Raw genomic sequence first — 51107 nt, 5'->3', positions numbered from 1 at the left:
CCCGCCGTCGATGCCCCCTCCCGGAGAACGCCCCCTGGCCAGCCAGCTCGTCGACTACGGCCGGCGCTGGCCGGACGAGGCCGAGACCGTCCACGAGTTCCTCGTCCTGCTGGCCGACACCCGTGGCCCGTTCCTGCGCGCCCGCCTGGAAGGGCACTTCACCGGCTCGGCCTGGGTGGTCAGCGCCGACGGCCGCCGCACCCTGCTGACCCACCACCGCAAGCTGGACCGCTGGCTGCAGCCGGGAGGCCATGCCGACGGCGACGCCGACCTGGCACGGGTGGCGCTGCGCGAGGCCGAAGAGGAGACCGGCGTGCCCGGACTGCGCCTGGAGGACGGGGCGATCTTCGACCTGGACCGGCACTGGATCCCGGAGCGGGGCGAGGTGCCGGGGCACTGGCATTACGACGTGCGCTACGTGGTGCGCGCCGGGACGGACGAGCAGTTCGTGGTCGGCGAAGAGTCCCATGACCTGGCCTGGCGCGACGTCGCCGAAGTCGCCATCGATCCGGCCAGCGACGGATCGATGCGGCGCATGGCTTCCAGGTGGCTGGCGCGGTAGAGCCGGGCTTGCCCGACTGCCCGGCTCCCGTCTGCCCGGCTCCCGTCAGTACAGCCCCGTCAGTACAGCACCCGCGTCCGCAGCGTCCCCGGGATCGCCGCCAGCTCCTCGCGCAGCGCCGCGCCCTGCGCCTCGTCGGCAGCCACGTCGATCACCACGTAGCCGACCTTCGCGTCGGTGCGCAGGAACTGGCCGTCGATGTTGAGCGCGTGGCGGCTGAAGATCTCGTTGATCTTCGACAGTACGCCCGGCACGTTGCGGTGGATGTGCAGGATGCGCAGGCTGTCCTCGTGCCCGGGCAGGGTGACCTCGGGGAAGTTCACCGCCGACAGCGTGCTGCCGTTGTCGCTGTAGCGCACCAGCTTGGCCGCCACTTCCACGCCGATGTTGTCCTGCGCCTCCAGCGTGCTGCCGCCCACGTGCGGGGTCAGGATCACGTTGTCGAACCGGGTCAGCGGCGAGACGAATGCTTCGGCATTGCCCTTGGGCTCCACCGGGAACACGTCCACCGCCGCGCCGCCGACGTGGCCCGACTCCAGCGCCGCGGCCAGCGCGTCGATGTCGACCACCGAGCCGCGCGAGGCATTGATCAGGTGCGCGCCGCGCCTCATCGCAGCGATCTGCGCGGCGCCGAACATGTTCTTCGTCGAAGGCGTCTCCGGCACGTGCAGGGTGACCACGTCCGAACGCGCCAGCAGTTCGTCCAGCCCGCCGGCCGAGCGCGCGTTGCCCAGCGACAGCTTGGTCTCGATGTCGTGGAACAGCACCTGCATGCCCAGCGCCTCGGCCAGCACGCCGACCTGGGTGCCGATGTGGCCGTAGCCGATGATGCCGATGGTCTTGCCGCGCACCTCGTGGCTGCCGGTGGCCGACTTCGACCAGCCGCCGCGATGGCATTCCGCGTTTTTCTGCGGGATCCCGCGCATCAGCAGCACCGCCTGCGCCACCACCAGCTCGGCCACCGACCGGGTGTTGGAGTAGGGCGCGTTGAACACCGGGACGCCGCCCAGCTCGGCCGCCTCCAGGTCGACCTGGTTGGTGCCGATGCAGAAGCAGCCCACCGCGATCAGCCGCTTGGCCTCCGCCAGCACCCCGGCGGTCAGTTGCGTGCGCGAGCGGATGCCGACGATGTGCGCCTCGGCGATCCGCGCCCTCAGCTCGTCCTCCGGCAGCGACTTCTCGTGGAATTCGATCTGCTGGTAACCGGCCGCCCGGAATGTCTCCAGCGCGGTCTGGCTGACCCCTTCAAGCAGCAGCACGCGGATGTCCGATTTCGGGAACGAGGTCTTCTTTGGCGACATGCGCGGCGGCTTCCGGTGATGGCCGATGGGGGCGGCGGGAGCGATCAACTATGCCAGAACGAACACGCGTTTTGACGCACTGCGGCAAAGCGTTTTGCGGTGTTGCGCGGAACACGGTGTGTGGTGGGTTGGGGGAATGGTGGTGCGGGTAAAGTTGCGGGTGAAACGCATTGGGTGGTTGGCGTGCTCCCGCGCTGGACGCGACACAGTGCCGCTGGCACGCTTCGACACTCCCGCACGCATGCTTCCCCAGCCAGTCCCCCCATGACCGACCCTCGCCTGGCCGACCTCCGGCAGACGCTGCCCGACCTGCGCCTGAAGACCGACCCCGCCGACCTCGAACACTACGGCCGCGACTGGACCCGGCGCTGGACGCCCGCGCCCCTGGCCATTGCCCTCCCGGCCACCGTCGAGGAAGTCCAGGCCATCGTCCGCTGGGCCAACCGCCATCGCGTCGCCATCGTCCCCTCCGGAGGCCGCACCGGCCTGTCCGGTGGCGCCGTCGCCGCCAACGGCGAACTGGTGCTGAGCCTGGAACGCATGAACCGCGTGCTCGGATTCGACCCCGTCGACCGCACCCTCGCCGTGCAGGCCGGCATGGTCCTCGAAGCGGTGCATAACGCCGCCCGCGAACACGGCCTGGTCTATCCGGTCGACTTCGGCGCCCGCGGTTCGTGCACCATCGGCGGCAACATCGCCACCAACGCCGGCGGCATCCGCGTGATCCGCTACGGCAACACCCGCGAATGGATCGCTGGCCTGACCGTGGTCACCGGCGCCGGCGAGGTGCTCGAATTCAACCGCGGCCTGGTCAAGAATTCCAGCGGCTACGACTTCCGCCAGCTGATGGTCGGTTCCGAAGGCACCCTGGGCATCGTCGTCGAAGCCATCCTGCGCCTCACCGACCCGCCGCCGCCGAGCAACGTCATGCTGCTGGCGCTGCCCTCGTTCGAAGTGCTGATGCAGGTGTTCGCCGAGTTCCGCGGCCGCCTGCGGCTGGAGGCGTTCGAGTTCTTCACCGACTGCGCCCTGCGCCACGTCCTCGCCCACGGCGCGCAGAAGCCGCTGGACGGGGAGTACCCGTACTACGTGGTCACCGAATTCGCCAGCGACGACGAGGCCACCGAGGTCGCGGCGATGGCCGCCTTCGAGCACTGCATGGAGCAGGGCTGGGTCGCCGACGGCGCGATCAGCCAGTCCGACGCCCAGGCCGCGCAGATCTGGCGCCTGCGCGAGGGCATCACCGAGGCGGTGGCGCGCTACAAGCCCTACAAGAACGACGTCTCGGTGCGGATCTCGGCGATGCCGGCATTCCTGGCCGAAACCCAGGCGCTGCTGGGCCAGGCCTACCCGCATTTCGAGGTGGTCTGGTTCGGCCACATCGGCGACGGCAACCTGCACATCAACGTGCTCAAGCCCGACGACACCTCCGATGCCGATTTCGTCGCCCAGTGCGAGCACGTGACCAAGCTGCTGGCGCAGGCGCTCAAGGCGCACGGCGGCAGCATCTCCGCCGAGCACGGCATCGGCCTGGTCAAGAAGCCCTACCTGGACAGCACCCGCAACGACGCCGAAGTGGAGCTGATGCGCGGGGTCAGGCGCGTGTTCGATCCGGACGGGATCCTGAACCCGGGCAAGCTGTTCGACCCCTGATCCGCGATGCAATTCCGGCACCCGTGGCAGTGTCCGGGTTAGTCTTTGCGCACCGGCCGCGGTCCTGCGGCAGCCAAGATCCCGTACATGAAGAAGTCCATCGTCCTCCCCGCCGCGCTTGCGCTGTTGTGCGTGGCCACGCCCGCGCTGGCCGGCAGCTTCGCCGGCACTTCGGCGGGTACCTCGGCCGGCGCCTCCTCCGCCGGCAGCGGCGCTTCCTCGGACAGCTCCTCGGGCAACGACAAGCTGGTCCGCGAGGCGCGCGAGGATGCCGCCGGTTTCGTCGCCAGCGACGGCCGCGTGCGCAGTGCCCGCCTGGAAGCTGCGCTGCGGGTGATGCGCGAACACGATGCGGACGCGCGCCAGGCCAGCGACCTGGAGCTGGCGCGGGCGATCCTCGCCCGCGACTGAGCCGCGGCAGGGCCGGGCGATGCGGCGCCTCCTGGCCGCGCTGGCCGCGGCATGGCTGGCGGTCGCCGCCACCGACGCGGCTGCCGCGCCGCTGCTGCAGGCGACGGGCGAACTGACGCCGGCGCAGCAGGAAGCAAGCGCGCAACTGGTCGCGCAGGCGCTGTCGCGCCTGCCGCCGGCCTGGAGCGACGCACTGGATCGTCCGGTCGAACTGCGCTGGCGCGACGACCTGCCCGCCGGCGTGCATGGCCGCGCCCGCGGGCGGGCGATCGGCCTGGACCGGCGCCTGCTCGAGGACTGGATGGCGCGCGCTCCCGACGCAGGCGACGGCGACCCGGCCACCCGCGCGGCGCTGGCCGCGCTGCTGCACGAACTGGCCCATCTCTACGACCGCACGCCGTCCGGCCGCCTGTCGTCCGACCCGCGCCTGCTCGACCTGGCCGGCTGGCAGGTCGCAGTGCCGGGCCCGGGCCGGCGCGCGCGCAACGATTTCCGCGACCGCAGTCCCGACGCGTACGAACTGGCGTCGCCGCGCGAATACGTGGCGGTCAACCTCGAGCACTACCTGCTGGATCCGGACTACCGCTGCCGGCGCCCGGCGCTGCAGGCCTGGTTCGATGCGCGCTTCGGCGTGGCAGTCGATGCGGACGCGGCGGCCGCGTGCGCGCCCGGGCTGCAGTTCGTCCGTGACGCGGTGCGCGAGTTCGGGGAGCCGGCCACGCTGGACCCGGAGCGCATCTTCGAAATCGACTACCTGCTGGCCGAAGGCAACCAACAGCCGATGAGCCGCTGGGGCCACAGCATGCTGCGGATCGTGGTGTGCGCGCCCGGACGCCCGCGCGGCCCCGATTGCCGGCTGGACCTGCAGCACCACCTGGTGCTCTCGTTCCGCGCCTTCGTCGGCGACGTGCAGATCTCCAGCTGGCGCGGACTGACCGGCTCCTACCCCTCGCGCCTGTTCGCGCTGCCGCTGGGACAGGTGGTGGACGAGTACACGAAGGTGGAACTGCGCGGCCTGCGCTCGGTGCCGCTGGCGCTGGAGCGCGGCGAGATCGAGGCGCTGGCCACGCGCGCGGCGCAACTGCACTGGAGCTACGACGGCCGTTACCTGTTCATCAGCAACAACTGCGCGGTGGAGACCTGGAAGCTGCTGCACGACGCGGTGCCGCGGCTGGCGGCGCTGCCGCTGGCCAGCATCACGCCGAACGGACTGCTGCGGCGGCTGCGGGCGGCCGGCGCGACCAACGAGTCGCGGATTCCCGGCGACGTGGCCGCGCAGGCCCGCCTGGGCTACTACTTCGAGGCGGCCGACGCGCACTACGACGCGATGTACGCCGTGGCCCGCGATGAGCAGGGCCTGGAGCCGGCCGATGCCGCGGCATGGTTGGCCTTGCCGCCGCTGTCGCGCCAGCCCGCGTTGCGCGCGTCGGGCCTGCGCGGTGCTGCCGCGCTGCTGGTGCTGGAAGCGGCCGCGTTGCGGCAGCAGGAGGCGTTGGCCCGGGACGAACTCAAGCGGCGCTGGCTGGGCCGCGGGCGCGGCCTTGCCGAAGCCGGGCCCGACATCGCCGGGTCGCTGCAGGAGTTCCTGCGCCTGGGCGGCGCCTTCAGCCGGCCGGCGTCATGGCTGGAGGATGTGGAAGGCTACGGCCTGCCGCAGGACGCGGAACGCGCGGTACTGGCCGGCCGCGTGCGCGAGGACGCAGCCCGTCGAGATGCGCAGGCGGCGAACCTGGAGGCCGGCATCCGCGGCCTGCTGTCGCCGGCACGCCGCGAAGCGCTGGAAGGCACCGAAGCCAACCTGGCCCTGGTGGGCGTCCGCCTGCGCGAACTCGCCGCCCAGCCCGCGAGCTCCCTGTAGGAGCCCACTTCAGGGGGCGACCCGAGGCCGTCTGGAGCAACCGCGCTCGACGCGAACGCTCCGGAGCCGGGCGGTTGAACGCAGCGCCTCCAAAGCCTGCCCGGTCGCCCCCTGAAGTGGGCTCCTACAGGGGACGGACCCGTCCCGCCTCAGTCGGCGCGGCCGCCGAACTCGCCGGTGGTGGTGTTGACCAGGATCTTCTCGCCGGTGGTGATGTACTCCGGAACCATGATCTCGATGCCAGTGCTGAGCGTGGCCGGCTTCGGCCGCTTGGTCGCGGTGCCGCCCTTGAGTTCCGGCGGGGTCTCGATCACTTCCAGGGTCACGTGCTGCGGCAGCTGGATCGCCACCGGCTGCTCGTCGATCACCTGCACGTAGATGCCGGACAGGCCGTCGGTGATGTAGCCGGCGGCGTCGCCGATCGCGTCCGGATCCAGGGTGTACGGGGTGTAGTCCTCGTCGTCCATGAACACGAACGCCTCGCCGTCCTTGTACGAGAACGTGGCCTGGCGGCGCAGCAGTTCAACCTCGACCAGGTTGTCGTCGGCGTCGAAGCTGGCGTCCAGCTTGGCCCCGCCGGGCACGCTGTACATGATGAAACGGAAGCGGACATTGCCGCCGCGGCCTTGCGGCGAGCTGCGCTCGATGTCGCGGATCTGGTAGACGCCGTTGTTGTACTCGACGACGTTGCCTTTCTTGATTTCGCTGGCTCTCATGGGTTCGACCGGTCTGGATCTGCAAGGGGATTCGGTGGTGGATCAGGCAGGCTCGCGCTCGCGCCCGGGAGGAGGCTTGGGCTGCGGCCGTGCGAGGCATCCGCGCGTGGCGGCGCATGGCATCGCGGTGGTCACTTCGGCGCCAGGCGGGTGGCACCGTCGAGGCGGATGGTCTCGCCGTTGAGGTACCGCGTGCGCAGGATGAAGGCGACGGTATCGGCGAATTCGTCCGGCTGGCCCAGGCGCGAGGGGAAGGGGATGGTGGCGGCCAGCGAGTCCTGCACGGCTTGCGGCATGCCGTCGACCATCGGCGTCCAGAACACGCCCGGGGCGATGGTCATGACGCGGATGCCGAAGCGGGCCAGTTCGCGCGCCATCGGCAGGGTCATGCCGACCACGCCGCCCTTGGAGGCGGAGTAGGCGGCCTGGCCGATCTGGCCTTCGTAGGCGGCAACCGAGGCGGTGTTGACGATCACGCCACGTTCGCCGTCCTCGCCCGGTTCGTTGTGCTGGATCAGGCTGGCCGCGGCCTTGGCCACGTTGAAGCTGCCGACCAGGTTGACCATCACGGTGCGGGCGAAGCCGTCCAGCGGCATCGGGCCGTCCTTGCCGAGCATGCGGCCGGAGCCGAGGATGCCGGCGCAGCTGACCGCGGCGTTGAGGCCGCCGAGGAACCCGCGCGCGGCGTCGAGGGTGGCGGCCACGCCGGCTTCGTCGGTGACGTCGGTGCGGAAGTAGCGGGCGTTGGCGTCGCCGAGCGTGGCGATGGCTTCGGCACCCTTGGCGTCGTTGACGTCGAGCAGGGCGACCTTGCCGCCGTCGGCGACCAGGCGCGTGGCCACGGCCAGGCCGAGGCCGGAGACGCCACCGGTGATCACGGCGCGGACGGAAGTGGGCTGCATGGCGGGCTCCGGGGCAGGGGGCGCCCATTGTACGGGCCGCGGCTCCCCCCTGTAGGAGCCCACTTCAGGGGGCGACCCGGTGGTGCCGGAACGCAGCGGGGTTCAACGCAGTCGCTCCGGGGAGCACGCGTGGTATCACGTCGTGCCTTCCGACCTCGTCGGGTCGCCCCCTGAAGTGGGCTCCTACAGGAAGCAGGGGGCGACCCGGTCGGTATTACTCGGGGTCGTAGTCCAGGTTCGAGGCCAGCCAGCGCTCGGCCTGGGCCACGTCGACGCCCTTGCGCCGGGCGTAGTCGGCGACCTGGTCCTTGCCGACGCGGCCGACCACGAAGTACTGGCTCTTCGGGTGGCTGAAGTAGTAGCCGGACACCGCCGCGGTCGGGAGCATGGCGAAGCCCTCGGTCAGCTCCATGCCGGCGTTGCGCCCGGCGTCCAGCAGCGCGAACAGGGTGCGCTTCTCGCTGTGCTCCGGGCAGGCCGGATAGCCGGGCGCGGGGCGGATGCCGCGGTACTGCTCGTCGATCAGGGCCTCGTTGTCCAGCGCCTCGTCGGCGGCGTAGCCCCAGAATTCCGTGCGCACGCGCCGGTGCAGGTGTTCGGCCAGGCCCTCGGCCAGGCGGTCGGCCAGGGCCTTGAGCAGGATCGCGTTGTAGTCGTCGTGGTCGGCGCGGAAGCGCTCCAGGTGCGGCTCGATGCCGATGCCGGCGGTGACCGCGAAGGCGCCGATCCAGTCCTGCACGCCGCTGTCCTTCGGCGCGATGAAATCGGCCAGGCAGAAGTCCGGGCGCTCGACCGGCTTGTCGACCTGCTGGCGCAGGAAGTGCAGGATGGCCTCGCCGCCGTCGTGCTCAAGGACCACGTCGTCGCCGACGCTGTTCGCCGGCCACAGGCCGAACACGGCCTTGGCCGTCAGCCATTTCTCCGCCACGATCCGGTCCAGCATCGCCCGCGCATCGCGGTACAGCTCGCTGGCCTGCGCGCCGACAACTTCGTCGTCCAGGATCGCCGGAAAGCGGCCGGCCAGTTCCCAGGCCTGGAAGAACGGGGTCCAGTCCAGGACTTCGATCACCTCGGCCAGCGGATAGTCGTCGAACACATGCACGCCCGGCTGCCTGGGCGCTGGCGGCACGTAGCCGTCCCAGTCGCCGTCGAAGCGCTGCCCGCGCGCCTTCTCCAGCGGCACCAGCCGCTTGGCGTCGCCGCGGTTGCGGTGGCGGGTGCGGATCTCGGCGTAGTCGGCCTCGTTGGCGGCGACGAACTTCGCGCGCAGCTCCGGGCTGATCAGCGACTGCGCCACGCCGACCGCGCGCGAGGCGTCCTTCACCCAGATGGTCGGCGCCTTGTAGTGCGGGTCGATCTTCAGCGCGGTGTGCGCGCGCGAGGTGGTGGCGCCGCCGATCATCAGCGGGGTGGCCAGGCCCTGGCGCTGAAGTTCGCGCGCCACGTGGCCCATTTCCTCCAGCGATGGCGTGATCAGGCCGGAGACGCCGATCAGGTCGGCGTTCTCGGCGATCGCGGTGTCGATGATCTTCTGCGCCGGCACCATCACTCCAAGGTCCACGACCTCGAAGTTGTTGCAGGCCAGGACCACGCCGACGATGTTCTTGCCGATGTCGTGCACGTCGCCCTTGACCGTGGCCATCACGATCTTGCCGTTGGACTTGCCGCTGTCGCCGGTGCGGGCCTTCTCGGCTTCGATATGCGGCAGCAGCCAGGCCACCGCTTTCTTCATCACCCGCGCCGACTTCACCACCTGCGGCAGGAACATCTTGCCGGCGCCGAACAGGTCGCCGACCACGTTCATGCCGTCCATCAGCGCGCCTTCGATCACGTCGAGCGGGCGCGCGGCCTGCAGCCGTGCCTCCTCGGTATCTTCCTCGACGAAGGCGTCGATGCCGTGGACCAGGGCGTGGGCCAGGCGTTCGCGCACCGGCTTGCCGCGCCAGGCCAGGTCCTCGGTCTTCTTCTCGCCCTTCTTGCCCTTGTACCTCTCGGCGATCTCCAGCAACCGCTCGGTGCCGTCGGCGCGGCGGTTGAGGACCACGTCCTCGACCCGCTCGCGCAGCTCGGGGTCCAGGTCGTCGTACACCGGCAGCGCGCCGGCGTTGACGATGCCCATGTCCATGCCGGCCTTGATCGCGTGGTACAGGAACACCGAGTGGATCGCCGCGCGCACCGGCTCGTTGCCGCGGAACGAGAAGCTCACGTTCGACACGCCGCCGGACACATGGCAGTGCGGCAGGGTCTTGCGGATGATCCGGGTGGCCTCGATGAAGTCGACCGCGTAGTTGTCGTGCTCCTCGATGCCGGTGGCGATCGCGAAGATGTTGGGGTCGAAGATGATGTCTTCCGGCGGGAAGCCGACTTCGTCCACCAGGATCCGGTAGGCGCGGGTGCAGATCTCGACCTTGCGCGTGCAGGTGTCGGCTTGGCCGTCCTCGTCGAAGGCCATCACCACCGCCGCGGCGCCGTAGCGCAGCACCTTGCGCGCGTGTTCGACGAACTGTGCCTCGCCTTCCTTGAGCGAGATCGAGTTGACCACGCCCTTGCCCTGCAGGCACTTCAGCCCGGCCTCGATCACTTCCCACTTCGAGGAATCGACCATTACCGGGATTTTCGCGATGTCCGGCTCGGAGGCGATCAGGTTGAGGAAGCGCACCATCGCCTTCTCGGAATCGATCAGGCCTTCGTCCATGTTCACGTCGAGGATCTGCGCGCCGCTTTCGACCTGCTGCCGCGCCACCTCCACCGCCTCGGCGTAGCGGTCTTCCTTGACCAGCTTGCGGAACTGGGCGCTGCCGGTGACGTTGGTGCGCTCGCCTACGTTGACGAACAGCAGCTCGGGCGTGATGACCAGCGGCTCGAGGCCGGAGAGGCGGGTGTGGCGTGGCAGCGTGTTGCTCATGCCGCCTGCTCCAGGACCACGCGCGGCTGACGCGGCGGCAGCCCGCGCACCGCCTCGGCGATGGCGCGGATGTGGTCGGGCGTGGTGCCGCAGCAGCCGCCGACCAGGTTGAGCAGGCCGGAGCGGGCGAATTCGTGCAGCACCACGGCCATCTCCTCCGGGGTCTCGTCGTAGCCGCCGAAGGCGTTGGGCAGGCCGGCGTTCGGGTGCGCGCTGACGTAGTACGGGGAGACGTCGGACAGCGCTTCCACGTGCGGGCGCAGGTCCTTGGCGCCCAGCGCGCAGTTCAGCCCGATCGACAGCGGCCGCGCATGCATCAGCGAGGTGTGGAAAGCCTCGGCGGTCTGCCCGGACAGGGTGCGGCCCGATGCGTCGGTGATCGTGCCGGAGATCATCACCGGCAGCCGTCCGCCGCGCGCGTCGAACACTTCTTCGATCGCGTACAGCGCGGCCTTGGCGTTGAGCGTGTCGAAGATGGTCTCGACCATCAGCGTGTCGGCGCCACCGTCGATCAAGCCCTCGACCGCCTCGCGGTAGGTCGCGCGCAGTTCGTCGAAGCTGGTGTTGCGGTAGCCAGGATCGTTGACGTCCGGGCTGATCGAGGCGGTGCGGCTGGTCGGGCCGAGCACGCCGATCACGAAGCGCGGCCGCTCCGGCGTGGCCACCTCGACCGCGTCGCACTGCTCACGCGCCACGCGCGCGCCGGCCTTGTTGAGTTCGTAGACCAGGTGTTCGAGGTGGTAGTCGGCCTGGCTGACCGAGGTGGCGTTGAAGGTGTTGGTCTCGACCAGGTCGGCGCCGGCCTCCAGGTAGGCGCGGTGGATGCCGGCGATGAGTTCCGGCTTCGTCAGCAGCAGCAGGTCGTTGTTGCCTTTGAGGTCGTGGCCCTGGGGGGCATGGTCGCAACCAGGGCCGTGCACGTGGCTCCCGTCGGCGGCCTGGCCATGCACGGCCGGGTCCTTCGCGTGTGATGCGTGCAACGAGTCGTAGCCGTCGGCGAAGCGCCCGCCGCGGTAGTCGGCTTCCTGCAGTTCGTGGCGCTGGATCATCGTGCCCATCGCGCCGTCGATGACGAGGATGCGCTCGCGCAGCGCCTGTTCGAGCAGGGCGACGCGCTCGGGATGCAGCCAGGGGAGGGGATGGCTCATGGGGCGTGACTCAGTGCTTGAGGGCGATCAGCGAGATCACCTCGAAATGTGGCGGGCGGCGTTCGCGGGTCACGGTTTCCAGGCTGGTCACCTCCAGCCCGGCCTTCTCGGCGAACCGGCGCAGTTCCTTGCCCGGGAAGCCGAGGTTGACGTGGCCGTAGGTTTCCACCACCGCCTTGTGCTCGTGCCGGGCCAGGCTGCTCAGCAGCAGGCGCCCGCCCTTGCGCAGCACCCGCGCCGCCTCGGCCACGGCCTGCGCCGGCCTGGCCGAGTAGGTCAGGGCATGCATCAGCACCACCAGGTCGAAGCTGGCGTCCTTGAACGGCAGCGCGTGCATGTCGGCCTCGCGGACCTCCACGTTCGCCAGCCTCCGCAGGCGCTCGCTGGCGGCGGCGACCACGCGCGCGCTGGTGTCGATGCAGACGTAGCGGTGCGAATGCGGGGCCAGCAGCTCGGCCAGCACGCCGTCGCCGGAGGCGATGACGAGCACGTCGCCGGTCTCCAGCAGCGGCAGCGCGCTGCGCGCCAGCGCTTCCCAGGTGCGGCCGGGCGAATAGTGGCGCTCCATGTCGCCGGCGACGCTGTCGGCCCAGTTCTGGTCGGCGGCGCGCGCGGCCAGCACGGTCGGCAGGCGCTCGGCGTCCTGGCGCAGCAGCGGGTCGTCGCTGCCGGTGCTCAGCGCCTGCCACAGCGCGCGCTGGGCCGGGTCGAGCGCGGCTTCGTCGAAGCGGTAATAGGCCGACACGCCGGCACGGCGGTCGCGCACCAGGCCGGCCTCCTTCAGCCGGGCCAGGTGGGTGGACACGCGCGGCTGCGCCAGCCGGGTGATCGACGACAGTTCGGCCACCGTCAGCTCCTCCAGCTCGAGCAGGGCCAGCAGGCGCACGCGGGTGGCGTCGGCGAAGACCTTCAGACGGGTCGACCAGTCCTCGAGATCCATCAATATCTTCCTATCGCGATATAGAGATATTGTGGCGGCGCGCGCTCGTCGCGGTCAAGCCGGCGTACGCCCGCGGATGGCCGGGTGGTTACAATTGCCACCATTGACTGACCGGAGGGGTCTCCCGTGGATTTCAGCTTCACCGAAGAACAACTGATGCTGCAGGACGTGGCGCGCCGCATCGCCCAGGACGTGATCGCGCCGAGCGCCGAGCACTACGACCGCAGCGGCGAATTCCCGCTGGACAACATCAAGGTCCTCGGCGAGAACGGCCTGATGGGCATCGAGGTACCGGACCAGTACGGCGGCGCGGGCATGGATCCCATCGGCTATGCGCTGGCGATGATCGAGATCGCCGCCGCCGACGCGGCGCATTCGACCATCATGTCGGTAAACAACTCGCTGTTCTGCGCCGGCATCCTCAAGCACGGCAGCGAGGAGCAGAAGCAGACCTGCGTGCGCGCGATCGCCGAGGGCCGCGAGATCGGCGCCTTCGCCCTGACCGAGCCGCAGTCCGGCTCCGATGCCACGGCGATGCGCTGCCGCGCGGTGAAGCAGGCCGATGGCAGCTTCGTGATCAACGGCAAGAAGAGCTGGATCACCTCCGGCCCGGTGGCGAAGTACATCGTGCTGTTCGCGATGACCGATCCGGAGAAGGGCGCACGCGGGATCACCGCCTTCATCGTCGATACCGCGCGCCCGGGCTTCCACCGCGGCAAGACCGAGCCGAAGCTGGGCATCCGCGCTTCGGCGACCTGCGAGATCGAGTTCCAGGACTACGTGGCGCAGCCGGCCGACGTGCTGGGCGCGGAGGGCGAGGGCTTCAAGATCGCGATGGGGGTGCTGGACTCGGGCCGCATCGGCATCGCCTCGCAGGCGATCGGCATCGCGCGCGCGGCATACGAGGCGACGATCGCCTACGTGAAGGACCGCAAGGCCTTCGGTGCGGCGATCGGCACGTTCCAGATGACCCAGGCCAAGATCGCGGACATGAAGTGCCGGCTGGACGCGTCGCTGCTGCTGACGATGCGGGCGGCGTGGCTGAAGTCGCAGGGCAAGCCGTTCTCGGCCGAGGCGGCGATCGCCAAGCTGACCGCGTCGGAGGCGGCGATGTGGATCACCCACCAGGCGGTGCAGATCCACGGTGGCATGGGCTATTCGAAGGAGATGCCGCTGGAGCGCTATTTCCGCGATGCCAAGATCACGGAGATCTACGAGGGCACTTCGGAGATCCAGCGCCTGGTCATCGCACGCAGCGAGACGGGGCTGCGCTGAGCGGTGCTGGCTTCATCGAAGAGGATGTGAAGGATCGGGGGCCGGTTTCGGCCCCCGTTCTTTTGGGTGGCCGTTTGCGATAGCTGCGGAATCAACAGCAACCGCAACCGCAACCGCAACCGCAACCGCAACCGCAACCGCAACCGCAACCGCAACCGCAGGAGCAACGGTGTTGGGGTGCGTCGGCTCCGGAAGGAGTCCGCCGTTGCAGCGGGGCATGGCCCACCCTTCGGGACGACATCCTGTCTTTACTCAGGGCCGTGGCACATCCATGTGCCACTTGGGCCATACCCCGCTGCAACGACGGCCTTCGGGCACGTTGGGGCCCGCGCCGTGCGGTTCGACCTGCGCTGCAAGCAACAGCGAAATCGCCGGCACTCGTTGCGCTCTTCTGTAGGAGCCCACTTCAGGGGGCGACCCGACGCTACCTGGAGACGCCACGGTCAACGCGCAATCTCCGGAGCGCCCGCGTCGAATGCTGCTGCGATCCAGCGCTTCCGGGTCGCCCCCTGAAGTGGACTCCTACAGGAAGCAAAGGCGATCGGGTCGGGAACGGGATTTGTCTGTTCCCGAACCGCAGGCGCGCACCCGAACGCGCCTGAAGGCCGTCGTCGCATGGGGGTATGGCCCAAGTGGCACATGGATGTGCCACGGCCCTGAGTAAAGACAGGATGTCGTCCCGAAGGGTGGGCCATACCCCCATGTGACGGCGGACTCCTTCCGAAGCCGACACCCTCGAAGCTTTGCGCTTGCTTTTGCTGTGCCGCCACGGTCGCCCCCGCGATCGCGACCTTCCTCTCCGGCATCAGATGGCTTCAAATGGCCGCGTGGAGCACGCGGACCGGACGGCAATGGAGCAGGGCTCAATGACGGCAGACGTGGGCAGCCGCGCGCGCGCGCGCCGGCTGCTGCCCTGGCTGCGCTGGGGCGCCGTCGCCGTGCTCCTGGCGGCGCTTGCGCTGGACCTGGCGTTCCCGCCGCCGCTGCCGCGCGCCGGCAGCGGCAGCGCCACCGTCGTCACCGTCGTCACCGCCGCCGATGGCACGCCGCTGCGTGCGTTCGCCGACGGAGAGGGAGTGTGGCGCTATCCGGCCACCCCCGCATCGGTGTCGCCGCTCTACCTGCAGGCCCTGCTCGGCTACGAGGACCGCTGGTTCCACTGGCATCCCGGCGTCAATCCGCTGGCCCTGCTGCGCGCCGGCGGGCAATGGCTGCGCAGCGGCGGGATCGTGTCCGGCGGGTCGACCCTGAGCATGCAGGTGGCGCGCATCCTCGAAGGTGGCGACACCCGCAGCCTGGCCGGAAAGCTGCGGCAGATGGCGCGCGCGCTGCAGCTGGAAGCGCGGCTGTCGAAGCAGCAGATCCTGCAGCTGTACCTGGAGCGGGCGCCGTTCGGCGGCACCATCGAAGGCGTCGAGGCGGCGAGCTGGGCCTACCTGGGCAAGCCGGCCGCGCGCCTGTCGCACGCCGAGGCCGCGCTGCTGGCGGTGCTGCCGCAGGCGCCCAGCCGGCTGCGCCCGGACCGGCACCCGGAAGCCGCGCGCGCCGCGCGCGACAAGGTGCTGGCGCGGATGCGGGCGCTGGAGGTCTGGAACGCACAGGACGTGGCCGACGCGGCGATCGAACCGGTGGTCGCGCGCGCGCTGCGCCCGCCGGTGCACGCGGCGCTGCTGGCCCAGCGCCTGCGCCAGCAGCAGCCGCAGGCGCAACGCATCGCCACCACCGTGGACGCGGACCTGCAGCGTGCGCTGGAGGAGCGCGTGGCCGCCTGGTTCGCCGCGCTGCCGCAGCGCACCTCGGCCGCGCTGCTGGTGGTCGAGAACGAGGGCATGCAGGCGCGTGCCTATGTCGGTTCGGTCGAATTCGGCGACCGCGAGCGGCTGGGGCACGTGGACATGGTCCGCGCCTGGCGCTCGCCGGGGTCCACGCTCAAGCCTTTCCTCTACGGCATGGCGCTGGACGACGGGCTGATCCATTCCGAAAGCCTGCTGGTCGACGCGCCGCAGGCTTTCGGCGGCTACCGGCCGGGCAATTTCGGCGAGGCCTTCAACGGGCCGGTTGGCGCTGCCAGCGCGCTGCGGCTTTCGCTCAACGTGCCGGCGGTGGACCTGCTCGACCGGGTCGGCCCGGCGCGCTTCGCCGCGCGGCTGGACCACGCCGGCATCGGCCTGCGCTTCCCGCGCGGTGCGCGACCGAACCTCGCGCTGATCCTCGGCGGTACCGGCGTGCGCCTGGAGGACCTGGTCGGCGCGTTCGCCGCGTTCCAGCGCGGCGGGCTCGCCGCGCAGGTGCGCTACCTGCCGCGGCAGCCGCTGGTCGAACGCCGGCTGCTGTCGCCGGGCGCGGCCTGGATCGTGCGCGACATCCTGCAGTCGAACCCGCGGCCCGGCCATGCCAGTGGCGCGTTCGACGCCGGCACGCGTCCACCGGTGGCGTGGAAGACCGGCACCAGCTACGGCTTCCGCGATGCCTGGGCGGTGGGTGGCACGCGCCGCTACACGGTGGGGGTCTGGGTCGGGCGGCCGGACGGCACGCCGCTGCCGGGCCAGTACGGCGCGATCACCGCGCTGCCGCTACTGCTGGACACGATCGACAGCCTGCCGCGCGCGCCGGGCGATGCCGATCCGCTGCCGCGGCCAGCCAGCGTGGACGCGGTGGAGGTGTGCTGGCCGCTGGGCCTGGCGGCGGCGGATACGCCGGCCGCGCTGTGCCAGCGGTCGATGCCGGCCTGGCGCCTGGAGGGCACGGTGCCACCGACGTTCGCCGAACGCGACGCGCGGCTGTGGAGCGCAGGGCGCGAGCGCTTCCGGGTCGACGCCGCCAGTGGCCTGCGCCTGTCGGCCGACTGCGCGCTCGCGCACGAGGCGCGGGAGGCGGAGATCGCGCGCTGGCCGGCGCTGCTGTCACCGTGGCTGCCGGCCGAGGCACGCCGCGCCGCGCGCCTGCCGCCGCTGTCGCCCGACTGCGCCGACGACGGCCGCGGCGCGGCCGAGAACCTGCGCATCGAAGGCATCGCCGAGCGTTCCACCCTGGCGCCACCGCCCGGCAGCACCCGCGGGCTGCGCCTGCAGGTGCGCGCGCTGGGCAGCACCGCGCCGGTGCAGTGGCTTCTGGACGGCCGCGCGATCGCCCGCACCGCGGGCGGACGCGGCTTCGAGTACGACTACGCCGGCGCCGGTCGTGGCGACCACGTGCTCACCGCGCTGGCCGACAGCGGTGCCTGGGCGCAGGTGCGGTTCCGGGTGCAGGCGCCCGCGGGCGCGATGTCGACCGCCGAGGCGGACGGCGGGGGAGGGCAACATGGCAGCGGCCTGTCGGTGCCGGAGCGGCGTGAGCACGCGTCTCCGGGGTAGGCGCATGCGTCCATGGCGAGGACGGTCATGGCCCTTGCCCCCCTCCCGGAGGAGAGGGGCATGCTTCCACCGTTCCTATCCGAGCTGTTCGAGCACGTGGTCGGCCGAGGACACCTTGAACTCGCCCGGTGCCTCGATGAACAGCTGCCTGACCACGCCGTCTTCCGCGTACAGCGCGAAGCGCCTGGCGCGGATGCCCATGCCGTAGCCGCTGGCGTCCATTTCCAGTCCGAGCGCCCGGGTCAGGTCGGCGTTGCCGTCGGAGACCAGCTGCAGGCCGTCGGGCGCGTCCAGGGTCTTGCCCCAGGCCTGCATCACGAACGGGTCGTTGACCGCCATGCAGACCACCTCGATGCCGCGGCTGCGGAAGTCGTCGAAGCGGGCGATGAAGCCGGGCAGGTGCTTTTCCGAGCAGGTCGGGGTGAACGCGCCGGGCACGGCGAACAGGAGCACCTTGCGGCCCTCGAACAGGCTGGGCGTGTCCACGCTTTCCACGCCTTCGCGGATGCGCTTGAGCACGACTTCGGGGATGGTGTCGCCGATCTGGATGGTCATGGGGGTATCCCGGGGGAGGAGGGCCGGCGCGGCCGGAGGCGGACCGAGTCTAGCGGCAACCGCGTGTGCGCGCCGTGGGGCTTGGAAGGCGAGTGCCGTCATCGCCGCGCGCCTGCGTCCCTGTGCCATGCCGCGCGGCGCATGCGCCCGCACAGTGGTGGGCGCGGCTTAGAATCGACAGGTGGCGCCCGCGCCGCAGGCCGTCCTGTTTCCAGGGCGAGCCCGTGCGGGCGGTGCGGGCCAGGCAGCGGACGGTGAACGGATGGAATTCAAGGACTACTACGCGATCCTGGGTGTGGAACCGAGCGCGGGCGAGGCCGAGATCAAGTCGGCCTACCGCCGGCTGGCGCGCAAGTACCACCCCGACGTGAGCAAGGAGGCCGACGCCGAGGACCGGTTCAAGGCGGTCGGCGAGGCCTACGAGGCGCTGCGCGACCCGCAGAAGCGCGCCGCCTACGACCAGCTGCGCGCGCGCGGCTACCGGCCGGGGCAGCAGTTCGATCCGCCGCCCGGTGGCTTCGACGGCGGCGGCTACGACTTCAACGAGATCTTCGGCGACATGGGTGGCCACGGCGGCAACGGTGGCGGCGGCTTCAGCGATTTCTTCGAGAGCCTGTTCGCGCGCCAGCGCGGCGGCGGCGCCCGCCCGGGCGCCGGCCCGCAGCCGCGCGGCGACACCCGCGCGCGGCTGGCGGTGCCGCTGGAGGCGGTGTACCGCGGCGACAGCGTGCGCATCACCCTCAACGGCCGCCAGCTCGACGTGAAGGTGCCCAAGGGCATCCGCGCCGGGCAGGCGATCCGGCTGGGCGGGCAGGGCCAGGGCGGCGGCAACCTGCTGCTGGAGATCGAATACCAGGCCCATCCGCAGTTCGAGGTGGACGGGCGCAACATCCTCCACACGCTGCCGCTGCCGGCCTGGCAGGCGGCGCTGGGTACGACGGTCAGCGTGCCGACCCTGGGCGGTGCGGTGGAGCTGAAGATCCCGGCCGGTTCCGATTCCGGGCGCAAGCTGCGCCTGCGCGGCCGCGGCCTGCCCGGCGCGCAGCCGGGCGACCAGATCGTGGAACTGGAAGTGCAGGCGCCGGCGCCGGCCAGCGAAGCGCAGCGCGAGGCCTATCGCGACCTGGCGCGCGCCTTCGGCGAGTGAGGATGCAGGCCGCGTGGCCGCATCTCCGGGGATTGCGCATGCAGCCGTGCGCGGCGTTCGCCGCCGGCGATCGGGCACGCGGCCGGCGCGGCCGTGCCCTCAGGCTTCTTCTTCGGACGCCGGGGCCGGCTGGTCGCCGCCGAGCAGGCGGCCGATCACGTCCGACAGGTCCGATTCGGAGAACGGCTTGGTCAGGTAGGCGCGGGCGCCCTGGCGCATGCCCCACATGCGGTCGGTGTCCTGGTCCTTGGTGGTGACCAGCACGACCGGGATGTCGCGGGTGCTGCCGTCGCGGCTGAGCGTGCGCGTGGCCTGGAACCCGTTGAGGTTGGGCATTACCACGTCCATCAGGATCAGGTCGGGCAGGTGCGCCTTGGCCACCTCGACGCCCGCGGCGCCGTCCTCGGCGGTGAGCGTCTCGTGCCCGAGTTTCTCGACGATGCGCTGGATTCCCATCAGCTGGGAGGGCGAATCGTCGACGATCAGGATGCGTGCCATGTAGCTTCCCCGGTGTGTTTCCCCTGCGCCGGAGTGTAGTCGGTGCGCGCAGCCGCCGGAAGCCTCCAGCATGCAGGCGCGCGGGGACGAAACTTGACCGTGCGCACACTGCGGCGGGACCGTTCAGCCCAGCCGCACCACCGTGCGGCCCAGCGAACCGCCGGCCAGCATGGTGTCGAACACTGACGGCAACTCCTCCAGCGTCGCCTCGCGGGTGCAGATCGCCGCGAGATTGGCCGGCTTCCACTCGTCGGCCAGCAAGGCCCAGATGTCGTCGCGGATGTCGCGCGCGGTGCCGGCCGAGCCGATGCCGAGCAGCGAGACGCCGCGCAGGATGAAGGGCATCACCGTCAGCGCATCCAGTGACGGGGTGGCGGCCAGGCCGGCGGCGGCGACGTTGCCGTAAGCGGCGGTCTGCGCCAGCAGGCTGACCAGCATCGGCCCGCCGACGTTGTCCAGGCCGCCGCCGAAGCGGATCGATTCCAGTGGCCGCTTCGCTTCCAGCGCGTCGCGGCCGAGCACTTCGCTGGCGCCGAGCGATCGCAGGTAGCCGGCCTGCCCGGGCTTGCCGCTGATCGCGTGGACCTCGTAGCCGGCCCGGCTGAAGATCGCCACCGCCAGCGAGCCGACGCCGCCGGTGGCGCCGGTGACTGCAAGTGGGCCGAGCTCCGGGCGCTGCCGGTTCTCGCGCATCCGGTACAGCGCCAGCGCGGCGGTGGAACCGGCCGTGCCAAGGACCATGGATTCGCGCAGGTCCAGGCCGCGGGGCAGGGCGACGACCCACTCGGCCGGCAGGCGTGCGTAGGCCGCGTAGCCGCCGTCGCGGGTCTCGCTCAGGCCACTGCCGGTGACCAGCACCGGGTCGCCTTCCCTGAACTTCGCATCGGTGGACGCAACCACGTGCCCGGCGACATCGATCCCGCCGACCAGCGGGAAGCTGCGCAGGATCCTGCCCTTGCCGGTGCCGGCCAGCGCGTCCTTGAAGTTGACCGAGGACCACTTGGCCTTGATCACCACTTCGCCGGGCGAGAGGTCATCCAGCGAAAGTGCCTCGATGCCGCTGCGATAGCCGTCGGCGTCGTTGTGGATGCGGAAGGCGGGGAAGGTGGCGGGGAGGGACATGTGCAGGGGCTCCTTCGTCCCGGCGAACGCCCGGGACCCAGTGCCTTCGATTCTTCCATCCGGATGGCGGAAATCAAAGGTTCTTCTTCTGGTTGCGGGAACCGGGGGGCCTTGAAGCGTCGGCTTCGGCGGGGGCCGCCGCACCCTGGGGATATGTCCCACCCTTCGGGACGACATCCTGTCTTTACGAAGGGCCGTGGCACATCCATGTGCCACTTGGGCCATATCCCCAGGGTACGACGTCCTCGGGCGGCTTCCAGATCGTGGCTCCGATCGCAAAGCACAACAGCGCGAGCCGCCGGGCCACGCGCCCGCGCGCCTACCGCAATGCGTCGCGCCGCTTCTCGTCTATCCACTTCGACGCCTGCGCCGGCTCGTACGCCCGCATCCACGCCAGCATCGCGTCGATGTCGCCGCCGTACCACAGGTCCGCGCGCTGGTCAGGGTGCAGGAAGCGCTCGGCGACCATCCGGTCGATCATGCCGATCAACGGGGCGTAGAAGCCTTCCACGTCGAGGAAGGCGCAGGGCTTGTTGCCGATGCCGAGCTGGCGCCAGGTCAGCATCTCGAAGATCTCCTCCATCGTGCCGAAGCCGCCGGGCAGGGCGACGAAGGCATCGGCGAGGTCGAACATGCGCGACTTGCGCTCGTGCATCGAACCGACGATCTCCAGTTCGGTCAGTCCCTTGTGCGCCACTTCCCAGTCGGCCAGCTGCTTGGGGATCACCCCGGTCACCTCGCCGCCTGCGGCCAGCACCGCGTTGGCCACCGTGCCCATCAGGCCGACGTTGCCGCCACCGTAGACCAGGCGTAGCCCTTCCTTGGCCAGGCGGTCGCCCAGGGCGATGGCACGCTCGGTGTAGGCCGGCTTGCTGCCGGAGTTGGAGCCGCAGTAGACGCAGATCGATTTCATGCGAGGATCTTTTTCGTGGAAAGACGTACGGAGTCGGCCTGGCTCAGTCCCGGCCCTTGCGCTGGCGCAGCCACATGGCGGCACCCAGCAGGGCGAAGGCGACGCCCACGGCGGCGAAACCCGGTCGCTGCGCAGCCAGCGCACCGGCGACGAACAGCACCCCGGCCAGGAAATACATCCCGGCGGCAACCCGCGGCGGCAGTCCTTTCGAAGTCATCGGCTCAAGCTCCTGATGGCATGGGGTGTCATGCGGATGGGCCAAACAGCAAAGCCGGGCAGTGCCCGGCTTCTGGCCATAGCCCCCGAGTCGGGGGCGGTTCGCGCCAACGGCGCGGGTGGCAGGGATGGCAGTACGGGGATCCTGGCGTTTGCGGGCGCAAACGCCAGGCATCCATAAAGCCAACCTTCAGTTGGCCTTGTGGATGGCGCGCTTGTCGACCGCCATCGCCGCGTCGTGCACGGCCTCGGACAGCGACGGATGGGCGTGGCAGATCCGTGCCAGGTCCTCGGCCGAGCCGCTGAACTCCATGGTCAGCACGCCCTCGTGGACCAGCTCGGACACGTTCGGCCCGATCAGGTGCATGCCCAGCACGCGGTCGGTTTCGGCGTGGGCGATCACCTTGACGAAGCCGGTCGGCTCGGCCATGGCCACGGCGCGGCCGACGGCGGCGAACGGGAAGCTGCCGGCCTTGTACGGCACGCCCTCGGCCTTGAGCTGCTGCTCGGTCTTGCCGACCCAGGCGATCTCAGGCGCGGTGTAGATGACGTAGGGGATGGTGTCGAGGTTGACGTGGCCGGGCAGGCCGGCGATCAGCTCGGCGACGGCGATACCTTCCTCGAAGCCCTTGTGCGCCAGCATCGGCCCGCGCACGCAGTCGCCCACCGCCCAGACGCCGTCGACGCCGGTGTGGCAATGCTCGTCGACCACGACCTGGCCGCGCTCGTTGAGCTGCACGCCGGTGCCCTCGGCCAGCAGGCCCTTCGACGCGGCGCGGCGGCCGACGGCCACCAGCAGCTTGTCGACCACCAGCGCCTGCTCGCCCTTGGCGTCGGTGTAGGCGATGGACACTTCCTTCTTCTTGCCCTTGCCAGTGATTTCGGCTTTGGAAACCTTGGCGCCCAGCCTGATGTCCAGGCCTTCCTTCTTGAACTCGCGCGCGGCCAGCCTGGCCACTTCGGCGTCGGCGGCCGGCAGGAAGTCCGGCAGCGCCTCGAGGATGGTCACCTCGGCGCCCAGGCGGCGCCACACGCTGCCCAGCTCCAGGCCGATCACGCCGGCACCGATCACGGCCAGGCGCTTCGGGACCTCGGTGAAGTCCAGCGCGCCGACGTTGTCGACGATGTTCTCGCCATCGAACTTCGCGAACGGCAGCTCGATCGAATCCGAGCCGGCGGCGATGATGACGTTGGTGCCCTTGAGCTCGACTTCGCTGCCGTCGTGTTGCTTCACCTTGACCACGTTGCCCGGCTGCAGCTGCCCGAAGCCGTAGTACGCGGTCACCTTGTTCGCCTTGAACAGCATCGCGATGCCGCCGGTGAACTGCTTCACGATGCCGTCCTTGCGGGCGACCATCTTCTCCACGTCGATGGCCGCATCCTTGAAGCTGATGCCGTGCTGGTCGAACTTGTGCAGCATGTTCTCGTACTGGTGGGTCGAGTCCAGCAGCGCCTTGGAGGGGATGCAGCCCACGCGCAGGCAGGTGCCGCCCAGCGCCGGCTTGCCGTCCTTGCCCAGCGCCGCGTCGATGCACGCGGTCTTCAGGCCCAGCTGCGCGGCGCGGATCGCGGCGTGGTAGCCGGCGGGGCCGGCACCGATGACGACGACGTCGAAGTTCTCAGCCATTGCAGGATTCCTTTGCCTTCCAGGCGATCAGAGGCCGAACAGGATGCGGTTCGGGTTCTCGAGCTGGTTCTTGATGTCGACCAGGAACTGCACCGCGTCCTTGCCGTCGATGATGCGGTGGTCGTAGGACAGCGCGATGTACATCATCGGCGCGATCACGACCTGGCCGTTTTCGGCGATCGGGCGCTCCTTGATCGTGTGCATGCCCAGGATCGCGCTCTGCGGCGGGTTGACGATCGGGGTCGACATCAGCGAGCCGAAGGTGCCGCCGTTGGTGATGGTGAAGGTGCCGCCCTGCAGGTCGTCCAGGCCGAGCTTGCCGTCGCGCGCCTTCTTCGCGTAATCGGCGATGCCCTGCTCGATCTCGGCGAAGCCCTGCCGCTCGACGTTGCGCAGCACCGGCGTCACCAGGCCCTTGTCGGTGGACACCGCGATCGAGATGTCGGCGTAGCCGTGGTAGATGATGTCGTCGCCGTCGACCGAGGCGTTGACCACCGGGAAGCGCTGCAGTGCGTTGGCCGCGGCCTTCACGAAGAAGCTCATGAAGCCCAGCTTGATGCCGTGCGCCTTCTGGAAGTCGTCCTGCAGTTCCTTGCGCGCGGCCGAGACCTTGGCGAGGTTGACCTCGTTGAACGAGGTCAGCATCGCGATCGAGTCCTTGGACTGCATCAGCCGTTCGGCGATGCGCTTGCGGATGCGGGTCATCGGCACGCGTTCTTCCGGGCGCGCGCCGCCGGCCTTGCCGGCACCGCCGCTGCGGGCGTAGTTGACGATGTCTTCCTTGGTCACCGCGCCGCGGCGGCCGCTGCCCTCGACCTGCGAGGCGTCGACGCCTTCGCGGGCGGCGGTGGCGCGGGCGCCCGGGGGCAGGTCGCCGCCGGCAGCCGGGGCCGGACGGGTCGAAGACGGCGCGGCGGCCTCGGCCTTGGCGGCGCCCTTCTTCTCCGGCCCCTCTTCGGCGCCGGCGGCCGGCTTCGCCGCCGGGGCTGCGGCGACGGCGCCCTCCTCGATGATCGCCAGCAGCTGCTGGCTGGTCACCGTGTCGCCTTCCTGGAACTTGATCTCCTTCAGCACGCCGTCGACCGGCGAGGGGACCTCGAGCACGACCTTGTCGGTCTCCAGGTCGACCAGGTTCTCGTCGCGCTTGACCGCGTCGCCGGCCTTCTTGTGGCAGCTGGCAATGGTGGCATCGGAGACCGATTCGGGAAGGACCGGAACTTTGACTTCGGTGGCCATGGGGCGTCCTTGATTCCTGTATGCGTGGGGCGACGGATTATTCGGCGGCGATCTGGTTGCCGGGCGGGTTGACCAGCGCATCGGCGACCAGCTTGAGCTGTTCCTCGACATGGTCGGCGAAGTGGCCCACCGCCGGCGACGGCGAGCGCAGGCGGCCGGCGTAGCTCAGCGCCTGGCCCTTGCCCAGGCAAGCCTGCAGGTGGTGCTTGATCTGGTACCACGCGCCCTGGTTCTGCGGCTCCTCCTGGCACCAGACCACGTCGGTGGCCTTGGCGTACTTCTTGAGCTCGGCGGCCAGCAGCTCGCGCGGGAACGGGTACAGCTGCTCGACGCGGACGATGGCGACGTCGTCCTGGCCGCGCTTCTGCTGGTCCTCGAGCAGGTCGTAGTAGACCTTGCCGGAACACACCACCACGCGCTTGACCTTCTTCGCATTGGCCGAGGCGTCCGGGATCAGGTGCTGGAATCCGCCGTTGGCCAGTTCGTCCAGGCTGGACACCGCCAGCTTGTGGCGCAGCAGCGACTTCGGGCTCATCACCACCAGCGGCTTGCGCGTGCCCATCTTCATCTGCCGGCGCAGCATGTGGAAGCACTGCGCCGGGGTGGTCGGCACGCAGACCAGCATGTTCTCCAGCGCGCACAGCTGCAGGAAGCGCTCCAGGCGCGCGGAACTGTGCTCCGGGCCCTGGCCTTCGTAGCCGTGCGGCAGCAGCAGGGTCAGGCCGGAGATGCGGCCCCACTTGGCCTCGCCCGAGGCGATGAACTGGTCGATCACCACCTGGGCGCCGTTGGCGAAGTCGCCGAACTGACCTTCCCAGATGTCCAGGGTGTTCGGGTCGGTGGTGGAGAAACCGTACTCGAACGCCATCACCGCCTCCTCGCTGAGCAGCGAGTCGATGATGGTGCACTGCTCGGGACTCTCGACCAGCTGGCGCAGCGGCAGGTAGTAGCTGTCGGTCTTCTGGTCGTGCAGCACCGCGTGGCGGTGGAAGAACGTGCCGCGGCCGGCATCCTGGCCGACCAGGCGCAGGCCGTAACCCTCGGACAGCAGGGTGGCGTAGGCCAGGTTCTCGGCGAAGCCCCAGTCGCCGCCGATCTCGCCGGCGGACATCTTCGCCCGGTCCTCGTAGATCTTGGCCACGCGCGGGTGCAGCGACACGCCCTGCGGGATCGTGTTGATGATCTTCGCCAGTTGCTGCAGCGTGCCCTTCTTGACCTTCGTGTCGACCGCGTCGGACAGGGTGCCCGAGAGGTACTTCGACCAGTCGATGGTCAGCTCGTAGTCTTCCGGTTTGGAGCCGGCCAGGTCGGTGGTGACCTCGCCGGCGTCGAGCTTGTCGCGGTACTCGTCCACCAGCGCCTTGCCGGCGCCGGCGGCGATCACCCCGGCCTTCTCGAGGCGTGCCGCGTACAGCTCGCGGGTGGTGGGATGCTTGCGGATGGTCTGGTACATCACCGGCTGGGTCGCCGCCGGCTCGTCGGCCTCGTTGTGGCCGTGGCGGCGGTAGCAGACTAGGTCGATGACCACGTCCTTCCTGAACTGCTGGCGGAACTCGTAGGCCAGCTTCGCGACGAACACGACCGCTTCCGGGTCGTCGCCGTTCACGTGGAACACCGGCGCGCCGACCATCTTGGCCACGTCGGTGCAGTACAGGGTGGAGCGGGCGTCTTCCTTGTTGCTGGTGGTGAAGCCGACCTGGTTGTTGATCACCACGTGCAGGGTGCCGCCGACGGCGAAGCCGCGCGCCTGCGACATCTGGAACAGTTCCATCACCACGCCCTGGCCGGCGAACGCGGCGTCGCCGTGGATCAGGATCGGCAGCACCTGGCGGCGCTCGTCGTCACCGCGGCGCTCCTGGCGCGAACGCCCCGAGCCGGCGACCACCGGGTCGACGATCTCCAGGTGCGAGGGGTTGAAGGCCAGGGCCAGGTGCACCGGGCCGCCAGGGGTGGCGATGTCGGCGGAGAAGCCCATGTGGTACTTCACGTCGCCGGCGTGGGCGCGGGCGTCGTGCTCGAACTTGCCCTCGAACTCGTCGAACAGCTTGCGCGGGTTCTTGCCCAGGGTGTTGACCAGCACGTTGAGGCGGCCGCGGTGGGCCATGCCGACCACGATGTCCTTGACCTTGTCCACGCCGGCCTGGCGGATCACCTTGTCCAGCAGCGGGATCAGCGAATCGCCGCCTTCCAGCGAGAAGCGCTTCTGGCCGACGTACTTGGTGTGCAGGTAGCGCTCCAGGCCCTCGGCGGCGGTCAGCCGCTCCAGCACGCGCTGGCGGGTTCCGGCACCGAGGTCGTAGTCGCCGCCGGCCAGCTCCAGGCGCTGGTACAGCCACTGGCGCTGCTCGACCTCGGGGATGTGCATGAACTCGGCGCCGATGGAGCCGGTGTAGGTCGCCTGCAGCCGGGCGAGCAGGTCGCGCAGCCGCATCCGCGGCTGGCCGGCCAGGCCGCCGGTGCTGAACTCGCCGTCCAGGTCGCGCTCGGACAGGTTGTGGAACGACAGGCCCAGGTCGGGCGGGTTCATCGACGGGGTCAGCGCCAGCGGGTCGAGCTTCGCGCCGAGGTGGCCGCGCGAGCGGTAGGCGGTGATCAGGCGGCCGACATTGCGCTCGCGCTCGTCGCCGGCCGGGGCATCGGCAAAGCCGTTGTTGGCGGCGTGGCGGGCGGCGTCGGCGATGTGGGCTATGACCGCCGAATGCGGGATGTCACCGGCCTGGTGGCCCTGGAAACCGTCGAAATACGCTTTCCACTTCGGATCGACACTGTCGGGGGAGACCAGGTACTGCTCGTACAGGTCCTCGATGAAGGCGGCATTGCTGCCGAGCTGCGAAGACTGCGCAAACTGCTTTAGTAGGTTGTCCACGATGCTGCCGCGTCTGGGTGGGGGACGGAACCGAGGCTGCCTCGGGCCCGGCGTAACTGGCATGACAGCCGCAAAGTATACCCCTCCGTGCGCATTCAGGGACCTATACGAAGGGCCCAGACGCCCCGTTCCGCGCCCACCGGCGGGGCCTGTTCACACTCGCGCATGACCGCCTCCGCGCACTGTGCCGGGATCGTCCGCCGCGGCGCTGGAAAGCGCATATCAGGCCCGTCCGGAGCGGTCGCGCGGCGCGTCCGCGGCAGGATTCCGTTCATGCAGGCCGCGGCCGGCGAAGCGCTAGAGGGCGCGGTATTCGGTGCAGGGCCGCGAACGCTCCCAGACCCGTTCGAATTCCAGCTGCAGGCGGCGCGCGACCGGCGCGTCCTCGACACCGCCCTCGCCGTCGAAGCGGTGACCCAGTGGCCGGAACAGCGCCCCGCCGGTGTCGTTGAAGGCGTAGGCGGACGCATAGCGCGCGTCCACCGGATCGCGGACCTCGCGGAACGCGAACACGCTGGGCAGGCGCTGGGCCAGCGGCAGCAGCGGCGTGCCATTGCGCTGCGGGGTGGCCGCGTCCTGCAGCAGGATCCGCACCCGGCGCTCGCCCGGCCGCACCGCGAAACGGCGCAGCGCCTCAAGCACGTCGGCGCGGTCGAGCAGGCCCGGGTCCATGGCCCGGCTGTAGAGCCCCAGCTCGCGGCGCGCGTGCCCGGCCAGGGCCACCAGCACCGCCGCCGCCGCGTCCACGTCCTCCACCGCGCTGGCCCCGGGCAGGCGCCGGCGCATTTCGCGGTGGGCGATCCCGGCCTCGTCGAACACCGGGCCGGCGGGGACGAAGCCGGCGCGGGCGTAGAACGGCAGCGCATGCACCTGCGCGTGCAGGCTGACCTCGGGCCAGCCGCGGCGGCGGGCCTCGTCCAGCAGCGCGGCCAGCATCGCCTCGCCGATGCCGCGGCCGCGGAAGGCTTCCAGCACCGCCATGCGCCCGATCCGGCGCTCCGGGGTCAGGCGCGCGGCGCCCACCGGCGCGCCGCCGGCGTCCACGGCCAGGACGTGGAAGCACAGCGGGTCCAGCGCGTCACGCTCGAGCGCGGCCGGGACCTGCTGGCCCTGCACGAACACCACCTCGCGCACGGCGTGCAGCCGCGCATGCTCGAGCGCGTAATCGACGCCGGCAATGGCGAAGCCGGCCGTTGTGGTGGCCGGGCTCACGCGTCCCCGTCGTCGTAGTCCGCGTCGGGGTCGTCGGCCAGCAGTGCGTAGTGGCCGGCCTGATAGAGCCCGTGCGCGGCTTCGCGGCCGGCCTCGGACAGCGCGTTCCAGGCCGCGCCGTCGAGCAGCCGGGTGTCGGCGAGCAGGCGGGCGTCGGCCAGCGGCAGGGCCAGGGTGCGGCCGCTGCAGAACAGGCTGGCGCCGCCGCCAGCGGTATTGCGCCGCCAGGCCATCCGCGACCAGGGGTGGCGCTGCAGCGCCGCGCCCTGGGTGAGGTCCCATTCCAGCTCGATCCGCGGGCGCTCGTCACCGCGCGGCATCACCTCGCCGGCGGCGCGGTAGGTGGTGATGAAGCGGCCGAACCAGTCGCCGAGCCGGTCGGGGTCGTTCATCCGGATCGCGTTGAGCGCGGCGACGACGCGGTTCATCGCGGCCACGTCGATCTCGTTCGGATCGACCGGCACCTGCAGGTCCTCGTCGTGGTAGCGCACCGACTCGTCGGTTTCCGCGAGCAGGTCGTCCAGCCAGTCGCCGATCAGTTCCGCGGCGGCCGGGGCGCGCATGCCGACCGAAATGGTCAGGCACGGATCCTCGGCGATGCCGTGGTGGGGCACGTTCGGCGGCAGGTAGAGCATGTCGCCGGGGGCCAGCACCCAGTCGTGGGTGGGGGTGAACTCGCGCAGCAGCTTCAGTTCGACGTCGTCGCGGAAGTCCAGTGGCGGGTTCGCTCCGGCATCGATCTGCCAGCGGCGGTGTCCATGCGACTGCAGCAGGAACACGTCGTACTGGTCCACGTGCGCGCCGACCGAGCCGCCGGTGGCGGCGAAGCTGACCATGATGTCGTCGATCCGCCAGCGCGGCAGGAAGCGGAAATGGTCGAGCAGGGCGGCCACGTCCGGATCCCACTTGTCCACGTCCTGGACCAGCAGGGTCCAGTCGTGGTCGGGCAGGCCGGGAAAGTCCTCTTCGGCGAACGGGCCGTGGCGCACGCTCCAGGCATCGCGGCCGCGGTCATGCCGGATCAGGCGGGACAGCGTGCCTTCCTCGCAGGCCAGGCCGGCCAGGTCCTCGGGCATCAGCGGGCTGCGCAGGCCGGGGAAGGCGTTGCGGATGAGCAGCGGGCGCTTCTGCCAGTAGTCGCGCAGGAACACCGCCGGGTCCATGCCCAGCGGCGGCAGCGCGGCGCCGTCGATCTCGATCGGTGGAGCCGCGCTGCGGGTCTCCGGGCTGCCCTTGGCGGCGGCCTTGGCAGCGGTCCTGGTGGCGGCGGGGCTCTTGCGGGTACTCATGAGGCTGTCTCGTGGTGGCGCCGGCCGGGAAGCGGGACGCACCCGCCGTACCCGCGCGGGGAGGCCGGCACGCTGCGATCCCGGGGCGAGGCGCGGGCGGGTTCGTCGACGTCGATGCGGGTGGGCGGCTGCATGTCGGCTCGCGTCGGCGTGGCGGGGCAATCAGTCCGGGCGCGGGGCGGCCGCTTCGTCCGCCAGGCGCTTGTCCAGGCGGGCGCGGGCGCCGTCGGCGTTGGCGCGGCACGCGCCGTCGCCGGACAGCGGGCGGGTCGCCGCCGGACCCAGCCGCGACCACAGTTCGCTGGCTCCCGGGTGCGGGGTGATCAGGATATCGCAGGGCAGGGCGGCGACCGTGTCCAGGGTGCGGCGGAAGGCGGCGAGGTAAGCGGCGTTGGCCGGATCGCTGAAGCGCCAGTGGTCGTCGGAGATCGCGCTGAGGCTGTCGACGTAGGCGATGTCCAGGCAGGCAACGCCGTCGCAGGAACGCCAGGTCCAGCTGCTGCCGCCGGGCGAGTGGCCGGGCGTGGCGTGCGCGGTCAGGCGCAGCGGCCCCAGCGCCAGCACCTCGCCGTCGGTGATGCGGCGGACCGCGGCCACCGGTGCCATCGCCTCGAGTTCCTGCAGCTGCGGGTCGCCGCGGTCGGCGTGGCCGCGCTCGAGCACCACGGCGGCCGGCTCGCGCGCGACCACGGTGGCGCCGCTGGCCGCCTGCAGCGCGGCGATACCGCCGGCGTGGTCGAAGTGTTCGTGCGAGCCGGCGATGTACTTCACGTCCTCGACCCGGAATCCGGCGGCGCGGATATTCGCCTCGACCAGCGCCGCGCCCCTGGCGGTGCCGCCGTCCAGCAGCACGTGCCCCTGCGGCGAGGTCACCAGCAGCGCGGTGATGCCGCAGGTGCCGACGTACCAGATGTCGCCGTGGACGTGGCGCGGCGGGGACGGCGTGTCCCAGCCGGCGTTGGCGGGGCAGGCGGTCGACGGCGCAGATGCCGGTGCCGGCGCGGCGACGCCTTCGGGCGTACCGGTGTGAGTGTGGGTGTGCGCGGGAGTGGAGGCGGACGCGGGGCCGGCAATGGCGGTGGCCATCGCAAGCACGGTCGCGAGCGCGGCGGCATCGTGCAGTCGCATGGCCGGTCGGTCAGACAGCCCGCGCCAGGCGCTCGGCCAGGCCGACATAGGCGCCGGGCGTGAGCGCCTGCAGGCGCGCGCGCGCGTCGGCCGGCAGGTCCAGCGCGGCGATGAAGGCGCGCATCGCTTCGGCGTCGATCCCGTCTCGGCCGCGGGTCAGCGCCTTGAGCTGCTCGTACGGGTTGGGCAGGCCGTGCCGGCGCATCACCGTCTGCACCGCTTCGGCCAGCACCTCCCAGGCCGCGTCCAGGTCGGCGTCCAGGCGCTGCGGGTTCACCTGCAGCTTGCCCAGGCCCTTGGCCAGCGAGTCCAGCGCCACCTGGGTGTGGCCGAACGCGGTGCCCAGCGCGCGCAGCACGGTGGAGTCGGTGAGGTCGCGCTGCCAGCGGCTGATCGGCAGCTTGGCCGAGAAGTGCTCGAACAGGGCGTTGGCCAGGCCGAAGTTGCCTTCCGCGTTCTCGAAGTCGATCGGGTTAACCTTGTGCGGCATGGTCGAGGAACCGATCTCGCCTTCCTTGAGCTTCTGCCGGAAATAGCCCAGCGAGATGTAGCCCCAGACGTCTCGCGCCAGGTCGACCAGCACGGTGTTGGCGCGGCGAACCGCGTCGCCCAGTTCGGCGATGTTGTCGTGCGGCTCGATCTGGGTGGTCCAGGGGTTGAACGGCAGGCCGAGGCTCTCGACGAAGCGCTGGGCGAACGCCGGCCAGTCCACGTCCGGATAGCTGGCCGCATGGGCGTTGTAGTTGCCGACCGCGCCGTTGATCTTGCCGGTCAGCTCGACCGCGGCGATCTGCCGGCGCTGCCGTTCCAGCCGCGCCACGACATTGGCCACTTCCTTGCCCAGGGTGGTCGGCGAGGCGGTCTGGCCGTGGGTGCGCGACAGCATCGGCTGCGCGGCCTGTTCGTGCGCGAGCCGGCGCAGGCTGGCGACGACGCCGTCGATCGCCGGCAGCAGCACGGCGTCGCGTGCCTCGCGCAGCATCAGCGCGTAGGACAGGTTGTTGATGTCCTCGCTGGTGCAGGCGAAGTGGACGAATTCCAGCGCCGGGCCCAGCTCTTCGGCAAGCGCGCCGGCATCGTCCCTGAGCTGCTCCTTGATGAAGTACTCCACCGCCTTGACGTCGTGGTTGGTGGTGCGTTCGATCTCCTTGACCCGCGCCGCGTGGGCCACGGAGAAACCCTCTGCCAGCACGCGCAGGCGCGCCTGCGCGGCGCTGGAGAACGGCGCCAGCTCGGCGATGCCGGGTTCGGCGGCCAGCGCCAGCAGCCATTCGACCTCGACCTTGATCCGTGCCTTGATCAGGCCGTATTCGGAGAAGATCGGGCGCAGCGCGTCGACCTTCGAGGCGTAGCGGCCGTCGAGCGGGGACAGGGCAAGCAGGGCGGAATCCGGCATGGGGGCGGCAGACTGGCGAACAGGGCCGCATAGTCTAGGCTCTGCGCGCCCGCCATGCCGGACCGCCGTAGAGCCGGGCTTGCCCGGCTACCCACGCCCGATTGCCCGGGAAACCGGACGGCGGCAGCAGCGGGGCAAGCCCCGCTCTACGGTGCAAGGCGCGCAGGGCCGCGCCGCGGAGGCGGTATGCTGCCTGGCCCAAGCCAGCCGCAGGCGCGGCGCCCGCCGCCCGCCGTAGTCCATTCCCACTGGAGACGGTCATGAGCAAGTCCCCCGCACGTCCCCGCGCCAAGGCGCCCGCGCCGAAGCCGCGCGCCGGCGCCGTGCCCGCCGTCCGTACCCGCACCGAACACGACTCGATGGGCGAACTGCAGGTCCCGGTCGACGCCCTGTGGGGCGCGCAGACCCAGCGCGCGGTACAGAATTTCCCGGTCTCCGGACGGCCGATGCCGCGCGGCTTCATCCGTGCGCTGGGGCTGGTCAAGGCCGCCGCGGCCGAGGTCAACGCCGGCCTGGGCCTGCTGCCGAAGAACGTCGCCGCCGCCGTGCGCGCCGCCGCGCTGGAGGTGGCCGACGGCCGCCACGACGCCCATTTCCCGGTGGACATCTACCAGACCGGCTCGGGTACCTCCTCGAACATGAACGCCAACGAGGTGATCGCCGCGCTCGCGAACATGTCGGGCAAGGCCGGCAAGGGCCAGGTCCACCCCAACGACCACGTCAACCTCGGCCAGAGCTCCAACGACGTCGTGCCCACCGCGATCCGCGTCTCCGCGCAGCTGGCGGTGGTGGAGGACCTGCTGCCGGCGCTGGCGCACCTGCGCCGCACCATCGGCAGGCGTGGCCGCGCGCTGCGCAAGGTGGTCAAGACCGGCCGCACCCACCTGATGGACGCCATGCCACTGACCTTCGAGCAGGAGTTCGGCGCCTGGGCCGCGCAGCTGGAGTCGGCCGAAGCGCGGATCAGGGACAGCCTCAAGCGGCTGCGCCGGCTGCCGCTGGGCGGCACCGCCATCGGCAGCGGGATCAATGCCGACCCGCGTTTCGGCGCCAGGGCGGCGAAGGCGCTGTCCACGCTCGCCGGCACCCGCTTCGAGAGCGCGGCCGACAAGTTCGAGGGCCTGGCCGCGCAGGACGATGCGGTCGAACTGTCCGGCCAGCTCAACGCGCTGGCGGTGGCGCTGATCAAGATCGCCAACGACCTGCGCTGGATGAATGCCGGGCCGCTGGCCGGCCTGGGCGAGATCGAGCTTCCAGCGCTGCAGCCCGGCAGTTCGATCATGCCCGGCAAGGTCAATCCGGTGATCCCGGAAGCCACGGTCATGGTCGCCGCGCAGGTGATCGGCCACCACACCGCGGTGACGGTCGCCGGCCAGACCGGCAACTTCCAGCTCAACGTGACCCTGCCGCTGATCGCGGCCAACCTGCTCGATTCGATCGGCCTGCTGTCCAACATCTCGCGCCTGCTCGCCGACTCGGCCATCGCCGGGCTGGTGGTACGCCGCGACCGGGTCCGCGAGGCGCTGGACCGCAACCCGATCCTGGTCACCGCACTGAACCCGGTGATCGGCTACGAGAAGGGCGCGGCCATCGCCAAGCAGGCCTACGCGCAGGGCCGCCCGGTGCTGGAGGTGGCGATCGAGGTCACCGGCCTGCCGGCGAAGACCCTGCAACCGCTGCTGGACCCGGCCGTGCTGGCCAGGGGCGGCATCCACGGCAAGCCGGGCGGCGGCGGAGGCTGAAAAACAGAAAGGGGACGGAGGGAATTAACGCTTGAAACGTTAATTCCCTCCGTCCCCTTTTCTTTTTCTTACTGCGGAGTCGACGAGCCGCGCGCGGCGGCGTCGGCTTCGGCCGCGGCGTCGCGGGTGTGGTCGCCACTGGCAGGCTCACCGGAAGCGTCTCCGGCCGCTGCCGCGGTGGTCGTGCCGCCATCGCCATCGCCGGAGTCGAAGTAGCCGTCCTTGCCGCAATCGTCCACGTCGGACTGGTCCATCGTCGCGTAGGGCCTGAATTCCGGCAGCGCCGCGGCGAGCGCCTGCTGCGAAGCCAGCAGCCCCGGCATCAGCGTGCACAGCTTGTTGGCCTCCGCTTCGATGAGCTTGCCCTCGGCCTCCATCTGCTTTTCGAACTCGTCGCTGGTGCCGGAGAACACGCTCTTGAGCGCGCCGGTCGCCGCCTTCACCCCCAGGTCCGCCCCGCGCATGCCGATCGCGATCCCGGCCTGGGCGATGGCGATCTGGTCCGAGCGATGGGCCAGCAGCAGTTGCCGCTGGTTGTCGTCCACCGCCACCGCCTTGCCCTCGATCAGCAGGTCGCCCTGCGGCGTGATCTCGGCCCTGGGCAGCCTGCTGCCGTCGGCGGCGCCCGGGTAGCCCTTGTCGCGCTTGCCGCCGACGCGGATGTTCTCGGTGGCCAGTTTCCTGCTGGCCTCGGCCATCGCCTGCTGGATCTTGCGGCCCAGGGCGGTGTCGGCCGGCGCCTGCGCGGCGGCGTCGCCCGATGCGGGCGTGACCGGCGTGGCCGGCGGTTCGTCGCGGCCGCAGGCCGCCAGCGGCAGCAGGGCGGCGAGGGCGAGGATCTGCAAGGTGCGCATGGTCTGTTCCTTCAAAGGGTGGCGAATTCGCTGCGCATGTCGTCGGCGCAGTCGTTGACGTCGTCGGCCTCGAGCGTGGCGTACGGACGGAACTGCGGCAGGCGGGTGGCCAGGCGCTGCTGCGAGTCCATCAGCGCCGGCAGGCTGTCGCAGATCTGCAGCAAGCCCGGCTCGATCGCTTCCTTGACCGTCTTCTCGATGCGGCGTTCCAGGCTGCCGGTCATCGCGCTGAACATGAGGCTGAACAGGCCGCGGTCGACCGCGTCGATCGCCAGCTGCGCGCTGCGTTCGCCGATGTCGATGCCGGCATTGGCGATGTCGATGACCTGGGCGCGGTAGGCCAGCAGTTCGCGGCGCTGCGCCGTGTCGATGGCCACTGCCTCGCCTTCGATCAGGAAATCGCCGTCCGGGGTGATCTCCGCCTTCGGCAGCGGCTTGCCGTCGTCGCGGTGCCGCGACTTGCCGAAGTGCATGCCGTTGCCGAGTTCAAGGTTGCCGTTCTCCAGCTCGGCGCGGGCGGCGGCCAGTTCGCGGCTGACTTCCTTGCGCGCCTGGGCAAGTTCGCTGCTGATTTCGCCTTCGACGCCGCCTTTCGCCGGCTTGGCCGCGTGCGCGGCGATGGGCAGGGTGCAGGCCAGCAGCAGTGCCGGCAGCAGGGCACGGCGATTGCGGGTTGTGTTGTCCATGTGATCCTCCCGTTGCTCGATCAATGTTCGCGTGGCAGGTCGATGCGGCCGGTGACGCCGCGGTGGTCCACGCCGCCGCTGCCGATTGAGCCGACCGACAGGCTGGCCGCGCCGCGGACCTCGGCATCACCCGATCCGATCGAGTCGATCCGGACCGCGCCAGACACGTTGTGCAGGTCGGCGTCGCCGGAGCCGATCGAGCCGATGCGGACGTCGCCGCGGGCGCCGTCCAGTTCGAAGTCGCCCGAACCGATACTGCCGACCTTGGCATCGCCGCCCACGTTGCGCACCTTGACATCGCCCGATCCGATCGACAGTACGTCCAGCGAGCCGGCGCCGTCGATCTCGATGTCGCCCGAGCCGACCTTGGCGGTCACCGGGCCGCGGATGCCACGCAGCTTCACGTCGCCGGAGCCGACGTCGGCGCTGGCCGCCGCGGCGCCCTCGAGCGAGCCGTCGCCGGAGCCGACCACCAGCTGCACCAGCACGCCCTCGGGCACCGTGCCCGACAGCTCCAGCGATGCGTGGTTATCGCCGAACAGGCTGGACAGGCCGGCCTCGCGTTCGCGGCGCGCCCGCACCACCAGGGTGTCGCCCTTGCGTTCCTGGGTCACGGTCAGGTCGTCCAGCCACTGCGGCTTGCTGGCGCAGGCGCGGCCCTGCAGCGCGTGGCTGGTGCCGGGCGCGGCCCGCAGGCGGACGTCGTGCTGGTTGGTCTCCACCCGTACCGTCTTCACCCCGGCCAGGTCCAGCGCCAGCGAGCGCGGGGCCGAGTGGGTACAGCGGCCGTCGTCGGCCAGCGCCACGGTGGGGGCCAGGAGCAGGCCGAGCAGGAGCGAGCGGCGGAAAGTCGGATGCATGGAGGGTTTCCTTGTATGTGTCCGCGGATGGCGGGGGCGGCCCGGGTCAGGCCTCGTCGCGCCAGCGGCGCAGGCGGATGGCGGCGGCGATCAGGGCCACGCCGACCAGCGCGCCGATCCAGATGTCGAACGAGGCGAAGGCGTGCCAGCTGCGGGTCAGGTCGATCGCGCCGGCCAGGTCGTCGGGCGTGTTGATCGCGCCGGTCTCGCCGACCACGCCGCCCACCACCGGGTACCAGGCACCGGGGACCACGCTCAGCAGGCCGCGGTAGACGACGGTGTACCAGACCTTGTCGTGGGCGATGTCGACGTTCGGCAGGATCGTCATCATGCTGATCACCACGCAGGCCAGCACCGGCACCAGCACCGCCCACAGGAACGGCTTGGAGCGCGCCCAGGCCGAGCAGAACATCAGCCAGCCCACGGTCGGCAGCGCCCAGACCATGTACACCGGCAGCGAGGCCAGCACGCCACCGATGATCCGCAGCGGGTGCGACTGGGTGAACACGGCATGTGCGGCGGGAACACCGTTCACGGTGATGGTCAGCGCCGAGATCACCCACAGCGCCACCCCGATCAGCAGGCCCACGCCGATCGCCCACAGCGGCGCGAGCACCAGCGCCCAGGCGGCCTTGGACAGGACCATCTGCGAATCGGACAGCGGCAGCGACTTCCAGAACAGCACGCTGCGGTCGCGGCGGTCGTCGTACAGCGCGCCCAGCGCGTAGAAGAACACCACGAAGGCGAGGACAATACAGGCCACGATCACGCCGCCGAGCAGCATGCCGTCGCCCATCGCACCCAGTGCCTGGGCGACCTGGTGCGGGTCGGCGTCGTCGAAGACGAAGCCGCTGCTGCCCATGCTGCGGCGCGCGGCAATGCTGCCGATCACCGCCAGGATCAGGTTCAGGCCAACGATGATCGCGCCGGCGATCAGCGGCGCCCAGAAGAAGCCTCCGCGGTTCTCCCAGTACTCGCGCTGCAGCAGCCACTTGAACTTCGCCGTGCCGTGCGACGGGGTGGAGGCGGCGGTGGTCAGGGCGTTCATGCGTAGGTCCCCTTCATGGTGGCGACGAACAGGTCGGCGAGGCCGGGGTTGCGGGTCTCGCCCAGGGCGGCCAGCTGCGCGCGGGTGACGCCGGTGGGCGCGCCGTCGGGGCCGTTGCCGTCGAACAGCAGCACGGTCTTGCCGAAGGGCAGGGCGCGCTCGTCGATCGGTTTGAGCGCGCGGGCCGGTTCGAGCGCGTCGGCGCCCACCAGCACCTCGGTGTAGCGCTCGGCCACGTCCTCCATCGGCGAGGACAGCACGATCTTCCCGTCGCGGATGAACAGTACGTCGGTGAGGATGTGCTCGATCTCCTCGACCTGGTGGGTGGTGACCAGGATGGTCTTGTCCTCGTCGAAGTAGTCCTCCAGCAGGCGCTGGTAGAACTGCTTGCGGTAGAGGATGTCCAGGCCCAGCGTCGGCTCGTCCAGTACCAGCAGGCGCGCGTCGATGGCCATCACCAGGGCCAGGTGCAGCTGCACGATCATGCCCTTGGACATCTCGCGCACGCGCAGCTTCGGGTGCAGCTGGGTGTTGGCCAGGAAGCGCTCGCACTTGGCGCGGTCGAAGCGCGGGTGGACGCCGGCGACGAAGTCGATCGCCTCCTTCACCCGGATCCAGCGCGGCAGCACCGCCACGTCGGCGATGAAGCAGACGTCGTTCATCAGTTCGTCGCGCTGGGTGCGCGGATCCTTGCCCAGCACCGTGAGCTGGCCCTCGAACGGGGTCAGGCCCAGGATCGCCTTGAGCGCGGTGGTCTTGCCGGCGCCATTCGGCCCGATCAGGCCGACGATGCGGCCGGCGCCGATGTCGAAGTCGGCGCCGGCGACGGCGACCTTGTTCTTGTAGGCCTTGCGCAGGCCGCGGGCCGAGACGACCGCGGCGGCGCCTTCGTGGTTGGAGGCAACGGCGTTCATGCGGGGTTCCCCGTGGCGTTGAGCAGGTCCTTCAGCGACAGGCCGAGGCGCTGGATGCGCTCCACGACGGCCGGCCATTCATCCTTGAGGAAGCGGTCGCGCTCGCTGCTGCGCAGCTGTTTGGACGCCTCTTCGGTGACGAACATGCCCAGGCCGCGGCGCTTCTCCACCAGGCCCTCGTCGGCCAGCTCCTGGTAGGCGCGTGAGACGGTGATCGGGTTGAGCTGGTACTCGGCGGCGACCTGTCGCACGGAGGGCAGGGCTTCCCCTGGCTTGAGGATTCCGTCGAGCATCATGGCGATCACGCGGTCCTTCAGTTGGCGGTAGATGGGAGCGCCGTCGCTCCACTGGATGTCACTCATGGTCAACCCCGTGAGCGCAGCGACTGCGCAAAGGAGAAATAGGGCATGGTCGACGAGGCCCGGATCCTGCGCGCCGGCCGCTCCGCGGCTGCACCCAGGCCCGTGTCGCCGCTTACCGCGGCGGCCTCGGCGAGTCCATAATCACCACCGCTTCCAGCGTGGTCGGGCAGCCACCGGGTCGCTCCCAGGACCGCGACGGCCAGGCCCAGGGCCATGAACCGGGAGCGGCGGGTGGACAGGATGCGTTTCATGCGGGTGTCCTGCGTTGGGTGACTGGTGTTGTATTCAACTATAACACCTAAACACAGGGTGTCAACACCTGCCCGGACCAACCAATGGCCTATCCGCATGCGTCCAGAGGCAGGAGCTTCCATGTCCAGCAAGAATATGATTCTCAAGGTTTTTCTTCTCCTGCTCGCGGTCCCGGCGCTGGCCGCCGGGCCGGCGCTGCTGGACCTCGAGTACCGCCCGCTGGCGTCGAAGACTGCCGTGAACCTGAACGAGCAGCAGGGCGGCAAGGTGCTGCTGGTGGTGAATACGGCCAGTAAATGCGGTTTCACCCCGCAGTACGAAGGCCTGGAGGCGCTGCAGCAGCGCTATTCGGCGCGTGGTTTCGCCGTGCTCGGCTTCCCCTCCAACGACTTCCGTGGCCAGGAGCCGGGCAGCGAGGAGCAGATCCAGGAGTTCTGCACGCTTACCTACGGGGTGAAGTTCCCGATGTACGAGAAGGTGGTGGTCACCGGCGCCGATGCCACGCCGCTGTACCGGCGCCTGCGCGCGGCCACCGGCGTCGAACCGGGCTGGAACTTCCACAAGTACCTGGTTTCCCGCGACGGACGCGTGGTCGGCAACTGGCCGAGCAAGGTCAAGCCCGACGATCCGGAACTGGTCGCGGCGATCGAGCGCGAGCTGAAGGCAGCGGCGCCGAAGCACTGGAAGCTGTGAACCGCGCGGCCGCTGCATGCGACAATGCCGCCGCGCCGGCTGTCGTCGGCGGAACGGATCAACCCTCAGGGAACAAACCCAGATGAACAACCGCATGCGCGGCGCCGTGGCGTCGCTGGTGATCGGAGCGAGCATGATGGCAGGCACGGCCGTGGCGCAGGACAGGGCTTCGCTGCAGACCGAGAAGGAAAAGATCAGCTACGCCATCGGCCTGGACGTGGCCCGTTCGTTCCAGCCGGTCGCCAAGGACGTCGATTTCGCCGCGATGCAGAAGGGCCTGGACAACGCCCTGGCCGGCGGCAAGCCGCTCCAGTCCGAAGAGCAGGCGCAGGCCACCCACGCCGCGCTGCAGGCCGCGCTTGCCGCGCGCTCGGGCCAGCGCGTCCCCGGCCAGCCGCCGGGCAGCGAGCCGGCCGTGCCGGCCAGGGACCAGGTCGGGCTGCTGCTGGGCGAGCGCATGGTCGGCCCGTCGCTGGCGCCGATGAAGGACGAGATCGACGCGGCGGTGCTGATGCAGGCCGTGCGGACCGCGCTGTCCGGCAGCGGCACCGCGCTGATGACCGAGCAGGAGGCCCAGCAGACCCTGCAGGGCTACCTGGCGCGCAAGCAGGGCGCCGTGGGCGACAAGAACCGCACCGATGGTGCCGCCTTCCTGGCCAAGAACCGCAACGAGAAGGGTGTGCTGACCACGCCGTCGGGCCTGCAGTACATGGTCCTGCGCGAAGGCAGCGGCCCGCGTCCGCTCGCCAGCGACACCGTGCGTGTGAACTACGAGGGCAAGCTGCTCGATGGCACCGTGTTCGACAGTTCCTACCAGCGCGGCGAGCCGGCCGAGTTCGGCCTCAACCAGGTGATCGCCGGCTGGACCGAGGGCCTGGGGCTGATGCCGGTGGGCGCGAAGTACCGCTTCTGGATTCCGTCCGAACTGGCCTATGGCACGCGCGGCGCGCCCGGTGGCCGGATCGGCCCGAACTCCACCTTGACCTTCGACGTCGAACTCCTCGGCATCCTTCCGTAAGCAGAGGAGGCGGCCGCATGCGCGTCGCGATCTTCGGCACCGGCTACGTTGGCCTGGTGACCGGTACCTGCCTGGCCGAGGTCGGCCACGACGTGGTCTGCGTGGACGTGGACGCGGCCAAGGTCGAAGGCCTCTCCCGTGGCGTGGTGCCGATCTACGAGCCGGGCCTGGAGCCGATGGTCAAGGCCAACCACGCCGCCGGCCGGTTGCGCTTCACCACCGACGCGGCCGTGGCGCTGGCCCATGGTGAGATCGTGTTCATCGCCGTGGGCACGCCGCCGGACGAGGACGGCAGTGCCGACCTGCAGTACGTGCTGGCGGTGGCGCGCACCATCGGCCGCCACATCGAACGGCCGGTGGTGGTGGTGGACAAGTCCACCGTGCCGGTGGGCACGGCCGACCGGGTGCGCGCCGCGATCGCCGCCGAGCTGGAGGCGCGCGGGACCGAGGTCGCGTTCGAGGTGGTCTCCAACCCCGAATTCCTCAAGGAAGGCGATGCGGTCGCCGACTGCATGCGCCCGGAGCGGATCGTGGTCGGAGCCGACAGCCCGGCCGCGGTGGCGCGGCTGCGGCGGCTGTACGCGCCGTTCAACCGCAACCGCGACCGCTTCGTGGTGATGGACGTGCGTTCGGCCGAGCTGACCAAGTACGCGGCCAACGCGATGCTCGCGACCAAGATCAGTTTCATGAACGAGGTCGCCAACATCGCCGAGCAGGTGGGCGCGGACGTGGAGGCGGTGCGCCGCGGGATCGGTTCGGACCCACGCATCGGCTGGCATTTCATCTACCCCGGCGCCGGCTACGGCGGATCGTGCTTCCCCAAGGACGTGCAGGCGCTGGTGCGCACGGCGCGGCAGCACGGCTACGAGGCGCAACTGCTGGAATCGGTGGAAGCGGTCAACGAGCGGCAGAAGGGCCATCTGTTCGAGCTGGTCCAGCGCCATTACGATCGCGGCGAGGACGAAGGCGTGCGCGGCAAGGTGTTCGCGCTGTGGGGCCTGGCGTTCAAGCCCAACACCGACGACATGCGCGAGGCTTCCAGCCGGCGCCTGCTGGCGCAACTGTGGGAGGCGGGGGCGACGGTGCGTGCCTACGACCCGGAAGCGATGGACGAGACGCGGCGGATCTACGGCGAGCGCGACGACCTGGTGCTGTGCGCCTCGGCGCAGGAAGCGCTGGACGGCGCCGATGCCTTGCTGGTGGTGACCGAGTGGAAGGAATTCCGCAGCCCGGATTTCGAACGGCTGCACGCGGCGCTGGGCGACGCGGTGGTGTTCGACGGGCGCAACCTGTACGAGCCGGAGGAGATCGAGGCCGCGGGCCTGGCCTATTACGGCATCGGCCGCGGCCGTTCGGTGCGGGTGTCGCGGGAGTCGCGGGCATGAGTCCGGCGCAGATGGAGATGCCGGGCCTGGCCGGCGGGACGCAGGTTCCCGCGGATGTCGAGCAGCGCCTGGTGGAGCTGGAAACGCGGCTGGCCTTCCAGGAACAGGCGATGGTCGAGCTCAGCGAGGCGCTGGCCGAGGCGCGGCTGGAGCGCGCGCGCAGCGACGCGCTGCTGCAGGCGGTGCTGGCCGACCTGCGCGGACTGCGCGGGGCGCTTTATGCCGATCCGGGCAGCGAGCCGCCGCCACCGCATTACTGATTTCTTCCGACCCTCCGGCCGCATCGCGGCCGCCGACCCGTCCCCCGATCGATCATGACCGACAGTCTCCGCGACCAGCTGCTCAACCTCGGCTTCAAGTCCGCACCGGCGCCCGAACGCGGGCCGAAGGAGGCCAGGCGCCCGCACGGCGGCAAGGGTGGCAGGAGTGGCCCGGAGCAGGGGCGCGGCGGGCCGGGGCGCAATGACGCCGGGCAGGGCAAGGGCGGGCCGCGCCCGGGTGCCCGGCGCGAGGGCGGTGGCCGCCAGGAGCAGCGGCATGGCGAAGCAAGGCCTGGAAAGGGGCGCGGCGCGGGCGGACCGTCGCGCGGCGCCGCGGAGATGGACCTGGGCAAGGCGTTCGCGCTGCGCGCGCAGCAGGAAAAGCGCGAGCGGATCGAGGCCGAGCAGCTCAAGCAGGAAGAGGCGCGCCAGCGGCGTGAGGCGCGGGCGAAGCTGGAGGCCCTGCTGCAGGGCAAGGCGCTCAACGATGCGGCGGCGGAGATCGCGCGGCATTTCGAGTACGGCGGCAAGATCAAGCGGATCTACGTCACCGCGGAGCAGCTGAAGGCGCTCAATGCCGGTGGGCTGGGGGTGGTGCAGCTCAATGGGCGCTACCTGCTGGTGGAGGCGGCGGTCCTGGCGGATGCGGAGGCGGTGTTCCCTGCGGCGGTGGCGCTGAAAGTGGATCCGTCGGCGCCGGCTGGCGACGATCCGTACGCCGATCCGCGCTACCAGGTCCCCGTCGACCTGGTCTGGTAACGCCGCGGTCCTTCTTGCCCCCTGGGCGCCCGCCCGGCTAGCCTCGTCGCCCTATGGACCCCACACCCCTGCGGATCCTCATCCACGGTGCCTCCGGGCGCATGGGCCAGGCGCTGCTGCGCCTGGCGGCCGAATCGCCGGAGGCGTGGCAGGTGGTCGCGGCGGTGACCCGGCGTGCGCCCGCGCAGCGGGTGGTGGAGGGAGTGCCGTTCTTCGCCGCGGGCGAGCTGGGCGGGGTGCCGGAGTTCGATGTGGCGATCGATTTCAGCCTGCCGGAGGGGTTCGACCCGGTGCTGGCGCTGTGCGTGGCGCGCGGGCGCGGGCTGGTGTCGGGGACGACGGGGCTGGAGGCGACGCAGCGGGCGGCGCTGGAAGCGGCGGCGGGTGCGATCCCGCTGCTGTGGGCGTCGAACTTCAGCGTCGGGGTGGCGGTGCTGCACGAGCTGGTGGAGCGTGCGGCGCGGGCGTTGCCCGGCTGGGACTGCGACATCGTCGAGTCGCACCACGTGCACAAGAAGGATGCGCCGTCGGGCACCGCGCTCACCCTGGGCGAGGCGGCCGGGCGGGGCGGGGCGCAGCCGCGCTATGCCAGCCTGCGGGCGGGCGACATCGTCGGCGAGCACCTGGTCCAGTTCGCGGGCCAGGGCGAGCGGGTGGAGTTGGTCCATCGCGCGACCAGCCGCGACATCTTCGCGCGCGGTGCGCTGCAGGCAGCCTCGCGCCTGGCGGGGCGGGCGCCAGGCCTGTACACGATGCGCGGGCTGCTGTTCGAAGAGGGCTGAACGGCCGGTCGTTGCCGCATTCAGGGAGGCCTCCGCGGCGTTTCCTTTTGGGGGCTTCGCCGGTACAATTCCCGCTCGCCTGTTACCCCACGCCCCGGACCGGAGAGACGCCCGTCCGCGGTTTTCTGCAGCCCGGCGTTTCGCGCGCCGGGCCGGCGACAGGGCCCCCCATCTCAAGGCGAACGACGTGACCCAACCCGCAATTCTCGTCCTCGAAGACGGCACCGTGTTCGAGGGCGAATCCACAGGCGCCAGCGGCCTGTCGGTCGGCGAAGTGGTGTTCAACACGGCCATGACCGGCTACCAAGAGATCGTCACCGATCCCTCCTATGCCCGACAGCTGGTCACCCTGACCTATCCGCACATCGGCAACACCGGCTGCACCGGCCAGGACGACGAGGCCGCGAAGGTCTGGTCGGCCGGGCTGATCGTGCGCGACGTGCCGCGCCGCCCCAGCAACTGGCGCAGCGAGGTCTCGCTGCAGGACTGGCTGGCCGCGCGCGGGGTGGTCGCCATCGCCGGCATCGACACCCGCAGGCTGACCCGCATCCTGCGCGAGCGCGGCGCCCAGAACGGCGCGCTGATGGCCGGTGACGACGTCGACGTGGAGAAGGCGCTGGAAGCGGCGCGCAAGTTCCCCGGCCTCAACGGCATGGACCTGGCGAAGGTGGTGAGCACGGAAAAGCCGTATCCGTGGACGGCCGGCCAGCTGGACCTGGACCGCAATGAGTTCGTGGCCTTGGGCAGCAAACGCATTGAAAAGTCCGCGCATGGAAGTGCGGGCTCTTGCGAGGGACACGCATACAAAGTGGTCGCGTATGACTTCGGGGTGAAGACCAACATCCTGCGCATGCTCGCCGAGCGCGGCTGCGAGGTCACCGTGGTCCCGGCGCAGACGCCGGCGGCCGAGGTGCTGGCGCTCTCGCCCGACGGCGTGTTCCTGTCCAACGGCCCGGGCGACCCGGCGCCGTGCGACTACGCCATCGCCGCCATCCAGGAATTCGTGGCGAAGAAGATCCCGCTGTTCGGCATCTGCCTGGGCCACCAGCTGCTGGCGCTGTCCGCCGGCGCGCGGACGCTGAAGATGGCCCACGGCCACCACGGCGCCAACCACCCGGTGATCGACCTGGCCAGCGGCCGGGTGATGATCACCTCGCAGAACCATGGCTTCGCGGTCGACGAGGCAACCCTGCCGGCCAACGTGCGCGTCACCCACCGTTCGCTGTTCGACGGCACCAACCAGGGCATCGAGCTGACCGACGCGCCCGCCTTCAGCTTCCAGGGACACCCGGAAGCCTCGCCCGGCCCGCACGATGTCGCACCGCTGTTCGACAGGTTCGTCGCGCTGATGTCGAACCCGGAGAAGAACTGAGATGCCAAAGCGCACCGACATCAAGACGATCCTGATCATCGGCGCAGGCCCGATCGTCATCGGCCAGGCCTGCGAGTTCGACTACTCCGGCGCGCAGGCCTGCAAGGCCCTGCGCGAGGAGGGCTACCGGGTGGTGCTGGTCAACAGCAACCCGGCCACGATCATGACCGACCCGGACACCGCCGACGCGGTGTACATCGAGCCGATCAACTGGCAGACGGTCGAGAAGATCATCGCCAAGGAAAGGCCCGATGCACTGCTGCCGACGATGGGTGGCCAGACCGCGCTGAACTGCGCCCTGGACCTGGCCGACCACGGCGTGCTGGAGAAGTACGGCGTGGAGCTGATCGGCGCCAAGCGCGACGCGATCCGCATGGCCGAGGACCGCGAGCTGTTCCGGGTGGCGATGGGCGAGATCGGCCTGGAATGCCCGAAGGCCGAGGTCGCGCATACGCTTGAAGAGGCGCTCGACATCCAGACCCGCGTCGGCTACCCGACCATCATCCGCCCGAGCTTCACCCTCGGTGGCAGCGGCGGCGGCATCGCCTACAACCGCGAGGAACTGGTCGAGATCGTCAACCGCGGCCTGGAACTGTCACCCACCACCGAGGTGCTGGTGGAGGAATCGGTGCTGGGCTGGAAGGAGTTCGAGATGGAGGTGGTCCGCGACACCGCGGACAACTGCATCATCGTCTGCTCGATCGAGAACCTCGACCCGATGGGCGTGCATACCGGCGACTCGATCACGGTCGCCCCGGCGCAAACCCTGACCGACAAGGAATACCAGCGCCTGCGCGATGCCTCCATCGCGGTGCTGCGCAAGATCGGCGTGGACACCGGCGGTTCGAACGTGCAGTTCGGCATCAACGCCCAGACCGGCCGCGTGGTCGTGATCGAGATGAACCCGCGGGTGTCGCGATCGTCTGCGCTTGCCTCCAAGGCCACCGGCTTCCCGATCGCCAAGGTCGCGGCCAAGCTGGCCGTGGGCTACACCCTGGACGAGCTCAGGAACGAGATCACCGGCGGCCTGACCCCGGCCTCGTTCGAGCCGACGATCGACTACGTGGTCACCAAGATCCCGCGCTTCGCGTTCGAGAAGTTCCCGCAGGCCGATGCGCGCCTGACCACCCAGATGAAGTCGGTGGGCGAGGTGATGGCGATGGGCCGCACCTTCCGCGAGTCGGTGCAGAAGGCGCTGCGCGGGCTGGAGACCGGCAAGGTCGGCTTCGACCCGACCGGCCTGGACCTGGCCGACGAGGACGACCTGGCCACGCTGCGCCGCGAGCTCAAGGCGCCGGGCCCGGAGCGCCTGTTCCACGTCGCCGACGCGTTCCGCGCCGGCATGAGCGTGGAGGACATCCACGCGCTGTCGTTCATCGACCCGTGGTTCCTCGACCAGATCGAGGAGATCATCGGGGAAGAGAAGCGGCTGGCCGCCGACGGCCTGGATTCGCTGGATGCCGCGCGCCTGCGCAAGCTCAAGCGCGACGGCTTCTCCGACGCGCGCCTGGCGCAGCTGGCCGGTACCAACGAGGCCGGTATCCGCGCGCTGCGCCGCGCGCTCAAGGTCAAGCCGGTGTACAAGCGCGTCGACTCGTGCGCGGCCGAGTTCGCCACGTCCACCGCCTACCTGTACTCGACCTACGAGGACGAGTGCGAGGCCGCGCCGACCGGCCGCGACAAGATCATGATCCTCGGCGGCGGCCCCAACCGCATCGGCCAGGGCATCGAGTTCGACTACTGCTGCGTCCATGCCGCCCTGGCCCTGCGCGAGGACGGCTACGAGACCATCATGGTCAACTGCAACCCGGAGACCGTGTCCACCGACTACGACACCTCCGACCGCCTGTACTTCGAGCCGCTCACGCTCGAGGACGTGCTGGAGATCGTCGAGCTGGAACAGCCCAAGGGCGTGATCGTGCAGTACGGCGGGCAGACCCCGCTGAAGCTGGCGCGCGCGCTGGAGGCCAACGGCGTGCCGGTGATCGGCACTTCGCCCGATTCGATCGACCTGGCCGAGGACCGCGAGCGCTTCCAGCAGCTGGTCGACAGCCTGGGCCTGAAGCAGCCGCCCAACCGCATCGCCCGCAACGCCGAGGAGGCGCTGGTCCTGGCCCGCGAGATCGGCTATCCGCTGGTGGTGCGCCCGAGCTACGTGCTCGGCGGCCGCGCGATGGAGATCGTCTACGGCGAATCGGACCTGGCCCGCTACGTGCGCGACGCGGTCAAGGTGTCGAACGATTCGCCGGTGCTGCTGGACCGCTTCCTCGACAACGCGGTGGAGGTCGACGTCGACCTGATCGCCGACTCCACCGGCGCCACCCTCATCGGCGGCGTCATGGAGCACATCGAGGAGGCCGGCGTGCATTCGGGCGACTCGTCCTGCTCGCTGCCGCCGTACTCGCTGTCGGCCGCGACCCAGGACGAGCTGCGCCGCCAGGTGGTCGAGCTGGCCAAGGCGCTCGATGTCGTCGGCCTGATGAACACCCAGTTCGCGATCCAGGCCAATGAGGACGGCAGCGACACCGTCTACCTGCTGGAAGTGAACCCGCGCGCCTCGCGCACCGTGCCGTTCGTGTCCAAGGCCACCGGCGTGGCCCTGGCCAAGATCGCCGCGCGCTGCATGGCCGGTCGCTCGCTGGTCGAACAGGGCGCGACGAAGGAAGTGGTGCCCGACTACTACTCGGTGAAGGAAGCGATCTTCCCGTTCGCCAAGTTCCAGGGCGTGGACCCGATCCTGGGCCCGGAAATGCGCTCCACCGGCGAGGTGATGGGCGTGGGCCGCAACTTCGGCGCGGCGATGGCGCGCGCGCAGGAAGCCGGCGGGATCAAGGCACCGCAGCCGGGCAAGGCCTTCGTCTCGGTCCGCGACCCGGACAAGAAGCGGGTGCTGCCGGTGGCGCAGGCGCTGCTCGAGCGCGGTTTCAGCCTGGTCGCCACCCGCGGCACCGCGGCCTGGCTGCAGGAACGTGGGGTGGAATGCGAGGTGGTCAACAAGGTCACCGAGGGCCGCCCGCACATCGTAGACTCGATCAAGAACGGCGAGATCGCCTACATCGTCAACACCACCGAGGGCCGCGCGGCGATCGCCGACTCGTTCTCGATCCGGCGCGAGGCGCTGCAGCAGCGCGTCACCTATTCGACCACCATCGCCGGGGCCAAGGCCCTGGTGCATTCGCTGGAATATCGCGGCACCGGCCCGGTCTGGTCGCTGCAGGAACTGCACAGGGAGCTGCAATCGTGAGGGCACCGATGACGCTGAAGGGCGCGCAGCGCCTTCGCGAGGAACTGGACCACCTCAAGTCGGTGAAGCGGCCGGAAGTGATCGCCGCGATCGCCGAGGCGCGCGGCCACGGCGACCTCAAGGAGAACGCCGAGTACCACGCCGCGCGCGAGCAGCAGGGCTTCATCGAGGGGCGGATCAAGCAGCTCGAGGGCGAACTCTCGCATGCCGACCTGATCGACGTGGCCAAGCTCAACGCCGGCAGCAAGGTGGTGTTCGGCGCGACGGTGACCCTGGCCGACGTGGAGACCGACGAGGAAGTGCGCTACCAGATCGTCGGCGACCTGGAGGCCGACATCAGGCAGGGCCTGATCGCGATCTCCTCGCCGGTGGCGCGTGCGCTGATCGGCAAGGAAGAGGGCGATGCGATCGTGATCGATGCGCCGGGTGGCAAGCGCGAGTACGAAATCGCCGGCGTGGCCTACCTCGGCTGACGATGGCGACGATCACCCTGCTGCTGCCGGAGCGGACGCGTTTGCCGGGTCCGTTGCCGGCGGCGACCGGCGGGGTGCTCGCGCGCGCCGACCGCGATGACGGCGAAGCCGGCGTGCGCGCGCAGCTGCGCCGCCACTTCCGCCTGGTCCCGGACCACTGGCCGGTCGCGGCGCTGACGCGGCTGGTCGATGCCGGCGGCGACACCGGCGGCGAAACCTGGCTGCGCGCCGACCCGGCGTACGTGGCCCCCGACATCAACGGCGCGCGGCTGCTCGGCTGCGGCGAGAACGTGGGCCTGGACGCCGACGACGCGTGGGCGTTCCTGCCGGCGCTGCGGCCGCTGTTCGGCGACGCAGGCTTCCAGCTTGACGCGCCGCATCCATCGCGCTGGTACCTGCGCCTGCCCGCGGGCACGCAGCTGCCCGAAATGCCGGGGCCGGACGAGGCGCTGGGCTGCGACCTGTTCCCCATGTTGCCGCAGGGCGACGACGCGGCCGCGCGTCGCTGGCGCGCGCTGTTCACCGAGACCCAGGTCGTGCTGCACCAGCATCCGCGCAACCGCGAGCGTGCCGCGCAGGGCCGCACTGCGGTCAACGCGCTGTGGTTCTGGGGTGCCGGCCGCCTGCCCGATGCGGTGCAGTCGCGCTACCTGCACGTGCGCAGCCAGGACCCGCTGCTGCAGGGCCTTGCACGGCTGGCGGGCGCGGCGATCGCCACGCCCGAAGCGGCAAGCGCGGCCGCCGCCGGCGACAGCCTGCTCGACCTGCGCCGCCTGCGCAGCCTGGACCTGTTCGGTGCGCAGGTGCTGCCGCCGCTGCTGCAGGCGATGGCGCGGCGCGAGTACGACGCGCTGGAGCTGGATTTCGAGGACGGCGCGCGCTTCCGCCTGCGCCACGGCCAGCGCCGCTGGCAGTTCTGGCGCCGGCCAATGGCCGCGCTGGCCGCGCCGGCGGACTGAGATGGCGCCACCGCGGATCGTGCGCCGCGCCGGTGCGAATGTGGGCGAAGACGTGGGCGTGGCCGGGCCCGATGCGATCCCGCCGCTGCTGCGCCGGATCTACGCCGCGCGCGGTGCGCACACGCCGGAGCTCGCGCGCCCGCGCCTGGCTGGCCTGCTGCCGCCCGATGCGCTGCACGGGCTCGATGCGGCCACCACGCTGCTGCAGCGGGCCATTGCCGAAGACCGCCACATCGTCGTGGTGGGCGACTTCGACTGCGACGGCGCCACCGCCTGCGCCACCGGCGTGCGCGGCCTGCGCATGCTCGGCGCGCGGCGGGTCTCGCACGCGGTGCCCAACCGCATGGTCCACGGCTACGGCCTGTCGCCGGCGCTGGTCGACGAGCTGGCCGCGCTGCAGCCGGAGCTGCTGCTGACCGTCGACCATGGCATCGCCTGCCATGCCGGCATCGAAGCGGCGCGCGCGCACGGCTGGCAGGTCGTGGTCACCGATCACCACCTGCCGGGTCCGCGCCTGCCGGCGGCCGATGCGATCGTCAATCCGAACCTGCCTGGCGATGCGTTCCCGAGCAAGGCGCTGGCAGGCGTGGGCGTGGTGTTTTATCTGCTGCTCGCCTTGCGGAGAAGGATGCGCGATGCCGGCGCCTTCGCGTCGGGTGCCTTCACCTCGGGCGAGCCCGACCTGTCCGGACTGCTCGACCTGGTCGCGGTCGGCACCGTTGCCGACCTGGTGCCGCTGGACGCGAACAACCGCACCCTGGTCGCCGCCGGCCTGCGTCGCCTGCGCGCAGGGAAGGGTTGCGCCGGCCTGCGCGCGCTGGTCGAGGCCAGCGGCCGCGACGCGTCGCGGCTGACCGCCGCCGACATCGGCTTCGCCATCGGCCCGCGCCTGAACGCCGCCGGCCGCCTGGAGGACATGGCGCTGGGCATCGAATGCCTGCTCACCGACGATCCGCAGCGCGCCCGCGAACTGGCCGGCACGCTGGAGCGGATCAACGCCGAGCGCCGCAACGTGCAGCAGGACATGACCGATGCCGCCGAAGCGGCGCTGTCGCGCGCCCGCCTGGACGAAGGCGAGCCGCCGCTGGCACCTTGCCTGTTCGACCCCGGCTGGCATCCGGGTGTGGTGGGCCTGGTCGCCTCGAAGATCAAGGAGCGGCTGCACCGCCCGGTGCTGGCCTTCGCCCCGGCCGAGCCGGGCAGCGCGACGTTGCG

Annotated in this window: 44 protein-coding genes (1 of these 44 cut by a window edge); 19 read left to right on the top strand and 25 right to left on the bottom strand. The window is 70.5% G+C overall.

Going from position 1 to position 51107, the window contains the following annotated elements; all coding sequences use genetic code 11:
• Nucleotides 1–562, top strand: a 562-nt coding sequence (locus tag CSC64_RS00940) for an NUDIX hydrolase (RefSeq protein ID WP_425501640.1), incomplete at its 5' end; no start/stop codon positions are given.
• A gap of 59 nt (nt 563–621) precedes the next feature.
• Here CSC64_RS00940 and serA read toward each other — a convergent pair.
• On the bottom strand, nt 622–1863 hold the full coding sequence (gene serA, locus CSC64_RS00935; protein WP_162433437.1) for a phosphoglycerate dehydrogenase: 1242 nt from the start codon (nt 1861–1863) through the stop codon (nt 622–624).
• 264 nt (nt 1864–2127) lie between these two features.
• Here serA and CSC64_RS00930 point away from each other — a divergent pair, with 264 nt between their 5' ends.
• The 3 genes from CSC64_RS00930 to CSC64_RS00920 all read left to right on the top strand — a co-directional run bounded on the left by CSC64_RS00930 (nt 2128) and on the right by CSC64_RS00920 (nt 5785).
• Complete coding sequence (locus CSC64_RS00930; RefSeq protein ID WP_162433436.1) at nt 2128–3516, top strand: FAD-binding oxidoreductase; 1389 nt, start codon at nt 2128–2130, stop codon at nt 3514–3516.
• Nucleotides 3517–3603: 87 nt separating this feature from the next.
• The gene (locus tag CSC64_RS00925) at nt 3604–3927 is read left to right on the top strand and encodes a DUF2388 domain-containing protein (RefSeq protein WP_162433435.1); all 324 of its coding nucleotides are present in this window, start codon (nt 3604–3606) and stop codon (nt 3925–3927) included.
• Between the two features lie 19 nt (nt 3928–3946).
• Nucleotides 3947–5785 carry a DUF7844 domain-containing protein gene (locus CSC64_RS00920; RefSeq protein ID WP_162433434.1) on the top strand — a complete coding sequence of 613 codons (1839 nt, stop codon included), beginning with the start codon at nt 3947–3949 and terminating at the stop codon, nt 5783–5785.
• A 149-nt stretch (nt 5786–5934) separates the two neighbouring features.
• On the opposite strand, the gene yeiP is transcribed toward CSC64_RS00920, so the two are convergent.
• The 5 genes from yeiP to CSC64_RS00895 form a co-directional block, all read right to left on the bottom strand.
• The gene (gene yeiP / locus CSC64_RS00915) at nt 5935–6501 is read right to left on the bottom strand and encodes an elongation factor P-like protein YeiP (RefSeq protein WP_162433433.1); all 567 of its coding nucleotides are present in this window, start codon (nt 6499–6501) and stop codon (nt 5935–5937) included.
• A 131-nt stretch (nt 6502–6632) separates the two neighbouring features.
• Entirely contained in the window at nt 6633–7403 is a 771-nt protein-coding gene (locus CSC64_RS00910; protein ID WP_162433432.1) for an SDR family NAD(P)-dependent oxidoreductase, read from the bottom strand.
• A gap of 214 nt (nt 7404–7617) precedes the next feature.
• The gene (gene metH / locus CSC64_RS00905; protein ID WP_162433431.1) at nt 7618–10308 is read right to left on the bottom strand and encodes a methionine synthase; all 2691 of its coding nucleotides are present in this window, start codon (nt 10306–10308) and stop codon (nt 7618–7620) included.
• Nucleotides 10305–11456: a homocysteine S-methyltransferase family protein gene (locus CSC64_RS00900; RefSeq protein WP_162433430.1), complete on the bottom strand. Its 1152-nt coding sequence runs from the start codon at nt 11454–11456 to the stop codon at nt 10305–10307. Before CSC64_RS00900 ends, metH begins: the two co-directional genes overlap by 4 nt.
• Before the next feature lie 10 nt (nt 11457–11466).
• Nucleotides 11467–12396 (bottom strand): ArsR/SmtB family transcription factor, encoded by a 930-nt coding sequence (locus tag CSC64_RS00895; protein WP_162433429.1) that lies wholly within the window; start codon nt 12394–12396, stop codon nt 11467–11469.
• A 126-nt stretch (nt 12397–12522) separates the two neighbouring features.
• Here CSC64_RS00895 and CSC64_RS00890 point away from each other — a divergent pair, with 126 nt between their 5' ends.
• Both CSC64_RS00890 and pbpC read left to right on the top strand, forming a co-directional pair.
• A complete protein-coding gene (locus tag CSC64_RS00890) occupies nt 12523–13671 on the top strand; it encodes an acyl-CoA dehydrogenase family protein (RefSeq protein WP_162433428.1) in 1149 nt (382 codons plus the stop codon).
• An 866-nt stretch (nt 13672–14537) separates the two neighbouring features.
• Complete coding sequence (gene pbpC / locus CSC64_RS00885; protein WP_162433427.1) at nt 14538–17024, top strand: penicillin-binding protein 1C; 2487 nt, start codon at nt 14538–14540, stop codon at nt 17022–17024.
• A gap of 75 nt (nt 17025–17099) precedes the next feature.
• Here the strand turns inward: pbpC and CSC64_RS00880 are convergent, their stop codons facing one another.
• Entirely contained in the window at nt 17100–17579 is a 480-nt protein-coding gene (locus tag CSC64_RS00880) for a peroxiredoxin (RefSeq protein WP_162433426.1), read from the bottom strand.
• Nucleotides 17580–17841: 262 nt separating this feature from the next.
• On the opposite strand from CSC64_RS00880, the gene CSC64_RS00875 reads away from it, so the two are divergent.
• Nucleotides 17842–18726: a DnaJ C-terminal domain-containing protein gene (locus CSC64_RS00875; protein ID WP_162433425.1), complete on the top strand. Its 885-nt coding sequence runs from the start codon at nt 17842–17844 to the stop codon at nt 18724–18726.
• A 99-nt stretch (nt 18727–18825) separates the two neighbouring features.
• Here the strand turns inward: CSC64_RS00875 and pilH are convergent, their stop codons facing one another.
• The 11 genes from pilH to purB all read right to left on the bottom strand — a co-directional run bounded on the left by pilH (nt 18826) and on the right by purB (nt 32229).
• A complete protein-coding gene (pilH, locus tag CSC64_RS00870; protein ID WP_162433424.1) occupies nt 18826–19224 on the bottom strand; it encodes a twitching motility response regulator PilH in 399 nt (132 codons plus the stop codon).
• A gap of 123 nt (nt 19225–19347) precedes the next feature.
• Nucleotides 19348–20346: a YhdH/YhfP family quinone oxidoreductase gene (locus CSC64_RS00865; protein WP_162433423.1), complete on the bottom strand. Its 999-nt coding sequence runs from the start codon at nt 20344–20346 to the stop codon at nt 19348–19350.
• Nucleotides 20347–20665: 319 nt separating this feature from the next.
• A complete protein-coding gene (locus CSC64_RS00860) occupies nt 20666–21259 on the bottom strand; it encodes an LOG family protein (protein ID WP_162433422.1) in 594 nt (197 codons plus the stop codon).
• Nucleotides 21260–21302: 43 nt separating this feature from the next.
• Nucleotides 21303–21476, bottom strand: a complete 174-nt coding sequence (locus CSC64_RS00855) for an MFS transporter (protein WP_162433421.1) — start codon at nt 21474–21476, stop codon at nt 21303–21305.
• 189 nt (nt 21477–21665) lie between these two features.
• On the bottom strand, nt 21666–23102 hold the full coding sequence (gene lpdA / locus CSC64_RS00850; protein WP_162433420.1) for a dihydrolipoyl dehydrogenase: 1437 nt from the start codon (nt 23100–23102) through the stop codon (nt 21666–21668).
• A gap of 27 nt (nt 23103–23129) precedes the next feature.
• Nucleotides 23130–24338, bottom strand: coding sequence for a dihydrolipoyllysine-residue succinyltransferase (gene sucB, locus CSC64_RS00845; protein WP_162433419.1), 1209 nt, complete (start codon nt 24336–24338; stop codon nt 23130–23132).
• A gap of 37 nt (nt 24339–24375) precedes the next feature.
• Nucleotides 24376–27204, bottom strand: coding sequence for a 2-oxoglutarate dehydrogenase E1 component (locus CSC64_RS00840; protein WP_162433418.1), 2829 nt, complete (start codon nt 27202–27204; stop codon nt 24376–24378).
• A 297-nt stretch (nt 27205–27501) separates the two neighbouring features.
• The gene (locus CSC64_RS00835) at nt 27502–28416 is read right to left on the bottom strand and encodes a GNAT family N-acetyltransferase (RefSeq protein ID WP_425501638.1); all 915 of its coding nucleotides are present in this window, start codon (nt 28414–28416) and stop codon (nt 27502–27504) included.
• Nucleotides 28413–29705 (bottom strand): ribosomal protein uL16 3-hydroxylase, encoded by a 1293-nt coding sequence (locus tag CSC64_RS00830; RefSeq protein ID WP_162433417.1) that lies wholly within the window; start codon nt 29703–29705, stop codon nt 28413–28415. The genes CSC64_RS00835 and CSC64_RS00830 overlap by 4 nt, the downstream gene beginning before the upstream one ends.
• Nucleotides 29706–29867: 162 nt before the next feature.
• A complete protein-coding gene (gene bla, locus CSC64_RS00825; RefSeq protein WP_162433416.1) occupies nt 29868–30833 on the bottom strand; it encodes a subclass B3 metallo-beta-lactamase in 966 nt (321 codons plus the stop codon).
• A gap of 10 nt (nt 30834–30843) precedes the next feature.
• Nucleotides 30844–32229 carry an adenylosuccinate lyase gene (purB, locus tag CSC64_RS00820; RefSeq protein WP_162433415.1) on the bottom strand — a complete coding sequence of 462 codons (1386 nt, stop codon included), beginning with the start codon at nt 32227–32229 and terminating at the stop codon, nt 30844–30846.
• 359 nt (nt 32230–32588) lie between these two features.
• Here purB and CSC64_RS00815 point away from each other — a divergent pair, with 359 nt between their 5' ends.
• Complete coding sequence (locus CSC64_RS00815) at nt 32589–33971, top strand: class II fumarate hydratase (RefSeq protein ID WP_238389699.1); 1383 nt, start codon at nt 32589–32591, stop codon at nt 33969–33971.
• A gap of 68 nt (nt 33972–34039) precedes the next feature.
• On the opposite strand, the gene CSC64_RS00810 is transcribed toward CSC64_RS00815, so the two are convergent.
• The 7 genes from CSC64_RS00810 to CSC64_RS00780 are packed head-to-tail and all read right to left on the bottom strand — an operon-like array spanning nt 34040 to nt 38946.
• On the bottom strand, nt 34040–34825 hold the full coding sequence (locus CSC64_RS00810) for a hypothetical protein (RefSeq protein ID WP_162433413.1): 786 nt from the start codon (nt 34823–34825) through the stop codon (nt 34040–34042).
• Between the two features lie 11 nt (nt 34826–34836).
• Nucleotides 34837–35511 carry a YggN family protein gene (locus CSC64_RS00805; RefSeq protein WP_162433412.1) on the bottom strand — a complete coding sequence of 225 codons (675 nt, stop codon included), beginning with the start codon at nt 35509–35511 and terminating at the stop codon, nt 34837–34839.
• 20 nt (nt 35512–35531) lie between these two features.
• A complete protein-coding gene (locus CSC64_RS00800; RefSeq protein WP_162433411.1) occupies nt 35532–36371 on the bottom strand; it encodes a DUF4097 family beta strand repeat-containing protein in 840 nt (279 codons plus the stop codon).
• A gap of 46 nt (nt 36372–36417) precedes the next feature.
• On the bottom strand, nt 36418–37419 hold the full coding sequence (locus CSC64_RS00795; protein WP_162433410.1) for an ABC transporter permease: 1002 nt from the start codon (nt 37417–37419) through the stop codon (nt 36418–36420).
• The gene (locus CSC64_RS00790) at nt 37416–38333 is read right to left on the bottom strand and encodes an ABC transporter ATP-binding protein (RefSeq protein ID WP_162433409.1); all 918 of its coding nucleotides are present in this window, start codon (nt 38331–38333) and stop codon (nt 37416–37418) included. Before CSC64_RS00790 ends, CSC64_RS00795 begins: the two co-directional genes overlap by 4 nt.
• Complete coding sequence (locus tag CSC64_RS00785) at nt 38330–38695, bottom strand: GntR family transcriptional regulator (protein WP_162433408.1); 366 nt, start codon at nt 38693–38695, stop codon at nt 38330–38332. Before CSC64_RS00785 ends, CSC64_RS00790 begins: the two co-directional genes overlap by 4 nt.
• A 2-nt stretch (nt 38696–38697) precedes the next feature.
• Nucleotides 38698–38946 (bottom strand): hypothetical protein, encoded by a 249-nt coding sequence (locus CSC64_RS00780; protein ID WP_162433407.1) that lies wholly within the window; start codon nt 38944–38946, stop codon nt 38698–38700.
• Nucleotides 38947–39067: 121 nt separating this feature from the next.
• Between CSC64_RS00780 and CSC64_RS00775 the strand changes: the two genes are divergently transcribed.
• The 11 genes from CSC64_RS00775 to recJ form a co-directional block, all read left to right on the top strand.
• Nucleotides 39068–39640 carry a glutathione peroxidase gene (locus tag CSC64_RS00775; RefSeq protein WP_162433406.1) on the top strand — a complete coding sequence of 191 codons (573 nt, stop codon included), beginning with the start codon at nt 39068–39070 and terminating at the stop codon, nt 39638–39640.
• A gap of 133 nt (nt 39641–39773) precedes the next feature.
• Complete coding sequence (locus CSC64_RS00770; protein ID WP_238389698.1) at nt 39774–40658, top strand: FKBP-type peptidyl-prolyl cis-trans isomerase; 885 nt, start codon at nt 39774–39776, stop codon at nt 40656–40658.
• A gap of 17 nt (nt 40659–40675) precedes the next feature.
• Nucleotides 40676–42043, top strand: coding sequence for a UDP-glucose dehydrogenase family protein (locus CSC64_RS00765; RefSeq protein ID WP_162433404.1), 1368 nt, complete (start codon nt 40676–40678; stop codon nt 42041–42043).
• Nucleotides 42044–42060: 17 nt separating this feature from the next.
• Entirely contained in the window at nt 42061–42303 is a 243-nt protein-coding gene (locus CSC64_RS00760; protein WP_162433456.1) for a SlyX family protein, read from the top strand.
• Nucleotides 42304–42357: 54 nt separating this feature from the next.
• The gene (locus tag CSC64_RS00755; protein WP_162433403.1) at nt 42358–43062 is read left to right on the top strand and encodes a DUF2058 domain-containing protein; all 705 of its coding nucleotides are present in this window, start codon (nt 42358–42360) and stop codon (nt 43060–43062) included.
• A gap of 53 nt (nt 43063–43115) precedes the next feature.
• The gene (dapB, locus tag CSC64_RS00750) at nt 43116–43844 is read left to right on the top strand and encodes a 4-hydroxy-tetrahydrodipicolinate reductase (RefSeq protein ID WP_162433402.1); all 729 of its coding nucleotides are present in this window, start codon (nt 43116–43118) and stop codon (nt 43842–43844) included.
• Between the two features lie 187 nt (nt 43845–44031).
• The gene (gene carA, locus CSC64_RS00745; RefSeq protein ID WP_162433401.1) at nt 44032–45216 is read left to right on the top strand and encodes a glutamine-hydrolyzing carbamoyl-phosphate synthase small subunit; all 1185 of its coding nucleotides are present in this window, start codon (nt 44032–44034) and stop codon (nt 45214–45216) included.
• Between the two features lies 1 nt (nt 45217).
• Nucleotides 45218–48460: a carbamoyl-phosphate synthase large subunit gene (gene carB, locus CSC64_RS00740; protein WP_162433400.1), complete on the top strand. Its 3243-nt coding sequence runs from the start codon at nt 45218–45220 to the stop codon at nt 48458–48460.
• Entirely contained in the window at nt 48457–48933 is a 477-nt protein-coding gene (greA, locus tag CSC64_RS00735) for a transcription elongation factor GreA (protein WP_162433399.1), read from the top strand. Before carB ends, greA begins: the two co-directional genes overlap by 4 nt.
• 2 nt (nt 48934–48935) lie before the next feature.
• Nucleotides 48936–49892, top strand: a complete 957-nt coding sequence (locus tag CSC64_RS00730) for a phosphoglycerate mutase (RefSeq protein WP_162433398.1) — start codon at nt 48936–48938, stop codon at nt 49890–49892.
• Nucleotide 49893: 1 nt separating this feature from the next.
• Nucleotides 49894–51107, top strand: partial view of a single-stranded-DNA-specific exonuclease RecJ gene (gene recJ / locus CSC64_RS00725; RefSeq protein ID WP_162433397.1) — the 5' portion only. It continues 535 nt past the right edge of the window; 1214 of the gene's 1749 nt are visible here — the first part of the coding sequence; it begins with the start codon at nt 49894–49896; its stop codon lies beyond the right edge, outside the window.

Source organism: Pseudoxanthomonas koreensis, from assembly GCF_010093225.1.
Taxonomy (GTDB): domain Bacteria; phylum Pseudomonadota; class Gammaproteobacteria; order Xanthomonadales; family Xanthomonadaceae; genus Pseudoxanthomonas; species Pseudoxanthomonas koreensis.
The sequence above is the reverse complement of the archived record's forward strand: the minus strand, read 5'-3'. Positions and strand labels throughout refer to the sequence as shown.

Excerpts from the sequence above, each read along its gene's own strand:
- serA (WP_162433437.1), bottom strand. The coding sequence starts at position 1,863 with ATGTCGCCAAAGAAGACCTCGTTCCCGAAATCGGACATCCGCGTGCTG.
- CSC64_RS00930 (WP_162433436.1), top strand. The coding sequence starts at position 2,128 with ATGACCGACCCTCGCCTGGCCGACCTCCGGCAGACGCTGCCCGACCTG.
- CSC64_RS00925 (WP_162433435.1), top strand. The coding sequence starts at position 3,604 with ATGAAGAAGTCCATCGTCCTCCCCGCCGCGCTTGCGCTGTTGTGCGTG.
- CSC64_RS00920 (WP_162433434.1), top strand. The coding sequence starts at position 3,947 with ATGCGGCGCCTCCTGGCCGCGCTGGCCGCGGCATGGCTGGCGGTCGCC.
- yeiP (WP_162433433.1), bottom strand. The coding sequence starts at position 6,501 with ATGAGAGCCAGCGAAATCAAGAAAGGCAACGTCGTCGAGTACAACAAC.
- CSC64_RS00910 (WP_162433432.1), bottom strand. The coding sequence starts at position 7,403 with ATGCAGCCCACTTCCGTCCGCGCCGTGATCACCGGTGGCGTCTCCGGC.
- metH (WP_162433431.1), bottom strand. The coding sequence starts at position 10,308 with ATGAGCAACACGCTGCCACGCCACACCCGCCTCTCCGGCCTCGAGCCG.
- CSC64_RS00900 (WP_162433430.1), bottom strand. The coding sequence starts at position 11,456 with ATGAGCCATCCCCTCCCCTGGCTGCATCCCGAGCGCGTCGCCCTGCTC.
- CSC64_RS00895 (WP_162433429.1), bottom strand. The coding sequence starts at position 12,396 with ATGGATCTCGAGGACTGGTCGACCCGTCTGAAGGTCTTCGCCGACGCC.
- pbpC (WP_162433427.1), top strand. The coding sequence starts at position 14,538 with ATGACGGCAGACGTGGGCAGCCGCGCGCGCGCGCGCCGGCTGCTGCCC.
- CSC64_RS00880 (WP_162433426.1), bottom strand. The coding sequence starts at position 17,579 with ATGACCATCCAGATCGGCGACACCATCCCCGAAGTCGTGCTCAAGCGC.
- CSC64_RS00875 (WP_162433425.1), top strand. The coding sequence starts at position 17,842 with ATGGAATTCAAGGACTACTACGCGATCCTGGGTGTGGAACCGAGCGCG.
- pilH (WP_162433424.1), bottom strand. The coding sequence starts at position 19,224 with ATGGCACGCATCCTGATCGTCGACGATTCGCCCTCCCAGCTGATGGGA.
- CSC64_RS00865 (WP_162433423.1), bottom strand. The coding sequence starts at position 20,346 with ATGTCCCTCCCCGCCACCTTCCCCGCCTTCCGCATCCACAACGACGCC.
- CSC64_RS00860 (WP_162433422.1), bottom strand. The coding sequence starts at position 21,259 with ATGAAATCGATCTGCGTCTACTGCGGCTCCAACTCCGGCAGCAAGCCG.
- CSC64_RS00855 (WP_162433421.1), bottom strand. The coding sequence starts at position 21,476 with ATGACTTCGAAAGGACTGCCGCCGCGGGTTGCCGCCGGGATGTATTTC.
- lpdA (WP_162433420.1), bottom strand. The coding sequence starts at position 23,102 with ATGGCTGAGAACTTCGACGTCGTCGTCATCGGTGCCGGCCCCGCCGGC.
- sucB (WP_162433419.1), bottom strand. The coding sequence starts at position 24,338 with ATGGCCACCGAAGTCAAAGTTCCGGTCCTTCCCGAATCGGTCTCCGAT.
- CSC64_RS00830 (WP_162433417.1), bottom strand. The coding sequence starts at position 29,705 with ATGAGTACCCGCAAGAGCCCCGCCGCCACCAGGACCGCTGCCAAGGCC.
- bla (WP_162433416.1), bottom strand. The coding sequence starts at position 30,833 with ATGCGACTGCACGATGCCGCCGCGCTCGCGACCGTGCTTGCGATGGCC.
- purB (WP_162433415.1), bottom strand. The coding sequence starts at position 32,229 with ATGCCGGATTCCGCCCTGCTTGCCCTGTCCCCGCTCGACGGCCGCTAC.
- CSC64_RS00815 (WP_238389699.1), top strand. The coding sequence starts at position 32,589 with ATGGGCGAACTGCAGGTCCCGGTCGACGCCCTGTGGGGCGCGCAGACC.
- CSC64_RS00810 (WP_162433413.1), bottom strand. The coding sequence starts at position 34,825 with ATGCGCACCTTGCAGATCCTCGCCCTCGCCGCCCTGCTGCCGCTGGCG.
- CSC64_RS00805 (WP_162433412.1), bottom strand. The coding sequence starts at position 35,511 with ATGGACAACACAACCCGCAATCGCCGTGCCCTGCTGCCGGCACTGCTG.
- CSC64_RS00800 (WP_162433411.1), bottom strand. The coding sequence starts at position 36,371 with ATGCATCCGACTTTCCGCCGCTCGCTCCTGCTCGGCCTGCTCCTGGCC.
- CSC64_RS00795 (WP_162433410.1), bottom strand. The coding sequence starts at position 37,419 with ATGAACGCCCTGACCACCGCCGCCTCCACCCCGTCGCACGGCACGGCG.
- CSC64_RS00790 (WP_162433409.1), bottom strand. The coding sequence starts at position 38,333 with ATGAACGCCGTTGCCTCCAACCACGAAGGCGCCGCCGCGGTCGTCTCG.
- CSC64_RS00785 (WP_162433408.1), bottom strand. The coding sequence starts at position 38,695 with ATGAGTGACATCCAGTGGAGCGACGGCGCTCCCATCTACCGCCAACTG.
- CSC64_RS00780 (WP_162433407.1), bottom strand. The coding sequence starts at position 38,946 with ATGAAACGCATCCTGTCCACCCGCCGCTCCCGGTTCATGGCCCTGGGC.
- CSC64_RS00775 (WP_162433406.1), top strand. The coding sequence starts at position 39,068 with ATGTCCAGCAAGAATATGATTCTCAAGGTTTTTCTTCTCCTGCTCGCG.
- CSC64_RS00770 (WP_238389698.1), top strand. The coding sequence starts at position 39,774 with ATGATGGCAGGCACGGCCGTGGCGCAGGACAGGGCTTCGCTGCAGACC.
- CSC64_RS00765 (WP_162433404.1), top strand. The coding sequence starts at position 40,676 with ATGCGCGTCGCGATCTTCGGCACCGGCTACGTTGGCCTGGTGACCGGT.
- CSC64_RS00760 (WP_162433456.1), top strand. The coding sequence starts at position 42,061 with ATGCCGGGCCTGGCCGGCGGGACGCAGGTTCCCGCGGATGTCGAGCAG.
- CSC64_RS00755 (WP_162433403.1), top strand. The coding sequence starts at position 42,358 with ATGACCGACAGTCTCCGCGACCAGCTGCTCAACCTCGGCTTCAAGTCC.
- dapB (WP_162433402.1), top strand. The coding sequence starts at position 43,116 with ATGGACCCCACACCCCTGCGGATCCTCATCCACGGTGCCTCCGGGCGC.
- carB (WP_162433400.1), top strand. The coding sequence starts at position 45,218 with ATGCCAAAGCGCACCGACATCAAGACGATCCTGATCATCGGCGCAGGC.
- CSC64_RS00730 (WP_162433398.1), top strand. The coding sequence starts at position 48,936 with ATGGCGACGATCACCCTGCTGCTGCCGGAGCGGACGCGTTTGCCGGGT.